The organism is Microcoleus sp. B3-A4 (assembly GCF_036705385.1).
Lineage (GTDB): Bacteria > Cyanobacteriota > Cyanobacteriia > Cyanobacteriales > Microcoleaceae > Microcoleus.
Genome location: NZ_JAUBUI010000030.1, coordinates 1 through 57,671, shown reverse-complemented (window position 1 = coordinate 57,671; position 57,671 = coordinate 1). Strand labels below are relative to the sequence as shown.

Sequence of the window (57,671 nt, the reverse complement as noted above, 5' to 3'; positions counted from 1 at the left end):
TGCCGGGAAGTACCCTGTCTCTCGGAGGTAGCGATCAATTTTACCGATCCGATCCCAACAACCCCTACCACACCTACATCGAGCAAACCTACGGCACCAAAGTCGTCACCGCCAGCATTCACATCAACATCGGCATCTCCCAACCAGAAATGCTGATGCGTGCCATCCGCCTCGCCCGCGTCGAAGCACCGCTATACCTGGCGTTGAGCGCCTCTTCCCCCTTCCTCGACGGCGAAGTCACGGGCTATCATTCCACTCGGTGGGGTTTGTTTCCCAAAACTCCCGCCATCGTCCCCCTGTTTGAAAGTCACAAGCATTACATTCAGTGGACTGAAGAACAGCTAGAACTCGGCACCATGCAAAACGTCCGCCATTTGTGGTCTGCCGTGCGGCCCAATGGCGATCGCCGCCCCTACTGTCTCAACCGCCTCGAACTGAGAATTTGCGACCTCGAAGTCAATCCTCTGGCTTTGTTAGCCATTACTGCCTTGCTAGAAGCTCGCATCTGGCAGATGATGGAAGACCCCAGCTTAGACCCCTTAGAACTCAGCACCTTGCCGGCGGCCACCCGTAACGAAGACTTAGTTGCGCTCACAGACGCCAACGAAATTGCTGCATCCCGGCAAAGTTTGGATGCCGAACTCACGCATTGGCAAGACGGCAGAACTATTCTGGCACGAGATTGGATTGAGGAAATTTACCGCGAAGTGTGGCCTATAGCCAAAAAACGCGGTTTTAGCTGCTTTCTCTCGCCGCTCAAAAAGATTCTCCGGGAAGGCAACACGGCGCAGCAGTGGTTGAAGCTACACGAGGGCGGTTCGGACACCCGCAGTATAATTCTCCAAGGAATTCAGGGGATGTCTCACCAAGAATGGGAGCTCGAAGACAACTTGTGCGCCCAGTTAGCTGCCTGAAGTACCCGCCGTTATTATAAGGGGGGCTTTCACTAGCCCCCTGGCTATGCGTACTCAGCCAATAATACAAATAGCCCGAACCTCCCTGAAAAAAGTTGCAGAGCGACGCCCAAAAACAAATCAGAATATTTAATCAATGGAGCTCGACAAAGGTTATAAATAAAAGCTATAAGGTAGATCTACCTTTTGGTGGTTGGAGAAATTTCCCAATAGCTGTATTTTACCCTTTTAATTAGCTTCATGCCCCAACTTGTCTTGATTCACCCGCAAATCCCCCCGAATACTGGCAATATCGCCCGCACTTGCGCTGCCACAGGCACCGAACTGCATTTAGTCGGCCCGCTGGGGTTTGAAATTAGCGATCGCTACCTGAAACGGGCCGGCTTAGATTACTGGCCCTACGTCAATCTCCACTGCCACGAAGACTTAGCGGCTTTTCAGGCCTGTCGGCAGCAGCGCGGGGGACGATCGATCGGGTTCAGCACTGGCGGGCGATACAGTTACGTGCAATTCCAATTTCAGCCCAGCGACTGGCTGATGTTTGGCTCGGAAACTGTAGGCATTCCCCAATTCGTCTTGGATGCCTGCGACGCCACAGTTTTTATTCCTATGAGCCAGCCTGGAGTCAGGAGTTTGAACCTCTCCGTCAGCGCCGCTGTGGGTTTATTTGAGGCTAAACGACAGTTGGGCGAGCTGGGATAAATCATTATCAACACATAAATATATAGATATTTAATAGCTGCCGGAGGTGGCAAAATCTGCATTTTAATATAAGAAATTTGTATCAAAGGAGTGAAAATCTAGATAGCCGACATTAATATATTTTATTCATTCAAAAACAGATTGTTATCAGCAACACCAAATTACTCCCAAGATGATTCAGCAACAAAAACAGAGCATTTTAGCGATTTAGGGCGTCAGCGAGCACTAGCTTGGGTCTGAACACTATATCTAGTAAATATACGGTTGTAGGCTGTCCGGAAATTAGCATAAAGTCAGATAATAGGTAAGAGTTCAGAGCCTTACCGGAACGAAGATTTTATGTATTCGTTCCAGCTATTGCGGTGTAAGGCTTGTGGGGTTAATTGCAGCAGGTTTGACCGAGAATTTTAAAATTTCTGACGGTTTGAGCTTGTCTAAATTTAAAAAGCAAGGTAATCTGGCCTAAGCATGATAGCTGTCAACAATCAGAATATTTTTGCTTGTTGATTTAAACTCAGCGTCATGCGATCCCCTTGAGTGTTTCCAAGGACAGTTAGCGCTTCTCAGTAGGAGGTCGTTTTTTTGAAACGAACATATCCCCAAATTAAGCCTGTTCAGGCTAGTGAAATCGACAGAGACGGTTCTGCGGAACCATCCAAACAGACAACGCTCAGCACAGGCAGAGTTCGCTCTCTCGCCACGATCGGGCTGGCAATATCGGTAGGTGCTTCTGGCATCCTGCTACCGAGAAATGGAGACAGCGCTCGCGCGTCTGAACTCACACCGACATCAGAATCCACCGCTGAAGTACAGCCAGTATCGGCCAACGGGCCCGCTACGCCGGCACAAGTTGACGGTTCCAGGGCCGAACAGCCCGGATCACCTTCTGAACCCACGGCGGTTAAGGTGCAGGAGGGGCAAAGCCTTTGGGAGCTATCTCGGGATTATGAAGTTGAACCGTTGGCACTAGCAACTGCCAACGACATCAAACCCGATACTCTACTCCAAGTTGGCCAAGAGCTCAGAATTCCGACTGCGACGGAAACCACACCACAACAGAACGCCGGCTATAGCACATCGGCTTCGCTAGATCGCGCAGCGACGGTCAATCCCGAACAAGAGTTAAATCTGACTGGCTCCGAGCCATTGGATAGTGCAGCCATGACAGCGCTGCCATCAACCGCAGCGACGCCGCTGGTCACGACGGTACCGGAACAAAGTTCGATCGACATCCCCAATGCAGACGGGGCGATCGACAGTTTGAAAAAACAGGAAAACCGCACCACAGAATCGGGTCGAACTATGTTCGGGTCGGAGGGGGGAGCAAATTTATCTACACCTGCGGCATTTTTGCCCGAGTCAGCACCGACGCTGACCTCCCCGGGATATGCAACTGGGACAACTATTCCTGACCTCGATGCCACACCTGTAATTCCCAATTCCGGGGGAGGTCAAGCAGCATCGCCCGATCGAGCATTCGAGTCAATTGAACAGTCTTTGGCAACACCCAGTTTGCCCTCGGCTGTGGTAGTCCCCCCTGCAGGAAGTACCGCCGCGCCGGCTGATGTTCTCTACAGCGTGCGTCCGGGAGATACCCTAGATGCGATCGCCAAAGGTCACGGCGTATCGCCCAAAGATCTGATTTCCGTCAACAAGCTCGGCAACCCCAACTTGCTGAATGTCAATCAACGGCTCAAAATTCCCCAAGTTGGGTTTAAAAATCCCGGGGTGGAGGCGACAGCCTCTTATTCTGTCTCCAACTCTACATCTGTCTGGTCGGCGACTTCGGTTCCCGCATCTTTGAACCCCAGCTCGTCTACCTCGGAAATAGCCGGTGCTGGCGTTGCAGCACCCGCGCCCACAGTGCCTGTTGTCTCTCCCCTGGAGAACCTGGAAGGTCTGAACAATATTTCAGCGCCGATGGTTCCTCAAATTAACAGCATTCCGCTCACTCAAGTTTCCCAAACGATTCACGATCCAGGGAAGCTGGCTCTTCAAGGCGAACCAACATTTACAGGTGCAGTTGACACCAGTTCCCTGCCTGGGCCAGCCAGTGCAACTGCTACCGCCATAGCTACGGGAGAATACCCGCAGCCGATCAGCTTCGTGGCAAATACTAGCGCCCCGGCTTCAAATGCCGATCCAACTAGCGCTTTACCAGAGTCGAATTCGGAGGCTCTCCCTACCGCAGAAGCTCTCAACCCTTATTCCGAACGCTTGAGGGCAGAAGTTGTCAGGCTGCGAGAGGAATATCGCGCCTCGCGCAATTCGATCGGCGCCAATGCGGTCTCCCTGGCTCCAACTGACGGGCCCTCGGTCAACCCGTCTGAGGAGATGCCAAGTGTCAATCCATATCTCTACACCCCCGACTATACTGAGGCGGTGCAGAATGAAATCAGCAGACCGCCATCGAGAGCGTGGTCTGAGCAGGTTCAGAAGCAGCAGCAAGAGCGTTTAGATCCCTCTCGCGCAGCCGAAATGCAACCGATAAACCTGACGCCGACCTCTGCTCAGCAGCAGCCTGTGGTAGCAACTGCTCCTTTGGGATCTGAGGGTTACGACCCCCTAAACAACCCGTCTTTGGGACGCATGGTTTCTCCGGAATTGCCTCCGCTTTCCAACCCTGATACTTATCTGCCTAACGGCAAACAACAGTCGGCTAGCGGGTTTATTTGGCCATCTAAGGGCGTTCTTACTTCTGGCTACGGTTGGCGGTGGGGACGGATGCACAAAGGAATTGATATTGCAGGGCCGATCGGCACGCCAATTGTGGCAGCATCAGACGGGGTGGTTACCTATGCTCAGTGGAACGACGGCGGTTACGGGTATCTGGTGGAAATTACCCATCCTGACGGCACTGAGACTGTCTATGCCCACAACAGCAGAATTTTGGTGCAAAAGGGTCAGAGAGTCGCTCAAGGGGAACAGATTTCAGAAATGGGCAGCACTGGCTTCAGTACCGGGCCGCACTTGCACTTTGAAATTCATCCCGCCGGACAGGGTGCTATCAACCCAATGGCTTTACTGCCCGACGATGCGTCCAGCGCTTCTCGGTAACGACTGGTCGGAAGTTATGGGTTTTGAATGATTACCAAAACTCATAACTTTTACTAGAAGTTATTAGAAATAATGTTGTTTGAAAAGAAGACATAGCTAGCCCTACCGTGCTACGATGGTAAATCGTGAAGTAGATTTGGCTCAGTGGCGCAGTGGTTAGCGCAGGGGACTCATAAGCCCAAGGTCGCAGGTTCAAATCCCGCCTGAGCCATTATTTAATAAAAAAAACTGCGCTCTCAAATTTGAGAGCGTATTTTTTTTTATTGAGCCAGAAGATACTTGTAGTCGTTATGAGTATGATATATTTGTAACAGTTCGTAAAAAAGGAAACAAAATCTATGACCAGTGAATGCCTCCGGGTTGGTCAAGCTGCACCCGATTTCGCAGCAACAGCCGTAGTGGATCAGGAATTCAAGACAGTTAAACTGTCAGACTATAAAGGCAAAAAGTATGTAGTCCTGTTCTTCTACCCCTTGGACTTCACCTTTGTGTGCCCGACTGAGATTACAGCATTTAGCGATCGCTTCGAGGACTTCAAGAAAATCGATACCGAAATCCTCGGCGTATCCGTTGACAGCGAATTCTCTCACCTCGCTTGGATACAAACAGACCGCAAATCAGGCGGTGTCGGCGACCTCAACTATCCCTTAGTTGCTGACCTCAAAAAAACAATTAGTTCAGACTACAACGTCCTCGACCCAGAAGCAGGCGTTGCCCTCAGAGGTCTGTTCATCATCGACAAAGAAGGCATCATCCAACACTCTACTATTAACAATCTTGCCTTCGGCCGCAACGTGGATGAAACTCTCCGTACTCTGCAAGCTATCCAACACGTCCAGTCTCACCCCGATGAAGTTTGTCCCGCCGGCTGGCAGCCCGGTGACAAGACTATGACTCCCGATCCTGTCAAGTCTAAGGTATTCTTTGCTGCCGTTTAAGCACATTATATTTGTAGGGACACGGCGCTGCCGTTTCCCTACGCCCAGAGGGATTTATTTAAGCGGATTTTTAATTAGCAATTAGCAATTAGCAATTACCCAATTAGGAAATATGCTGACTTCTACTAATTTTAGCGGCTTGTTAAATGAGCGGTTTTTCCAAAATTTGTTACCTGTGCCGGCGAGTAATGTTCTGAAGCTGGGACAGATGACGCCTGATTTTGAATTGCCGGATATTAATAATGGCAAATTGGTGCGACTGTCGAATTATCGGGGCGATAAGCCGGTAATTCTGGCTTTTACGCGGATTTTTACTGAAAATCAATATTGCCCTTTCTGTTTTCCTCACATTAAAGCTTTGAATGAAAACTGGGAAAAATTTGCCGATCGCAATATAGAATTACTGATGGTTGCCAGTACCGACGATCGCCAAAGCCAAATTGTGGTTAGAGATTTAGGCTTGAAAATGCCTCTGCTTTCCGATCCAGGCTGTCAAGTTTTTCGGGCTTATCAAGTCGGTCAGGCTTTAGGTGCTCCTTTGCCTGCTCAGTTTGTTTTGGGTGCAGATGGAAAACTCCTCTTCAAACATTTGTTTTCTTTCATAGACCACAATGCTAGTGTGGACACTTTGTTGAAATATGTCGATCGGTAAGGAAACCGGTGCTGTGTCCTAATTTGGAGTTTTTCACCGCTGATGTACGCTGGTTTAGGCCCATCAGCGGGATTTTTTCACCGATTGACACTGGCTGCGACAGATCTTTAGTTATAAATACTTATTGTGCCAATTGCGATGGCGGAATGTTGCCATGTTCGCTCGACATTAATCTAGGCTATAGCTTGAAGGTACTTAGTACAAGTTTAAGCCAATGTCGTCTCCCAAAGATCGATCGAGCAAAATTGAATTGAGCGTCTTAGCATCGCATCCTGAGTTGTTGACCGGTTTAGATGCGTGGCTGCGGCTAGGTTTACTTTCGCCCGCTGAGGTTGAGGAATTGTGCCGACAGTATTTAGTCTGCCCACTCACCGATCCCGCTGTAGACATTTCTGAAATTGAGGACCCGCGAGATCCTATTGCCGAGCCAAAAGTACCTGCCTTATCAACGCAAAAAGCAGTACCTAGCAGCAGGGAAAGCGTTGCTACGCCCACAGAAACTACTCAAACCCCTAATTTTATCGGTCAAATTTTGCAGTCGCTAATGGCCGAAATTAGCGTGGTGTGGCTGTTGTTTTTAGGAGTGTTCATGGTAGTTGTCTCCTCTGGAGTCTTAGCTGCCAGTCAGTGGGAAAGATTTCCTGCCGCCGGACAATATGGAGTTTTGTTAGCTTATACTTTAACTTTTTGGGCGATTAGCAGTTGGGCAAACAGACAGAATAATTTGCACTTGACTGCTCAAACTTTGCAAGAAGTGACACTGTTGCTAGTGCCGATCAATTTTTGGGCGATGGATACTTTTGGATTGTGGCGGTATCCTTGGGATTGGGCGGTAGCAATCGCAGCGGCACTTATTTTGACTTGGATAACAGCCGGAATTATAAAAGATCAATATCAAAGCTTTTCAGGAAAAAACATCACTCGCTCGATCGCGTTAAATCACTTGGGATTGAGTTATTTGCACTGGGGGTGGGCATTGGTCGGCTTTTCCCTGGCTGCGGTTTATTTAGGTACAGTGGGAACTGCTGCTGCTAGAGTTTATCAAGTTCAGCAACAACGATTGCAATCTATCAAACGCGGAGAAAATACTGAAACATTCGCCGCTGCTTTCAGTTTGAGCCGAGATTTTCTGACTTACAAAAAAGCGGCTTTAGTAGCTTATTCGTTAGGAATTTTACTGGGTCGGGCGATATTTGTCAAGGATGTAAATATCGCTGAAATGGGTTTAGCTTTGGCAATTTGTGGCGTGCTTTTAGCATGGCTAGATTGGCAGCTACCCCGGCAATCTGGAACTATTAAAAACAATATATTCCGTCAGCCAAATCCCAGCAACTTTTTTAACTGGCAATTAGCGGGAGGGGGTTTGTTGGGTTTGGGATGGCTGGTTTGTTTTCGCCAAATTCCGCTACAGGCGATCGCAGTTAGCGGATTGGCTGTTTGGTTTTTTTACAACCGTTTAGTGCAGTTTTGGCAAGAGTTTGATTTGCTAATGCTTGAGGCGGTGGGACTTCAGAGTATTTGGCTGTTTTGGCGACTGTTTCCTTTAGGGATTAAAACACAATTTGTTGCATTTTTAACTCAGCTTACAAACTCTCAGCAAACTCCTTGGGCTTTTTGGAGTGTTCTGCTGTTGCCTTATTTAATTTTAATAGTAAGTGCCGCCGAGTGGCTCTACCGCAAGCGAAAGTTTAAACTTGCCCGTTTTGGCGAAAACCTTGCTCTCGGTTTGGGGAGTGTTTTAACTGTTATTAGTTTTGTTAATCCGTTTTGGCGATCGCTCAATTTATTGGTATCTACTTTAACTTTAGGTTGGATCGCTTGGAAATACGTAATTGGCGAGAATTCCCGCCGAGTTTCGATCCCGGCTTCTGCTGTTGAACACGAAGGAAATCCGGCAATTTTGGTTCTCCTAACTCACATTATGGGTTTAGGCGCGATCGGTTCGGCAATTGACCTATTTTTCCCGAACCAGACACCCAATATTTGGACGGCAATTTTATTAATTTTTATGGCTGCTGAATGGGGATTTTTTGTCTGGATGAAAGACGCAAATGCCCGAGAAAGTTCTGCGTTTTTCCGCTGGCATCCTGCATGGTTCCAAAGTTCATGGTATCTAGGCTTAGCAATAGCAGGATTCAGCTTTATCTTGTTGCAAAAATATTTAAGTGCGGGTACTGCCACTCATCGCCCTCAGTGGAGTTTGCTCTGGCTGGCGACTCCTTTGGCTTTGACTGCTGTTGCTAAATATAGTGAGGTTCCTCACAAACAAGTTGCAAGTACATTTAGTGCGATCGCTTTAATACTCGCACAAGTTCTAATTTTTCTTTTTCCGGGCTATCGGTTAATTGGTTTGGGCTGGGCAGCCGTATTAATGTTGGTTAATACTTACTATTTAGTAGAGTTACCAGCGGCTGCAATTGGAGTGGGATTTGGCTTTAGTTTCGTAGCTGCAGTGATTTATGAATTAGGTTTTGTGTCGGGTTGGAATTGGGCAATTGCTGGGGCGATCGCTGTTTTGTGTATGTGGTTGCTCCGCACCATGATTGTTCGTTTTTCCAGGGATTTACCTGAGCCTTCTCAATTAGCTGAAATTTACGAGCGAGCTTTAGATGGGTGGGCAATCTTACTTGCAGGCTTACTGTTAACAACTATTACTTTTTATTCCTATGAACTCTACGCAGACAGTACCTTGAGTTTTCCACCATCTGCTGAAGCTTTTGCTGCGATTTTGGTGATCATGGCTGCGATTATTTTCCGAAATTTACGCCAACTTTCCCCTCTGACAATTTATGCTGTCGCTTGGAGTTTGGAGTTGTTGACAGCGGTGGGTTTGAGTTTTGTCGATCGCACTACGATTAATTTAGCAGTTGCTAATATCGCTCTCGGGTTGTCTACGCAATTATTGGGTGATGTGTGGCGGCGCCGCCACCGCGATCCAACAATTTTACCTAGCATTCATTTTATACCTTTGGTTTATGGGGTATTGGGTTTAACTTTCCGATCGCACACTTTGACGAATTGGACTGGTTTAACGGTGTTGGGGGCGTCTTTAATTGCGATCGGCATTGGTAGGCGGGAGCCCGAATTCAAACCTTTGGTTTATTTAGGATTAATTGGCGTGTCCGTTGCGGCTTACGAATCGCTACTATATCAACTTTTTCAAACACCAGGAGGAGCTTTTGGCGATGGCTTAATTGTCCTGGCCACTCTCGGCACAACTTTAACCTATATCTATCGCATTTTATCTCCTTGGCTGAGTAATTATTTACATTTAACCAATGCTGAACTAAAAATCTTTGCTCACCTGCACTGGGTTTTGAGCAGTTTGCTCCTGATTTGGGCTTCTGCCTATGATATTAAATCTGGCTTAAATTTAGGATTATTCACTGGTGCTTTATTAGTTCAATATGCTTTCTTGCAAGGGCGAAATAATATCGATCGCCAATGGGCAGAAATTTGGATTTACTTGGGCTGGCTCGAAGCCTTTGGCATCCGGCTTTATTGGATCAATACACCTTTAGTTAAGTATATTTCCGGGCCGCTGGGGCCGTGGAAAGTTGCCTTCGCTTCTCTATTAGCCTATTTCATTTACATTTTGCCTTGGGACAACTGGGGTTGGTCAAAAAAACCTTGGCAGGTAATTGCTTCGCTGATTCCCATAGTTACTATTTTGGAAAGTCCGGCTAAGTTTTATCCGATTAGCTTGCTGATAGCTGCTACCTTCTATTTTTTCCTGGCTTGGGAAAAGGAGGAAGTCCGTTTTACCTATGTGAGTGTGGCGATAATTGACTGGATAATGCTGCGGTGGTTCTGGCAAATAGGATTGACTCAGCCAGAGTTTTATGTTACTCCTTTAGGACTTTCTTTACTTTACATTACTCAGTTCGATCGCACTCTCAAATTACCAGCAGAAAAACCGCTGCGCCACACTCTGCGAATGCTCGCAACTGCGCTGATTTGCGGGATACCTCTTTTGACTCAGGAAAGCCACGGTTTAGTTGCGGGAGCTTTTAGTTTGGTGGCTATTGCAGCGGGTTTGGCGCTGCGAGTTCGGGCATTTTTGTTTGTGGGAACGGCTATATTTTTAATCAATGTTTTCTATCAGTTGGTGGTTCTGATATTCGATTATCCGCTGATTAAATGGGCGATTGGTTTGGCTTTTGGGATTGTATTTATCTGGATTGCTGCTACTTTTGAAACTCGGCGCGATCGCATTTCTGCTTTTGTGCAGCATTGGGTTGGGCAATTGCAATCCTGGGATTAGATTCATCGATAAGTTGCTTTTTTTTACTGCTATTTTTAAATTAAAAACCCGGTTTCTCAGAGAAACCGGGGTTTTAATCAACAGTATTTAGCCGTCTGTAGAGTGCATTAATGGCTTAATGCGAATTCTGGCAATTTCGGCTCCGATGAACCATCGGGCACTACCTTAACCTGACCGTTTTCATCCACATCAACGATCGCCTTTTGGCCTTCTTTCAGCTTCCCAGACAGCATTTCCTCAGCCAGTACATCTTCCAACAACCGCATGATGGCGCGGCGCAAAGGTCGAGCACCGTAGCTGGGATTGTAGCCTTCTGTAACTAACAAGTCCTTGAACCGGTCCGTCACCGACAAAGTAATACCCTGTTCGGTTAAGCGACTGAAGACTTGCTGCAACATAATGTCCGCAATCTGCTTCACTTCTTCCCTGTTCAACTGGCGGAAGACGATAATCTCATCCAAGCGGTTGATAAATTCGGGACGGAAAAACTGTTTCATTTCTTCGTTTACTAAGTTGCGAACGCGGTTGTACTGCGCGTCTGCGGCACTTTCAGTAAACTCGAAACCAAGACCGCCACCGCCTTTTTCAATCACTCGCGAACCGATGTTTGATGTCATCACAAGCAGCGTATTCTTAAAGTCTACTGTCCGACCTTTCGCATCGGTCAAGCGGCCGTCTTCCAAGATTTGTAGCATCATGTTGAAGACATCCGGGTGAGCTTTTTCGATTTCGTCGAACAAGATGACCGTGTAAGGACGGCGCCGGACTGCTTCTGTTAGTTGGCCGCCTTCATCGTAACCAACGTAACCCGGAGGCGAACCGATGAGTTTAGAAACCGTGTGGCGTTCCATGAATTCGGACATATCTAACCGAATCATTGCTTCTTCCGAACCGAAGAAATAAGTTGCCAAGGCTTTTGTAAGTTCCGTTTTGCCGACGCCTGTGGGGCCGGAAAAGATGAAACTGGCGATCGGGCGATTCGGATTTTTCAAGCCTACCCGCGCGCGGCGGATAGCCCGAGAAACTGCGGTGACAGCCTCTTCTTGACCGATCAAGCGCTGGTGCAGCGTGTCTTCCATGTGCAGCAGCAATTCAGATTCGGATTCCGTCAGCTTGCTGACTGGTACTCCCGTCCAATTAGCCACGATGTGCGCGATGTCTTCTTCGGTGACGATGGGAGAGGTTTTGACTTGGCTTTTGTTGATCGTAGCTTCGGCGATTTCGGCTTCAATTTCTAATTCGCGATCGCGCAATTTTCCAGCTTTGTCGAAGTCTTGCTCGCGCACTGCTGCATCTTTTTCTTTTGTTACTGCAGGCAGTTGCTTTTTGAGTTCTTTAACTTCGGGCGGGGTTTGTGAATTCATCACGCGGACGCGGGAACCTGCTTCGTCAATTAAGTCGATCGCCTTGTCTGGCAAAAACCGATCGTTAATGTACCTGTCTGACAGTGTGGCCGCTGCTTCTAAAGCTGCGTCGGAAATTGTCAGTCTGTGATGCTGTTCGTAAGCCGATCGCAACCCGTACAATATTTCTATTGTTTCAGCCACGCTCGGTTCACCGACTTTTATCGGTTGGAAGCGGCGTTCTAAAGCAGCGTCGCGCTCGATGTGCTTGCGATATTCGTCCAAGGTAGTGGCGCCGACACACTGCAATTCGCCTCTAGCAAGGGCGGGTTTGAGCATATTGGATGCGTCCATGCTGCCTTGAATTGCGCCTGCACCGACTAAGGTGTGAATTTCATCAATTACCAGAATGATGTTGCCGGCAGCGCGAATTTCGGCCATGATTTTCGTCAGGCGTTCCTCAAATTCGCCGCGGAACTTTGTACCAGCAATCAGCGAACCCATATCGAGGCTGATTACTTGTTTGTCTTCTAAAATTTCCGGGACGTTTCTATTAACAATCCGCTGGGCTAGGCCTTCGGCGAGGGCTGTTTTGCCTACTCCCGGTTCGCCTACTAACACAGGATTGTTCTTCGTGCGGCGGCCGAGCACTTGGATCACGCGCTCGATTTCATTTTCGCGGCCCACTACGGGGTCGAGTTTGCCGGCTGCGGCTAACTTGGTCAAGTTTGTGCCAAATTCTTCTAAAGTCGGGATTTTGCGATCGCCGCTATCTCCCCTACCTCCGGGTACTGCCGCGACTTCTCCCACGGCACGAATTACCTGCGTGCGGACTCTCTGGCGATCGATTCCCAAGTTTTGCAGCACCTTCGCCGCCACCCCTTCATCGTCCTGAATCAGCCCCAGCAGGATGTGCTCGGTGCCGATGTAATTGTGGCCTAACTGCCGCGCTTCATTCAGCGCCGTCTCAAAAATGCGCTTGACGCGGGGCGTAAAAGGAATTTCAGGCGGGAGGAACCCGGAACCTCTACCGATGATATTTTCGATTTCATTGCGCGCCTCTTTCAAGTTGAGGCCCATATCCAGTAATACTTTTGCAGCGATGCCAGTGCCTTCGCCGACGAGCCCCAGAAGAATTTGCTCGGTGCCTACAAAATTGTGACCGAGGCGTCGCGCTTCCTCTTGGGCTAGCATGATTGCTTTAATGGCTTGTTCTGTAAAGCGTTCAAACATATTTTTTCTATCCTACTGTCTTGGCGAGGGCTGTATCGCTGCTGGTGAGGAGCGATTTGGAACACTACACAAATTATAGATGTAAATTTTTGTGTATTTCCTTCTATAACAATGTATCTTGCTAAAGGGGTAGGGACAGTGGGGAGAGCCGAATAGTAGGGGTGTGGTTGCCGTCCGCTGTTGATCGGATATTAATTCAGAATAATAGTAGCAAAATGGCTTTATTGCCTGAATACTATCCTTTTATGTATAAATTATATTCTTGTACGAGTAAATAAAGCTTGATTTTTCTTTGCCTAAGTACAGGGTTGAATTAAGCATATAACAGTTGCCCTGTCAAGACTTGTGACGATTGAGAGTGGTCGTGCCGTCAGCCAACAGCGAACAGTCAACAGCGAACAGCGACTAGAATCAGATATATTTTCAACTCTGAGCAGAACCCCATGCAATTTCTCTCGCAATACGAAATCCATTCCACTCTCCATGAAGGTATCGAAACGATTATTTATCGAGGGAAAATCCCCACCCACCAGGATACAACCGTACTCAAAATCCTGAAAGCTGAATATCCTACCCTCGATGCAATTACCAGGATCAAGCACGAGTATCGCATTCGCCAACATTTAGACCATCCGGGCCTAGTTAAAGTCATTAGCTTAGAAACCTTTGATAACCGTCTCGGCTTGCTTTTAGAAGACTTTAATGGCGAATCTCTCGATCGCCTCATGTCCAGAAAAAAGCTCGAAGTCATCACCTGTTTGAGGTTTGGCATCCAACTCATAAAAACCTTAGAATATCTACACGTTCAAAAAATTATTCACAAAGATATTAAGCCGAGCAATATCATCCTCAACAGCCAAACAGGAATTATTAAACTGACTGATTTCGGGATTGCTTCACGATTGTCCAAAGAAACTCCCCAAATTAATAATCTTAACTCGATAGTCGGTACTTTTGCTTATATGTCTCCCGAACAAACGGGGAGAATGAACCGCACCCTAGACTACCGCACCGACTTTTATTCTGTGGGGATTACCTTATATGAAATGCTGACAGGTCAATTGCCATTTATGAGTAACGACCCGTTAGAGATAGTTTACAGTCACATAGCTTGTCAAGCAATTTTTCCCCATCACATTAATTCAGACATTCCACCAGCAATTTCACAAATTGTGATGAAATTGATGGCAAAAAATGCCGAACAGAGATACCAAAGCGCAGGCGGATTGTTGGCAGATTTAGAAATTTGTTTAAATCAGTTAGAAACTACTGGCAATATAGTAGATTTTACCCCCGGAAACTTAGATATATTGAGTCAGTTGTTGATTCCTCAAAAATTGTACGGTCGGGAAACACAAGTCAGCGAACTATTGGCAGCATTTGAACGTGTAGCTAATCCTTGCGAGGAAAATTCTTCCCCTTCACAAATTGAACTTATCCTAGTATCGGGTTATGCAGGTATAGGCAAATCGGCCGTAGTTAGCGAAATTCAAAAACCCATCACCAGACAGCGCGGTTATTTTATTTCAGGTAAATTTGACCAATTCAAACGCAATATACCTTACGCATCTTTAATTCAAGCTTTTCAATCTTTGATCCAGCAGTTACTTGCCGAAAATAACAAAAAATTACAAGATTGGCAACATCAACTTTTAGCCGCACTAGGCGATGCCGGACAAGTAATTATTGACGTAATTCCCGAACTAGAATTGGTGATTGGCAAACAGCCTGCCGTTGCGGAACTTGCCCCCACAGAAGCACAAAACCGCTTTAACAGACTATTCAAAGAATTTATCCACGTATTCGCGCAAAAAGAGCATCCATTAGTTATATTTATCGATGACTTGCAGTGGTCAGATTCAGCGACATTGAAATTAATGGAATTGCTAGCGACTGACCCAGATAGCAAATATTTACTATTTATTGGAGCCTATCGAGACAATGAAGTTAGCTCTACACATCCTTTAATGCAAACAGTAGAGTATCTTCAAGGAACGGGAATTATTATCAACAATTTAGTGCTGAAACCTCTTTCTTTAGCCCAGGTTACTGAGTTAATTTCTGAAACATTGAATGACTCCGACAGCATTCAACCTTTAGCGGAGTTAATTTGCAATAAGACTGGTGGGAATCCTTTTTTCTTGACGCAATTGCTCAACACTCTTTATCAAGAAAAACTTTTGAGATTTGACTTTTCCCGGCTCCTGTCTCCCGGAAGGAGAGGGGAGTGGCAGTGGAACATTGAGGAGATTCACGCTATTGGCATCACAGATAAGAGTGTAGTTGAACTGGTAGCCAGTCGGATTCAACAATTGCCAGAGACTACACAACAAGTTTTGAAATTGGCGGCTTGTGTAGGGGACAAATTCACTTTAGATGTTCTCTCTACTGTCAACGCAAAATCTCCATCAGTCACTGCGACTGAACTCTGGGAGGCTTTGCAAGCGGGGTTAATACTTCCCTTGAATGAGAGTTACCTCATTCCTTTATTTTTAGATGGAGAAGCAGGAGCTAATTTAACGTTCAATTCTTCGCAAATCAGCTATAAATTTTTGCACGATCGCGTCCAGCAAGCTGCATATTCGCTGATTCCTGATGATGAAAAGAAAGCCACTCATCTTAGCATCGGTAAATTGCTGTTTGAAAATACGCCCGCCGATAAAGTAGAAGAGAAAATTTTTGATATTATCAACCAGTTGAATGTAGGAATGGATTGTCTGATACTGCAATCAGAAAAAGATGAATTAGCCGGATTAAATTTAATTGCTGGACATAAGGCAAAAGCAGCTAATGCTTACGAACCCGCTGTTAAGTATTTGAATGCGGGAATGTCGTTATTAGCACCTGATAGCTGGGATCGCAACTATAGCATGACGCTGCGCTTGTATGTAGAGACGCTGGAAGCGGAATATTTAAACACCAACTTTGAGCAAGCAGAAGTTTTGGCAGAAGTGGTTTTGCGATCGGCTAAAAACCAGCTTGACATAGTGAAAGTGTATCAGCTCAAGATCCTTTTTTATCAGGCTCAAAGCCAGATGCTAAAAGCTGTTGAAACAGGTCTAGAAGTGCTTGAAATGCTGGGAGTAAACCTATTAGATAGCCCAACCATTGCAGTGCCAAAATTGCCGCGAATTGAGGAATTAGAAAACCTGCCAGTTATGACAGATCCTTATCAACTGGCAACTATGGAAATCCTGACAGCCCTCTATCCTCCTGCTTATATTGCCAAACCTGAAATTGTGTCCTCCCTCGTCTTGACTATGGTCAATCTTTGTATCGATCGCGGTCATTCAGCATTAGCTACTTTTCCCTATACTCTTTATGGAATGATTCTGTGCGGCATCGAAGGCGACATCGAAGCTGGCTACTACGCTGGATTAATCGCTTTAAAACTGCTCGAGCAATTTAATGCTAGCCAACAGAAAGCTAAGGTTTATGTAATGTTTAATGCTCATATAAGAATCTGGAAAGAGTCTACTAAAGATACACTTAATTCATTTATAGAAGGGATGAAATTTGGTGTAGAAAATGGTGATTTAGAATGGGCGGTTTATAATTTTATGCACTATATTACTAATTTATTGTTAGTGGGAGAACAGTTAGAATATGTCGAAGAAAAACAAAGCGTTTGTATGGAGTTTTTGCAAAAAAATAAACACGAATTTGCCATCGGTTATGCTCAAATTTGGCAAGTAACTGCTTCAAGCTTAAAAAGCAAAACAGCAGAGCAAGTACGGTTAGTTAGCGGCAGGTTGGATGAACCTGCTGTGATGTCGCGTTGGCAGAAAGAAAATAATCGAATGTCGCTGTTTGGAGCTTATGTTGCTAAATTGATGCTGCTTTATTTATTTAAAGATTATGCTGCGGCTGTTGCCCGCGGTAAATTAGCGGCAGAATATGCAGATGGCGCGATCGGCTTAATCACTGTTGGGGTACACAATTTCTACTATTCGCTGGCTCTCCTCGCTCATTATCCTGACAGTGACAATCAAGAAGCAGACCTAGCTATTGTTAACTATAATCAGCAAATTATGAAAAAGTGGGCCTACCATGCACCCATGAATTATCAGCACAAGTACGAGTTAGTTGAAGCTGAGAAAGCTCGAGTTTTTAGCGAGAAACTTGCAGCCATGGATTATTATGACTTAGCTATTAAAGGAGCGACTGCTAACGGTTACATCCAAGAAGAAGCATTAGCTTATGAATTAGCTGGAGAGTTTTATCAATCTTTGGATAAAGAGATAATTGCTCGATCTTATCTGACAAAAGCTTATTATGCCTACATCCGCTGGGGAGCTATAGCAAAAGTTAAATACTTAGAATCCCGTTATCCTTATTTAGTCGATCGCAATCAAGGAGCAATATCTAAGAATGTCGATCTCATGACTGCTACCACTACTGTTGACAATAGCTTGATGCTGGATTTACCAACTGTTGTCAAAGCATCTCAAGCTGTTTCGAGCGAAATTATCCTCAGCCGTTTGCTAGAGAAACTCGTACAGCTTGTAAAGGAAAACGCAGGCGCTCAAAAAGTATTATTTCTGGCCAAGACAGGTAATCAATTATTCATAGAAGCTGGACTTACAGGTCAGTTTAATGATGTAACCCTGTTACAATCTCTCCCGATTGCCGAATCCGAGAACCTCCCCCTTTCATTAATTAACTATGTAGAAAGAACAAAAAAACACTTGGTTTTAGATGATGCTACCCGAGCCGAGCAATTCCAATTTGATCCTTATATTGTGGCCAATCAACCCCTATCTATCCTGGTATTGCCAATTATCCATCAAGGCCACCTTACGGGAATTTTTTATTTAGAAAATAATTTAACCAAAGGTGCTTTTACTAGCGACAGGGTAGAAATTTTGGGAATCCTGTGTGCACAAGCAGCTATTTCTCTAGAAAATGCTCGTTTTTATACTATTCTGGAAACGCGAGTAGCCCAAAGAACTGAGAATTTACATACTGCACTGGAAGAACTTCGCCACACTCAAGTGCAGCTAATTCAAAGTGAAAAAATGTCCAGTTTAGGTCAAGTGGTCGGGGGAATTGCTCACGAAATTAATAACCCGATTAACTTTATTTATGGAAATTTATATTACACCAATGAATACGCTGAAAACTTACTAAATCTCCTACGTTTATACCAAAATAATTACCCAAATCCCGTACCAGAAATAGTAAATGAAATAGAGCAATTAGATTTAGATTTTTTAATGAATGATTTCACTAAAATGATAGATTCAATGAGAGTGGGCGCTGCGAGAGTTCGCGATATTGTGCTGTCGCTGCGAAACTTTTCTCGGTTAGATGAATCTGATAGAAAATGGGTTAATATTCACGAAGGTATCGATAGCACGTTGATGATTTTGGATCACAAATTAATTAATATTCAAGTGCTCAAAGAGTACGGCAATTTGCCTTTAGTGAACTGCTATCCGGGAGAAGTTAATCAGGTATTTATGAATGTCCTGACCAATGCGATTGATGCTTTTTGTCGCGAAAGAGGGAGTGAAGTTGACTGGGAACAGACTCCGACAATTCAGATTTGCACTGAAGTCGCGGAAGGAAATCAAGTAGCGATTCGCATTGTTGATAATGGTGTGGGGATGAATTCGGAGGTGCTGGGTAAAATATTCGATCCGTTTTTTACTACTAAACCGATAGGTAAGGGGACTGGTTTGGGATTGTCTATCAGTTATCAAATTGTGGTAGAACAGCATGGAGGAAAGTTAATTTGCAAGTCGGAACATGGAGAGGGCAGCGAGTTTACTATACTGCTGCCGTATTGATGAATTAAAGCCATCGTGAAAGCAACTGTTTAATTACTTCCACAAAGCCGATCGCAATTTGAATCAACGGCCAACCCACAAAACAAATTAACACCGCCCAGCGAGTTTGAATATCCAAACCTTGGCGAACCGCCACAATTACAGCTAGCAAACTCCAGACAGCTAATATCCGCTCTATTCCTTCTCCCAGCAAGGGAATTAAGGTTAAAAAATTCAGAACTTGGGGGGCATAGGCAAATCCGATTGGAACCAGCAACTCCCTATAAGTTACGTGACCCGGCTTCAGCCACTCCCCGATTTTAAATATGGTGAAAGTCCAAAAATAATAACCCCCTGCGACTGCCAAACCATCTATCCAAAGTGTTAAAAATAACACTGATAGCTCAGTTCGGTTGATTAACAAGATGACAGCACTGCCCAGCACGCGGGACAGCGCTGCTAAAATTACAATTGTTAAAGCTATCCGCTTAGTTCTGCCAGTGTAGGGAGTTTTTTCGTAAAAATTGCCGTTCAAAGAAAGAGCGTTCCAAAGCGTTCCCCCCAAACCTGCAATTGAATCTTCTCCCTTCACGTTGAACTCCTGCTACTCAAGATAGTTGACAACTTTTACAAAATAAGCTCTAATACAGCAGAATCACCGAACTAATTCTAGGTAATTACGTAATTAATTGGCATTCTACCAGATTTTATTAAATGCTAAGATTGATTTTACGGATACTTGCATGGCTGCGCGGGGGAAGTTTAAATTTGCTGATCGTCGCCGGTGTAATCCTGGTAATTTGGGGCATTCTTTCGCCGGTGGGGACTGTTATATGGTGGCTGAATCAAAATGCCGAAACTTTTGGTATCAAGAAAAATCTGCCGGAGATCTTGCCCTCTAAGAAGGGAAATCTAGAACCGCGCAAGTCTTCACCACTTAATTGTTATATCATCTTTTTACCGGGAGTTGGGGATTTTTCGGGGGACGAATTAACCCCTGGTGAAGAGTTTTTTCTCAAGCGTTTAGTTAAAAGTCACCCGCAGTGCGTAGCAGTGGGCGATGTTTTTCCTTATTCAGCGTCTAACAAAAGTTTAGGAGGAGAGCGGTGGCTAGCTCCTTTTTGGCGGTTTGCAGAACAGGCAAAAAGCGGGCCGATTGCGGGGGATATATTCATCAAAATTCGCAATCTCTGGAGGTTTGCAATTTCTCTAGATTATCGCTACGGCTTTGCATACAATCAGGGAATGGCTAATGCAATTATCGAGCGCATGAATGCTCAATCTCCCATTTCAGTTAATTCTCAACAACCTTTGAAAGTTATTTTAATTGGCACTAGCGGCGGCGCACAAGTTGCTTTGGGTGCTACTCGCTATCTTAAAGAATGGCTGAAGGCAGAAATTACGGTTGTTTCGGTTGGGGGCGTGTTTTCGGGACAAAATGGTTTTGCAGAGGCCGATCGCATTTTCCACTTTCGCGGCACTCGCGATTCAATTGAGGATATTGGCGGCATAGTTTTTCCGAGTCGCTGGTACTGGTACGCGACTTCTCCTTTCAATCAAGCTCGTTTGCAAGGCCGCTATGCAGAAGCTGTGAGCGGCCCTCACAAGCACGACGGCGATGATGGATATTTTGGGGAAAATTTGGCGGCGGATGGTAAAAAGTATGTAGATATAACCCTGGACAAGATTAATCAATTGCCTGTTTGGTCTAAGGGCGCGTCCGATTGATGGGTTCTTGCATATTCGATGCCGGTACAATTATAATTAAGGTAGCAGAAAAATTTTTAGTTTTAATTTATTCATAAATAGAGGAGTGGCATTTATCATTAAAAACTAATTTAATTATAGTCAATCGACCGGAGATCATATCAATTAGTAACATAAGCGAGTCAGCCTTTAAATTGCATATAAAATAATCAAACTCTTCTGGGCAGTTGCTCAGAGCAAGATTAGGAATATACAAGTTAAATACACAACCGCTTAGTCATTAGTAATTAGTTATTAATTGTGTCATTGTTCGTTGTGCGTCGCTTGAAGCTTAGCCTTGTTGCCTTCCAGTCTCTACCTCCAATTCCCGATGCCCGAGTCCCAATTCCCTATTCCCTATTATCAATGTCTCGACCAACATTATATATTGCCATCACGAATCATGGATTCGGCCACGCTGTGCCAGTCTCCTCCGTAGCTGCAAAAATTCAAGAATTAAATCCAGATATTTTACTAATTATTACAACAACAGCACCTCGCTGGCTGCTAGAATCTTATATTGGCGGCGACTTTATCCACCGTCCCCGCGCTTTTGATGTGGGTGTCGTGCAAGCTGACAGTTTGAATATGGATAAAGACGCGACACTGGAAAAATTGCGGGAAATTCGGAAAAAGCAAAATTCGCTAATTGCAAGCGAAGTTAATTTTATCAAGCAAAATCGGGTGGGTTTGGTGCTGGCCGACATTCCTCCTTTGGCAACGCGAATTGCGGCAGCGGCTGGGGTTCCTTGCTGGATGATGGCCAATTTCGGGTGGGATTTTATCTATAGAGATTGGGGCGGGGAGTTTGCTGAAATGGCCGATTGGATTGCTGAATGTTTCGGAATGTGCGATCGGCTTTTTCGTCTTCCTTTACACGAACCGATGCCAGCTTTCCCAAATATTCAAGATGTTGGCTTAACTGGCGGCAATCCTCGCTACAGTAACGATCGAGTTCGGGAAATATTCGGAATCGAAACACCGCTGGAAAAAACTGTATTGCTGACTTTCGGCGGACTGGGTGTAGAGGACATTCCTTATCAAAATTTACAGCTATTTAGCGACTGGCAATTTATCACTTTTGATGCTGGATGTCCCGATTTGCCTAATTTGATTAGAGCCACAAATCAGGAGTTTACAAAATCTCTCCCGAGTTTACCGCGTCCGGTTGATATTATGCCTGTCTGCGGGCGCTTACTTTCTAAACCGGGATACAGCACTTTTGCGGAAGCTTTGCGCTTGGAAATACCTGTTGTTTCTATAATGAGAGAAGGTTTTGCAGAATCTCCGGTGTTGCTGGAATGGCTTCAAAATTATGCGGAACATCAAATTGTGACGGCGGCGGAGTTTTTTGAGGGGGATTGGGAGTTTTTGCGACAACCGCTGCATCCGCCCCGTTTGTCGGATAAATTGGATAAAAATGGTACGGAGGCGATCGCCCAAGCTGTTGTAGACTATTTTTCATAAGTGCGATTAGAAATCGATCTTACACAAACAAAGTCTACCTCCGCCAACAGAAGAGTTTTGCATTAGTCTTATCCAAAATCTACAATCTACAATCTACAATCTAAAATCGAATGAATCACTATCAACAGATACTGAAGATTCAAACTACAGGGAAATCTCTGTCCAAAATAACTCCTAAGATAGAAGAGGCGGTGGCGAATTCAGGTATTAAAACGGGACTTTGTAGCTTATTTTTGCGCCACACTTCTGCTAGTTTGGTTATTCAAGAAAATGCTGACCCGGATGTACTTAAGGATTTGGCTAACTTTTTGGCTAAACTGGTACCGGAGGACGATCGCTACATTCACGATGCCGAAGGCCCAGACGATATGCCGGCACACATTCGCACTGCGCTGACTCATACTTCCGAACAAATCCCGATCGATCGCGGCAGGTTGCTGTTAGGAACTTGGCAGGGAATTTACCTGTGGGAACACCGCCAGCGGGGTCACATTCGCGAATTAGTTGTTCACGTCAGCGGCACTTGATCGGAATTTGTACCTCGCTGATTTTAGTTGCTTCCGGCGTCATCGGGGAATTGTAAAAAAAGCGACGCGGCGGCCCGACTATTTCGTATTCAGGATGTTCTTGAAGCCAATCTTTGAGTTTCTGGAGGTTATTTTCGTAGCTTTCCCAAGTGTATGCCCCGCGCACGCCGATGCTGACAACCGTCATCGGCGAAGTATCTGTGACTTCTACAGCGGAGTTAACGCTGCTGGGGGCGATATTTGGTTCGGGATAGAGGAACGAAACTTTTGCTTGGGAAACCGCATCGATATGCCCGGAATTTTCCGTGTAGCGCGCTTCTACTGGCGTTGTCATCGCAATTTGATTGTTGCTGATGTGTTGAAATAAGGGATTGAAGGCGATGCCAGTTGCTTGTCGCAAATCGCCCGCGTGGGTGTAGGTGACAGCGCGGTACTGAGGATATTGCTTAACTTCTATGACCCCAATCTGTGCGGGTTCAGGGAATCCAGTAGGTAATACCATTTGAGATTTGAAAGTTGAGATTTTACATTTAAGAATGGGGAAGACTGACTCCGCAAGGGTTTGGAACTTGCTGGCAGTTGCATGGTTTTTGGCAACTGGTATAAATAGGCTGAGATTGTTTGCAGACAATCGTTCAGGTGGCACAATTAGTTTAGCAGTTATTTAAGGCGCTGCTAACTATCGATCGCCTAGAATTAGTTTAGAGATTATTAATTAACCTCGTAATAATACGGACGGCACTGAGTAAGCAGAGAAACATTAATCTAGTTGTGCTTGAAAAATCAGCGTTTTTCAGGTGTTTGCTATTTGTGTCGGAAAATATTCCGCTGTGGGGCTGATCGAGCTGTGCGTTCTCAGTTATTGGGACGCTTGTGGCGTTCAGTAACGCCTATCAATTATACCGCTTTCAGGGAATGATGTATGAAAAAGATTCTAGTGATTGAGGACCAGGAAATAATCCGGGAGAATATTGTCAAACTCCTCAAAGCTGAAGGTTTCGACGTGACGGGTGCAGAAAATGGAGCGCAAGGTTTAAATGCGGCGGTGTCGAATGTTCCCGACGTGATTATTTGCGACGTGATGATGCCAGAACTTGATGGGTATGGGGTGCTGATGGCCTTGCGATCTAATCCTGTTACTGCTACAGTACCTTTTGTTTTTCTCACCGGTAAAGCCGATCGCTCTGAAATGCGGCAAGGTATGGAATTGGGAGCAGATGATTACCTGACTAAACCCTTTAGTAAAGCTGAACTTGTGGGCGCGATATCGAGCCGCTTGAAAAAACAAGAAGCTGTCGCCGAACAGTACAATAGTTTGCGATCGCAAGGCAGCGAATTTATCCAAAATACTACCGACAAATTAGAGCAGATAAAAACCAGTTTGTCCAACGCACTGGAACGAGAAGAATTCCAAGTTTACTATCAGCCGCAAGTCAATGTCCAGACAGGTAAAATTATGAGCGCAGAAGCTTTAGTGCGCTGGGTACATCCAGAAAAAGGGCTGATTTCGCCCGCAGAATTTATTCCCCATGCCGAAGCAACTGGCTTCATTGTACAGTTAGGCGAGTGGGTGTTGCAGACAGCTTGCAGACAAATGCAAGTTTGGCAAAATGCTGGTTTTCCGCTCCGAATAGCGGTAAATCTGTCGGCGCGCCAATTTCACCAACCGGATCTCAGCAGCAGAGTCGCCCAAATTTTAGCAGAAACTGGTTTGGAAGCGAACACTTTGGAATTAGAGCTGACAGAAAGTTTGATGGTGGAGGATGCCGAAAGTGCGATCGCCACTTTGCAACACTTGAAAGATTTGGGAGTTTGTATATCTCTTGACGATTTCGGAACAGGTTATTCTTCTTTAAGCTATCTGACGCAATACCCATTCGATACTTTAAAAATAGACCGCTGTTTTATCAGCCAGATCACCGATGGTTGCACAAATGCAGCGATTGTGAAAGCTATTATTGAAATGGCCCACAGTCTCTGTCTTGAGGTAATTGCCGAAGGAGTTGAGACGGAAGCAGAAAAAGATTTTCTCTGGCGCTATAAGTGCGATATGATGCAAGGGTATTTGTTCAGTCCTCCTTTGACAGCAGCGGATTTTGAACAGATGTTGATTGAAGGGAAATAGAAGATCGGTTAAGCCAATATTTGTCCTCTAATTAAGTTAGTTTGGGGTGGACTATGGTGTTAGAATCCAGCAGTAATGTGGGCTCACTCAAATCAAGCACTAAAAAAAATAAGGAGTTTTACATAGCTGTTCAACTAGCTCTAGTGATAGTTTTTTTAGCTATATTGTCCAAATTTTTTATCATAGTTAACGCTGGAGAACGGGGCGTGCTGATGCAGTTTGGTAAAGTGCAAGAACAGGTACTAGGAGAAGGAATTCACGTAATAGTCCCCACAGTTTATACTGTAAAAAAGTTGAGCGTCAGGGTGCAAAAACAGGAAAGCTCCGCTGAAGCTTCCTCAAAAGATTTGCAAGATGTTTTCACGGATGTAGCGCTCAACTGGCACATTATCCCAGAAAAAGCCAATGCTATTTTTCAACAAATAGGTGACGAAAGACAAGTGGTCGCTCGCATTATCGAGCCGGCAGTTCAAGAAGTATTAAAAGCAGTTATGGCAAAATACACGGCTGAAGAAATTATTACTAAACGCGGAGAAGTTAAAGCCGCAGTTGATGATTATTTGACCTTAAGGCTGGTTACATATCACATTGCTGTTGACGATATCTCTTTAGTACACGTTCACTTTTCTGAGCGATTTAGCGAGGCGGTGGAGGCGAAACAAATTGCCGAACAGGAGGCAAAAAGAGGGGAGTTTTTAGCGCTGAAGGCAGTAAAACAGGCCGAGGCTAAGGTGAATTTAGCTAAGGGAGAAGCCGAAGTGCAAAGGTTGCTTCGGGACAATTTGACTCCAGAACTTTTGGAAAGGCAGGCTATAGAAAAATGGGATGGGAAATTGCCACTGATTATTGGTGATGGGGGTAAAAATTTATTGGACTTGAGGAAATTGGTTGAGAGATAATTATAATCCTGGACGCAGGGGTGATCAAAAACCCGATTTCTTTACGAAAATACAGGGAGTTTAGCTGTTGATGTCGGTAAAAAAATCGGTTTCTTGAGTATTCGTGCCTAAGTCCTGAATTACCAATTACCAGCACATTGACTTAATATCTCTTCAAAAGCTTTAGTAATTCTAGTTTGAAAACGCTGTCGGTGCTTCAGTTTTAAAACAGGTTTAATTATTTCAAAAGATACATTAGAACTTGATTGGCTATCTATAATTTTAATCGACCGCAGCGTAGATAACTGCAATTCTTTTTTTACCATCAATTCAGGAATAGCCGCTGCACCTGTGCCACTTTCTACCACAGCTTTTACCATTTCACTGCTGTTCAAAACTAAAGTTACATTCAATTCATGGGGATTAATTCCCCAACTTTGCAAAGCTTGTTCCAACATTTGCTGAACTCCCGAACCAGATTCTCGCATCACCCAATCCGTTTTCGCAATTTCCGCTAAACTCACATCTGTTTGTTCAAACCAAGGGTGAGATTTGCCAACTACAATCAGCAAGCGTTCGCTGCCTACAACTTCTTCCTCAAGAGTGCCCTTAAGTGAAGCTTTAATATCTCCCGTCACTAAACCCAAATCAAATGTTCCCGTCGCCGTCCCCGCACAAATTTCTTCGGCATTTGCCAGAGTACAATTCACGCAAATACCAGGATATTTTTGTTTGAAGTTGCTAAGTTTATCAGGCAACCAATAATTGCCAATGGTCAGACTGCAACCCAAGTTTAAATCGCCTCGCTGCAAGTCGTTCAACTCCCGCAAACCTCTCTCAGTTAAAGCAACTTGGTCGAGAATTTTCTGAGTTTCAACTTGCAGCAACTTCCCAGCATCTGTGATTTCGATGCGGCGGCCGATGCGGTGAAATAGTTTTACTCCGTATTGCGCCTCTAAGCTTTGGATTGTCGCGCTGACAGCGGGTTGGGTGATGTAAAGTTCCTCGGCTGCGCGGCTGAAGTGCAGGTGTTCCGCGACAGCTAGAAAAACTCGCAGTTGGTCAAGTGTCATTCCGGCCATGCTGAGTACCCTTTTACTAAATACAGTTGTTTTTCGAGATTAAAATCTCTGGCGGCTCAGCTTTGACCTGAACTTTTCGATCTGCTCTATTGTAGAGGTTGGAATTCCCGACAAAGCACGGTTGCCAGCCGCCATTTAAAGTTTCCTTTTAACGCCAAGGGTTTGAGCTTGTGGCGACTGATAGGTTTCGTACTCCAACAGTTCTTTTGCGGCGGCACTGCATCACTTGCATTTATTAATTCGATAAAAAACAACATTTGATTCTACCCCAGAAGAGCCTTAAGGTGATAATTAAGCTCCTCATGCAGGATCTGATGCTGAAGCAGCACCGACAAGTTTAAGCCGATCGCCAAAAGTCGATCGACAAAAAGAGAGAAGATAAATGACTAAGAAAACGCCAAAAACTCAGAGTGCACACGGCTTAAAGCCGGACTGCCTCTCCTTCGGGGAGGTTTTAGCTCAATCCTTTGCGGTCATTGCACCTACAACTATACCCGCATCTAATCTAGGGTTAATTGTCGCTCTTTCGGGTAACGGGACTTGGCTGAGCTTTCTTATCGGCTTGATGGGCCTAGTATTTGTCAGCATCAATATCAACCAATTTGCGAGTCGATCGGCTTCTGCTGGTTCTCTTTATTCTTATATTGTTAAAGGACTTGGCCCGACGGCCGGCGTAATTTGCGGCTGGAGTTTGGTACTCGCTTATCTATTTACTGCGATGTCCGTTTTGTGTGGCTTTGCCAACTTTACGGGTACTTTCATCGGTCATTTAGGCATCCATCCGTCACCGATTACGCTATTAGCGATCGGGGCCGGCGTTGCTTGGTATGCAGGTTATAAAGATATCCAACTCTCAGCTATGGCGATGCTGTGGCTGGAGGGAGCATCAGTGGCGGCGATCGCACTTTTAGGAATTATCATCTGGGCGCACAAAGGTTTTGCCTTAGATATGTCGCAACTGACTTTGGAAGGCGTAACTCCGGGGAGCATAGCGACGGGACTTGTATTAGTAATGTTTGGTTTCTCTGGTTTTGAAAGTGCGACATCTCTGGGCGACGAAGCGAAAAAACCATTAAAAAATATCCCCAGAGCTGTCATGGGCAGTGCTGTCATGGCAGGCTTATTCTTCGTTCTGATGACCTATATTGAGGTTTTGGGTTTTAGCGGTACTGGAGTTTCTATTACTAATAGTGAAGAACCTCTGACTTTTCTAGCACAACAAGTGGGCATGGGCTGGCTGGGAGAGCTAGTGGCTTTAGGCGCTTTATTTAGCTTTTTTGCTTGCGTGCTCGGCAGCATCAATCCAGCGGCGAGAGTGTTTTTTATGATGGCGCGCCACGGTTTGTTTCACTCTTCATTAGGTGTAGCGCATTCATCTAATAGAACTCCCCACGTTGCAGTAACGATGTGTACATTTCTGACATTTTTGGTGCCTGCTCTGATGTCTATGTTTAACATCAAACTGTTCGATTGTATGGGTTATTTGGGGGCAATTTGCAGCTACGGATTTTTAACCGTGTACGTCTTAATTTCGATCGCGGCTCCGGTTTACCTGCACAAAATTGGTAAATTGCGCCTGCGGGATGTAGCATTTTCGGCTGTGGCGATCGCATTTATGATGATTCCGATTGCGGGCAGCGTGGGCATTCCCGGCAGCACTATGTTCCCACCTCCAGAAGCTCCTTACAATGCCTTTCCTTACTTGTTCTTGATGTACTTGGTGGCTACTTGCGGATGGTTTTTCTGGCAGCGGCGGCGCTCTCCTGGACTGACGGGATCGATGCAGCAGGGTATTGACGCAATTCATGCCAAGTTCGAGTAAGAAAATGCAATTATATGGGGGTGTTCGATTGAAAGCCGTTCCCTTTGACAGTGAGGGTTTTTGATTAGCAGTTACCAGTTCACAGTCAGAACGAAGAGTTTTTAGCAACGGGGTTTTTACTGAGATATTGCAGGATTGTCGATTAGCATTTCAAGGGCAGGCTAGGAGCAACTGGCCACAATAAAATTTAATTTGTGTGGAACAGGTCGGAGAGCCTGTTTCTAAGATACGATACCAGCGAGTACAACGAAATAAAAAATCTGAGGAGACAGAGAAATGAATGAATTAGTAACAGCAATTTCTACCGCAATGACAGCTTTTACGGCTACGAATCTTGACGATATTCTGATTCTGTTGCTGTTTTTCTCGCAGGTGAATGCAGTATTTCGGCGCAGGCATATCGTCTTCGGCCAGTTTCTGGGTTTTACTGCACTGGTTTTTGTTAGCCTTCCCGGCTTTTTTGGCCGCTTAATCTTTCCCCCAGATTGGATCGGAATGCTGGGTTTGCTGCCAATTGCGATCGGGCTTAGCCGCTTGCTGAATCCAGAAACAGACGATTCGGAAGCTGAGGCAGAATTAGAGCAATCTGAGAAATCTTTTTTTAGCAGTTTTCTGTCTCCTCAAACTTACAGCGTAGCAGCGGTGACGGTGGCAAATGGGGGCGACAATATCGGGATATATGTGCCGCTTTTTGCTAGCAATACTTTAGAAAGTTTGGCGGTGGTTCTCACTGTATTCTTCGGGATGGTGGGCGTTTGGTGCTACGCTGCTTATCGGTTAATTCAGATGCCGGCGATCGCAGATACTTTGACTCGCTACGGCAATCAATTAGTACCTTTTGTTTTGATCGGATTGGGAATGGCGATTCTGGTTAAAAGCGGCACTCTGGCAAGCCCAACTTTAAGTATAATATCTTTAGTCGGTTGTGCTTTCTGTTTGATAACTATGAGCAGAGGTAACGCCAGGGAAACGGAAGTCTAGAAAAATTGCAGGGACAGCACATGAATTGGATTGCAGCAGCGATTATTACCGGGATTACATCTTTTGCCGCAACCAATATCGACGATATGGTGCTTTCGATGCTGTTCTTCGCCCAGGTAAATGATACTTTCCGCCCCCGGCATATCTTTGTGGGTAAGTACCTCGGATTTGCAGCACTCATCGCTGCTAGTTTGCCGGGTTTTTTTGGCGGTTTAATTGTGCCGAAAGCTTTGATTGGCTTGCTGGGTTTGGTTCCGATCGCGATCGGCATCAGTCACTTAGTCAAGAGAGAAAATGAGGAAAATGACGTACAAGCGGTATCGGGCGAATTTAAACGTCAATCTAATTCATCTGCTGTGTCAAAATTAGCAAATCTTTTCAACCCCCAAACTTTGAATGTGGCTGCGGTAACAGTGGCTAACGGGGGTGACAACATAGGTATTTATTTGCCGCTGTTTGCTAGCAGCGATTTGCCGAGCTTGGTAGTGATTTTGGCGGTTTTCTCGGTGATGGTAGGTGTTTGGTCTTATGCCGCTTACCGATTAACTCGCCAAAAGGCGATCGCCCGTATTTTGACTCGCTATACCAAGGCTGTTGTCCCTTTTGTCTTGATTGGTTTGGGGATATTCATCCTAATTGAAAGTGGTAGTTATCGGCTGCTCCCGCCCTTTCAATCTAACTAATGATTAGCCAATGTTCCGCTACTTCCATCCCTCTATAGGTAGATAATTTGCCATAAGTCATAAGTCCTAAGTCATCACTTTGTCCTTAACAATTGTTTGCTTAAAACTCGCGCTAAACCGCTTGAAATCTATCAACAAATATGCTAAGTTAATAATGAAGTGAGTGACCAAGCTAAAAGCAGCTTCAAACTAATTTAGCCTCAAGTATTCACGAAAATTGAAACCATCTTTTGAGCTAGCCAATTGCCAGACTTAGGCAACAATATACCTCTGGAATCAAGAAATTATGTAGTAGTGGTGAATCAAACCAAGCTAAAAACTTGAGGATGAATCCCTAAAATATCGCCCGAACACTTCACCACTACCCCACGCAGATTGAATTTGACAATAGGTATAACGCTCAAAAACCAGATTTTTCAATTCTGCCAAATTTGGCTGCTCAGGCAAACAAGTTAAAGAGAGCTGGTTTTTGCCTAAGTCCTAAAATAGCAAGCAAACAGAAAGTTGGAAAAAACCTGACCATCTAGAAAAGGAGAAAAATTGTGAAAATCTTCAAATTTGTTTTACTGCTCTTGGTAATTACCGCCAATTTAGTATTCGTTCCTCCCTCCTGGGCCGACGCTCCAAAAACGCCGAGATATGCGAGCAATCCCGACTACATAGAGGTGAGTGAAGCTCTGACAGAAGCTCTGAACACTCTCAAGGCTGCGAAAGACTCACCCGATACCGCCCAGAATTATAGCCCTCAGGAACTCCACAAAAAAATCTCTCAATTGGAGTTTCAAAAATACACTTTAGAAACGGGAAAACCTTGGGGTCAGTGCCGCAACGAGACAGGAAAAACCCTGGCTGTCTACGGCCCGAAAGGCAAAAAAGCAGCGGACTCTTCTTACGAGAATGCCCTGTATTTTCTAGCTGACGGCCAAACAACTGAACATAAATGGGATTGCGATGGGATTTTTCTACCCAGCGATATCAAAGCAACCGATTTAAGAGCGACCGATCAACCTTCAGAAGAATTGACGGGCGGTCTAGCTGTTAAGATAGTTGACGGAACTCAAGTGGTAGCGAGAGCGAATCCCGATACGGGGGCTGTAGAATTCAACGTTCCTACTGCTCAGGTTTTCCAGCCTGGGGATGCGAATTGGTTTGTTCCTGATGTGACTCAGGCTTACATAGATTCGCAACTTCCCAACGCACCTACTGAGGAAAATGATTAGTTTTGGTGAAGTTGTAATGCGATCGGCTGTGTAAAGCCCGTTGCAACGCAAGAACCCGCCGGGGATCGCTCCCCTGGCGGATAATCGTCCCAGCGAAAATAGATCGGTTTCCCTTCTTAATTTGGCGCTAAAATTAAGGCGTTAAAATTAAAAGGTTTATCTATGCTATTAAATTGGAAATCCACGAAAGTAAATACAGAAAAGATTAAGCGACCAAATCCGTCGCGGGTGCGGGATCACTTGGCCAACGAGCGCACTTATTTAGCATGGATGCGGACAGCAATATCGCTGATGGGTTTTGGCGTAGTTATCGTGCGCCTTCGCGCCTTTCATCCCCCTATGCTGCCAACTCCGGGCAATGGTTGGAAGTTGGGTTTGCTTTTTTCAACAGTGGGTTTGCTGACGGTGCTATTATCCACTAAGCACTACTTCGGCGTCCGCGAGGATATCGATTACGATACTTATGAACCTACCGATCGCTGGGTAATTCTTTTCAGCCTCGCGATCGCCCTCCTAGGGGCTGGCGTAATTTATTATATGTTCACTATTCCTTCTAGCTTAGAAGGTTTGATGGCACCAGAATAATGGCGCCGGTTTTATATCAATCTTCAAGAGTTCGATCGCGTGCAATTATCGTTCCAACCGATGCAAGTAGATGATGAGAAACGAAAACAGCAAAATCTGTCCCGGGCGATCGATCGATCGGCAAATGAGCGAACCTTCTTAGCATGGATGCGGGCTGCGGTCGCCCTCATGGGTTTTGGCGTCATCATCGTCCGACTTCGCGTCGTGCAAATGCCCGTACAGTACCGCCTGGGGATGGGGTGGAAGTTGGGTTTAATCTTCTCTCTAATAGGTTTGGCGACAGTCTTAATCTCAACTTTGCACTACTTCACCGTTCGCCGCCAAATTGACGAGGATACCTACGAACCGTCAGATTGGTTGATATTCGTTTTCAGTTCGGCTGTCGGCTTATTGGGGATTGGAGTAATTTATTTTATCTTTGCAGGCGCCGTCAGCCCAAGTAGTTTTGTAATACCCGATTGATTGTCAACAGGAGTTAACCATGAACAGCGATATAGTTGCCACGATCGCTTCCATTATCATCTTAGCTGCTGCTATCTGGGCAGCATTCGTAGTGCTGGAGACTGTCGCGAAAATAGTCCCTAAATTGCTGGGCGTGACAGTCGCGATCGGGCTTTTGCTGCTTTACCTGCAATTTTACTGGGGCATCGACACTGCATATCTTTGGCAAACAGTCAAGCATTTGCCTGAAACTTTCAATTTCTCGATCGGCGCCTAAACTACCACTAACCAGCATTCTCAACAACCTCTTCCGGATAGATATTTTTGTACCTGAAACAAAGTATATTTAGCCGCTCCCACAAAATACGGTAACTAGATTGACTTACTAGACATAACCGCTTTGGGCTGTTAAACTACGGTTAGTCGATCGAGTAATGAGCTATTAACGTGGAAAACGCTAAAAAAGTCATTGAAGAGTACCAGCTTGCAGGACAACTGACCCAACAGTTGCCAGAAGCTAAGGGCTTTAACGAAGTCTGGTTTAAAAAGATCAGAGGCGGGTTGCTTCTGACAATTGGATATTTGCTATCACCGCTGTGTTGGTGGAACGACATATTTTTCAATCTGCCAATTGCCTACGCCTTTGGGTATATCTTTAGTTTGCTTTCCCCAGATTTACTGTTTCCTTGCACAATTGTCGGCTACTGGCTTTCCAATATTGTGGGAATTCTGTTGATCCAGCTAGGAACTTTAGATGTTGTTACAGACAAACCCAATGAAAAAAACCTCAAAAAAGAGTTATTGACGGGTTTAGTTTCTTCAACTGTCTTCACTGTTGTCATCGTGGCATTGATTCATTTTAATGTTCTCGATACTCCTGATTTCTTTGCCGACAAGGAGTCGGTTAAACTCAGCTCGGCTTTACCTGTGACGCTCGTCACTTCAAGGTAGAAAGCCGAATATAAACCCCATAAATAAATTCAGGGTTTTTAATCAGTTACACAGGTACATTTAAGAAAATCAGGGAGCTTTTACACTACAATTTTTGTAGTTTTGTTTATTTGCATTTATTTAGTTTTACCAAGATTTTTGTAGCTTAACACCCGGTAAATTTCAATGGTTGAAAAGCAAAATTTCTGGCTACCTATATTGAAATGCAAGTGATATTTAGCCTGTGTAGCTGTGTTGTTGTAGCCACCCAAGTTATCTATTTGTTGGTTGGCAGCGCTTAAATACACAGTCTTTGGGCATAACCGTGAACTACTTATTACTATCCTTTCTCAGCTTTTTTGTGGGCATTATCGTTGGTTTGACCGGAGTTGGCGGAGCGTCGCTCATCACCCCAATGTTAATTTTTGTTTTCCAAATCCCAGCATCAATTGCTATTAGTTCTGATGTTGTAGCTGCTACACTGATGAAAGTTGTTGGCGGCTTCAAACACTGGCAGCAAAAGACCCTCGACTTGCAAGTAGTTAAATGGCTGGCTTTGGGGAGCGTACCCGGTTCGCTGACTGGCGTGTGGATTTTACACTGCATCAAATCCAGCGGAAGTCAGGACTTAGACAGCATATTGCTGCGTGTTCTCGGAGTAGGGATCGCCCTAGTTGTCGTTTTATCCCTGACCCAATTAGTGGTCAAAACATTTTTTCCTAGTTTTAAATTGCCTTCGCCCGCTAAATGGGACTTAAATACTAATTATGGCCGTATTTGTACTGTGAGTGCGGCAGCAATTTTAGGGTGCATAGTGGGAATCACTAGCGTGTCTTCCGGTTCGATGTTTGCACTGTTGCTGATTGCTTTTTTCCGCCTGGATACTTCTAAATTGGTGGGTACAGATATTTCGCAGGCGGCAATTTTGTTGATGTTTACATCTCTAGGACACCTCAGCCTCGGAACGGTAGACTGGAGTTTAGTTTTGCCGATTTGGTTGGGTTCGGTGCCGGGAGTTTTAGTGGGTGCTAAATTGTGCCAAATTATGCCTCAACGCCCGCTAAAGTTTGTTATTTACGGAATGTTGGCGATGGCTAGTTGGAAGCTGTATCAAGTCTGAAAAGTAGGGTAAGGTCAGGAGTATTGCTGTCAACAAATATGCGCTTTCGCTGCAGTCCGGCAGGGGTTTAAACCCCTGCCGGTCTTTCGGGTTAAGCTGATATCAATGCCGCAGGAGGGGCGATCGCCCAACCTACAATTTAATAATTGCTGACTAATGATTCGAGTTCGCGGATCGTCGGCAATTCTAAATCTTTGAACAAGGCTGTACTGAGGTAGCGTTCACCATAAGAAGGCTGCACAAAAACTATCAATTTTCCAGCATTTTCGGGACGCTTGCCGAGTTGAATTGCGGCACACAAAGCGGCGCCAGCAGAAATTCCTGACAACAATCCTTCTTCTCTGGCAAGCCGACGGCTGTAAGCGATCGCATCTGCGTCGCTAACTGCTATTGTTTCATCAATTAACTCTGGTTTCAAAACTTCCGGGATGAATCCTGCACCAATCCCTTGAATTTTGTGAGCACCGGATTTGCCTCCAGAAAGCACGGGGCTGCTTGCGGGTTCAACTGCAATTACCCTAAAACTAGACTTTCGCGGTTTAATTACTTCAGCAACTCCAGTAATCGTACCGCCGGTGCCAACTCCAGCAACTAAAAAATCTACTTTACCCTCTGTATCTTCCCAAATTTCCTCGGCCGTTGTTTCACGGTGAATTTTTGGATTAGCGGGGTTGCGAAACTGTTGCAGCATGAAAGCATCGGGGGTTTCTTCTACAATTTCTTCCGCACGGGCGATCGCGCTTAACATCCCTTCATGTCCGGGCGTCAATTCCAACTGAGCTCCGTAAGCTTTCAGCATCGATCGGCGTTCCGTACTCATCGTATCCGGCATAGTTAAAATCAGACGGTAGCCTTTCGCCGCCGCGATCATTGCCAAAGCAATTCCAGTATTGCCTGAAGTCGGTTCAACTAAAATAGTTTTCCCGGGTTGAATTAACCCCGCCTCTTCTGCAGCCTGAATCATGCTCGCCGCAATCCGATCTTTCACCGAAGCAGCCGGATTCATCCCTTCCAATTTGGCCACAATTTGAGCAACTACTCCTTCGGCTTGGGGAATTTTATTGAGCTGAACTAAAGGAGTTCTGCCAATTATTCCTGTAACATCCTTAGCAATTCTCATGGCTTAATTTCTCTCCCTTTAAATGTAGTACATGGGATGTGCTTGTTTGCGAAGATCCCGCTGTTCGCACAAATCTTGTAATGTGTATTTGGCCAAAACCGCCAAAGATGCCTGTTGAGCTTCCTGCCAGATTTCTAGCACCGAAGTTTTTTCTATTGTTACAGATTCCGAAACTTTTTGGGTCTGGCCGCTGCCGTCGCCTTCGAGAGTCGAAAACACCTCTAGCAAAGTAATCTGCCAAGGCTCTTTCGCTAGCAAATAACCGCCTTTAGCGCCCCGCAGACTCTGGACAATACTTGCACGCCGCAGCACGGCAAGAATTTGGTCTAAATAGCGTTCCGGTATCTCTTGAGAAGCAGTAATTTCGTTTACTGTTAGGGGCGAATCCTTCGGGTGGTGGCTCGCCAGTTCCAAGAGCGCTAACAGGGCGTATTCTACTCTAGAAGATAGTTCCACATTCCCCACTGGCGATCGAGTTTAAATTGTACATTATATCATAGTACACAATTCCGGTAGGTGTACAGATGTTAGTATATTTTTATTACAAAAACGGTTGGAGAAATCCCGTGAGCAACGTAAATGTAGGTTTAAGTTGTCGGCACTGTCGGTATTACGAGCAGCACGGGCACAGAGGCGGAAACTGCCTGATGCTCGGCGTGGGGGTACAGGGTGCGTGGAAAGCTTGCCCCTTCTTGGTTCCGCCCTTTGCACCGTCTTGGGAATACCCCGAAGCGGGTAGAGCAGGAGAGTCTCAAATGTTGCAGGGAGCGAGTATTTTACAGGCAATACCGCCCCCTTAAAGTAACTGCTAAGTAGGTAGGCGGATATATGCTGTGTCATCGTTAAGTTTATTCATACTCGCCTACTTAACGGCAGTCAACAGGTGCGAGATATCGCATCTGTTGGCAGTGAGAAGAAAGAAATCAACACAAAGAAAAAAGCAAGTGCGATGTCGCCCTTGTTTTTGAACTTATTGACAAGTCGATGAAAAAATTTAATTAACGCAAATTCGATACAAATTATCTGTTGTCTAGAAAACTCTGAATTTGCTCGGATATCGCATTGTCAGCGAAAAATTTCTTTTGCACCGCATTCCTACCACCTACATCGGCAACCGTAAACTATTAACATTTAATATCGTTTTTTTATATTTCGTAATGCCACACCTCAGAAGGTTGTAGAATAATCCGGTGGAGCGGCAGACGATCGATCAAGCCTTGCTGCTCAAAATGACCCAGGGTGCGAGTGACAGTTACGCGACTTGTACCGATAATTTCTGCGATGTCCTGATGCGTTAAAATCATATCGATTAGATGTCCTTGCTCTACCTCAGAACCAAACCTCTTAGCCAGCCAGGTTAATAGTTGATAGAGCATAAAATCAACTCTTTTGTAACCTCGCATTACCATAAAGTCTTCAGCCTGCTGAATGTGACGGAGCAAAATATCTCTATTTAGCCAGCGCTCGCCCGATAGTAAAATTGCTTCGACTTTAGTGAGGCATTCAATTTGAAAAGGATCGCATTTTGAGATCGGTTTGCCGATCGTATCACCAGGCCCCCACAATCCCAAGGTGATAATTGTGCCATCTTCAAGCCACGTTACAGTTCGCACTACTCCAGTTTCAATTCGCCACAGAGCATTGCTTCTGTTGGGCAAGTGCGAGCGACGAGAAAATATATGTCTGCTCGTTTCATCAAAAGTTTTAGTGGAAATAGAAGCAATAGTCATAGTCAGTTACTGAAGGAATCAAGTTTATTTCGTACATTGCAGCACGATAGTGTTGCGGGAAAAAATCTATATAAATTAAAGCTTTACTAGATTCCTGCACCGTCTAAAAACTGTGTGATAAATAAATCAGAAGACAAGAATAATTCATGTTTTTCGACCTCTGCTTGCTCTGAGTGAGTGGTTTTGAGCGGAGATAATTGAGACTTTAAAAAATCAACCTGCTCTTCTAAATCCTTAATTCTATCGAACAAAGCTCGAATCGCTTGAGCTTCCAAATCCGGTAGACCTTGAGAATTTAGAGGATCCTCCACCTGCTTTTTCCGAGAGATAATGCGACCGGGAATTCCCACAACTGTGCAATCGCTAGGGACATCCCGCAGCACTACCGAACCCGCACCAATCCGAACATTATTGCCAATTTGAATATTGCCTAAAACTTTAGCACCGGCTCCCACAACTACATTTTCTCCCAGCGTCGGATGCCGTTTTCCTATTTCTTTACCCGTGCCGCCAATTGTCGCTCCTTGATAAATTACAGCATAATCTCCAACGATCGCAGTTTCGCCAATTACCACTCCCATGCCGTGGTCGATAAACACGCCCCTACCAATTGTCGCACCTGGGTGAATCTCAATACCTGTTAAAAAGCGACTCAGTTGGGAAATCAAGCGCGGTACAAACGGCAGGCCAGCGGAATAAAGCCAGTGTGCTATCCGGTGCAAAAAAAGTGCTTGCAGTCCGGGATAGCAAAATAATACTTCCAGCCAGTTGCGCGCCGCGGGGTCGCGTTCGTAAATAATTTGCAAGTCACTGAACATATTTAGTCTCGCCGTGCTTGGGTTATACAGTATCGGCAGTGCCAACCGTTTAAGCTGCATAAAGCAGTATTGGTTTTGGCATTATTACATATAATACTATAACCCGACCGAATTACAGTAGTTAATGGGAAAAAAATTTTCCTTCCCCAGCCCTTTCTAAGCTGCCTCCGATATTTTCCGCGAAACAAACGGTACAGCTTGTCTGACTTCTTGGCGCAGGGGAATCTCGATCGAGAATTCCGTCCCCAATCCCGGTGTCGAATCGCAGCGCAGCGTACCTTTGTGCTTTTCTACGATAATTTTATAGCTGATTGACAGTCCCAATCCTGTCCCTTTTCCTACTGGTTTCGTCGTAAAGAATGGGTCAAACAGCCGTTTTTTGACATTTTCTGCCATACCGGGGCCGTTGTCAGATATCCGCACAATTATTTTGTCAGGACTTGAATATTGTGTGGTTATGGCGATCGCGATCGGATGGGCTTCCGCTGCTTCGGGTCCGCGATCGAGGTTGTAACTCTCAAGGGCGTCGATCGCATTAGCCAGAATATTCATGAACACCTGATTTAATTGTCCGGCATAGCACTCTACTAAAGGTAAATTGCTGTAGTTTTTAACAATCTCGATCGGCGGGCGATCGGCTGTAGCTTTCAGGCGACTTTGCAGAATTAGCAGAGTGCTGTCAATGCCTTCATGGATGTTGACAGGTTTCATTTCGCTTTCGTCTAAGCGAGAGAAATTCCGCAAAGATTGGACGATTTGAACAATGCGCTCGGCTCCTATTTTCATCGAGGACAGCAGTTGCGGCAAATCCTTGCTGAGAAAGTCCAAGTCAATATTTTTCAAATACTCTGAAATTTCCGAGGGAGGGGATAAATAGTTTTTTTGGTAAAGTTTTACCAACTCGAACAAATCCCTAGTATATTCGCTGGCGTGGTGGATATTGCCGTAAATAAAACTAATAGGATTGTTGACTTCGTGGGCAACACCAGCAACTAATAAACCCAAACTAGACATTTTTTCCTGCTGAATCAGTTGACTTTGAGTTTCCTGCAACTCTTGCAACGTTTGCTCTAGCTGTTTAGATTTAGCCGTGCGTTCTGCTGCTACTTTTTCAATTCGATCGGTATAATTCCACAAGCTCATGAGATAAAGTGTCGCTGCCCAACTTAAGATTGTCCCCAAAATTAAAACAGTCAAAGAACGCCAAAATGTTAGAGGATTAATGTACTCTGGCGTTAGCCGCAGTTGCAGCAACCATCGGCGATTTTCAATATTGAGAATGCGGCTACAACTGCTGCCGTCCGGGCAGTACGCTCTTTCCCCAAGCGGGAGTTTATTTTTAATATTTTCGTCGGTAATTATCCTTTTTGTCTTCGCTTCGTAAAAAGCAAGAAATTTTTCTGACTCAGGAGCCATAGCATCTTGAAGATACACATTAACAAAGTTGAGTTGAGTTTCCTGTAAAGCCGACTTAACAATAGCATCAATGAGCAAAATTCCGAAAGCAAAACCTTTCAAATTTTCTGGCTCTGTAGCAGCTAAATTTTGCTGCAACTCTGCGGTATCGCCCGGATAAGTGGGACTAAAGATTGGCAGGAAGACGAAGACGCCAGGGTGATTTTGTGAGGGCAATTTTTGGCGATCGGTCGCAATAATTTCTTGTCTTTTTGTGGCGTTTTCTAACGCTAGCCGATTGGCAGTTAAATCTAAGCTTAAAGCTATTTCCTCTGTCATAAATTGCGGAGAGCCTGAAAAACGGGGCAGCCAAGCGATCGCCTTTAGGCTCGGATGGCGGTAGAGGGCTGAACCAACAAATGTCTTCATTTCTGGTTTTTTAACGCCGTCAAATACGCTGTAAAATGCTCCCGCAGCCCGAATTATTTCTAAATTACCGCTAACATCTTTCTGAATGTCTGTAGCTATTTTGTCCAGGCGGTCTTGCAGTTCGGCTTGCATGGATTTATATTCCCAATTGTACGCGACTGAAGAAGCGATCGCAGACAATCCTAATCCTGCACAAAGTGTTAATCCTGCCTGGATGTAACGGCGATAACTAAGTAAAGTGCTAGTTGCTAAATTCTTGAATTTGTTAGCAGTCATATTCTTCACCTATCTTTTTTCTAGTTCTTCCAGGCTCTGCCTGGGATTTCTCGTTTTTCTCGTTCTCAGGCTCTGCCTGGGAATGAATTTCAGGAGGCTCTGCCTCCGATTTAGAGCCACGAGACAGCATTACCAGGCACGAGCCTGGTAACGATGTGGGAGCAGTGTTTTGTAGAAGATCCCGGATAGTATTTTGAGTAAGATGCAGCCGCTGATTTAAATTGAATAAGCAGGGAAAGTCATCGCGTGTTTGGGCTTTACGTAAACCTGCTGATCTCGTGTTAATTTTAGAGAATCGAAGCGCTCGCGACTCACGTAAGCTGTTACTACCTGCTCGGATTCTAACACTAACTCGGTTTGTATTTCCCGCCCTAAATGAATGATGCGGCTGACTGTTGCTAATGAAAAACCAGACTCCGGCTTAGTTTTAATTTCCACGTCGTGGGGACGCAAAAACACTACGTCCGAATGAGCGGCTCCATTATGGCGAGGCGTTGAGGCGTTGCTGGCGAACAAACCCGCAGCATTCGACAGCACATTGACTGGCCCAATAAAACTCATCACAAAAGCTGATGCCGGTTTGTCGTAAATTTCAGCAGGAGTGCCAACTTGTTCGACTCTACCTTTGTTCATCACCACAATTTCATCGGCTACTTCCATAGCTTCTTCTTGGTCGTGAGTCACAAAAACTGTGGTGATGTTAACTTCTTTGTGAAGGTTGTGCAGCCACGATCGCAATTCTTTGCGGACTTTAGCATCTAATGCTCCAAAAGGTTCGTCTAGCAGCAGCACTTTCGGTTGAACTGCTAGAGCTCTCGCCAATGCCACCCGCTGCCGCTGGCCGCCGGAAAGTTGCGAAGGATAGCGATCGCCCAAACCTGTCAACTGCACTAAATCCAAAAGTTCATCAACCCGCCTGCTAATAGAGCCTTTAGGAACTTTGCGAATCTCCATCGCAAAAGCTATATTTTTCCTAATACTCATGTGTTTAAATAAAGCGTAGTGCTGAAACACAAAACCGATATGCCTATCCTGCACCGACTGATGAGTAGCATTTTCACCGATCAGGTAAATCTGACCGCTGTCCGGCGGTTCTAGCCCCGCGATCATCCTCAGCAGAGTCGATTTCCCGGAACCGGAAGGCCCCAACAGCGCGACTAAAGATCCCTTTTTAATTTCCAAATTCACGTTGTCAATTGCGTGGAAGGAGCCGAAGTGTTTGGATACGTTCTGAATTGTAATGCTCATGAGTTTATTTACCTATTTCAGGAGTTAGCCAAGCTAACCCCGCTTATCTGACCGATTTACAGTAGTATATCTTTAAAATAATATTTTGCAACACCTGTAACTTTTTGTATTGTATTTCGATGCCCTCCTGATGGTGACTGCGCTTCAAAGTTGACGCTGGCGGGCCCGAAGAGTTAACCGTCAGCGTTTGCAGATGTGGGATTATCGGTGACGTGCGATCGTCCCAGAGTAAGCAATGCTGAAATTATGCAGAAACCGGGTTTGATTGACGAAAATACTGCATCAAAACCTTTAAAACCTTTAATCCCCGTAAAAAACCCGGTTTCTTTGCTGTAGCTCTATATTTTACGGCTGGCGACAATTCCCCGACTCCCGGCGATATTGAAGATTTCAGGTAGGAATTGCTCAATCTGAGGTGCGATCGCACACAATTTAGATCACAATAGTTAATTCAGAAGCCCGCCAGCTTCACCTTTGAGAAACTGACAGAATAGTAAATTCTAACCAGAACACCACTATGGGAAAACCAACAGGCTTTATCGAATTCTTGCGCGAATTGCCCTCCGAACTCTCACCAGTCGAGAGAGTCCACAACTGGGACGAATTTCACCTGCCAATGGATGAGGACAAACTCCGCACCCAAGGGGCGCGCTGCATGGACTGCGGCATTCCGTTTTGCCACACGGGCACAATTATCAGCGGCATGGCAAGCGGCTGCCCGATTAACAACCTCATCCCCGAATGGAACGACCTAGTATATCGCGGACTGTGGAAAGAAGCCCTAGACAGACTCCACAAAACCAACAACTTCCCCGAATTCACCGGCCGCGTCTGTCCCGCACCCTGCGAAGGCGCTTGCGTGCTCGGCATCAACAACCCGCCGGTGACGATTAAAAACATCGAAGCCGCAATTATCGACAAAGGCTGGGACGAAGGCTGGATTACCGCCGAACCACCCGCCAAACGCACCGGCAAAAAAATCGCCGTTATCGGTTCCGGGCCTGCAGGTTTGTCCGCCGCCGCGCAACTCAACAAAGCCGGTCATTGGGTAACAGTATACGAAAGAGCTGATCGACCAGGTGGCCTGCTAATGTATGGCATCCCCAACATGAAGCTAGACAAAGAACAAGTCGTAATGCGCCGCCTGAAAGTCCTTGAAGACGAAGGCGTGACATTCGTGTGCAACACCGAAGTCGGCAAAGACTTGCCAGCAGAACAACTGCTAAAAGAATACGACTCAGTTGTGCTCTGTACCGGCGCCACCAAACCCCGCGACTTGGGCATCCCCGGCCGGGAATTAAAAGGCATCCACTTCGCAATGGACTTCCTGACAGCCAACACCAAGGCAGTTTTAGACAAGAGCACCAACGATAACTTCATCTCCGCCGAAGGGAAAGATATCGTGATCATCGGCGGCGGCGACACCGGCACCGACTGCGTGGGCACCTCCATCCGCCACGGCTGCAAAAGCCTCGTACAGCTAGAAATCCTGCCCAAACCGCCCTCGGAACGCGCCGCCAACAATCCCTGGCCCGAATGGCCAAAAGTCTACCGCCTCGACTACGGCCAAGAAGAAGCAGCAGCCAAATTCGGCGACGACCCCCGCGGCTATCTCACCACGGCGACAAACTTCGAGGGCGACGAAAACGGCAATGTCAAAGCTGTGCACACCGTTGAAGTGGAGTGGGCGAAAAACGAGAAAGGGCAGTTCATTCCAAACCACATCCCGGGCACTGAAAAAGTGTTGCCCGCACAGCTTGTGTTGCTAGCGATGGGCTTCCTCGGCCCGGAACAGCCCTTGCTGGATGCCCTGGGATTGGAACGGGACGCCCGCAGCAACGTGAAAGCCGAACACGAAAAATATACAACCAGCATTCCGGGAGTTTTCGCGGCTGGTGACTGTCGCCGGGGACAAAGTTTGGTGGTTTGGGCAATTAACGAAGGGCGCGGCGTGGCCCGGGAGTGCGACCTTTATCTGATGGGGAGCACTGATTTGCCGTAAGACTCCCAACCAATAACCCAGATTAACCTGATGTTCGAGCTCATTCAAAAAATGTAGAGGCCGATTTACCTTTGGGCGGGGGCGGGTTTATTATATTGTTGGTTTCAGGCATAGATAGTTGGTAAAACCCGCTCCGACGATGGTCTGTAGGGGCGGGTTTTACCAACAATATTTGAAGCTGACAAACAATCTATAAAAACCCGCCCCCACCCAACCAATAACCCAGATTAACCTGATGTTTGAGAGCATCCCAACAATGTAGGGGGCGGGTTCATTATATTGTTGGTTTATGACAGAGATGGTTGGTGAAACCCGCCCCTACGAATCGATTGACATAATATTAGAGGACTATCGACTGTATATAAGATTTGCCATTCCATTCGATCGCCAGCGGACTAGATTCATTAATTTTGACTGAATTATGAGGATACAATTCATCTTTTCCCCACAACAAAGGATTATTAACAATATATTCACGAATGGCAACTAATGATTCTTCATTGCGGATGATATGTTCGTAATAACCCCGCTGCCACACCGATATGCCTGTCAAATATCGCATTTGGTTAATTCGCCGCGCCGAAGATGTTTTTAAACCCCGCACAATTTCCGACAAAGGATGGATTTTTGATTTTATCTGCCCAAATTTATCTAATTCTGTAGAAGTTATTTCGGGGCTGCCTTTCAAAACAATAATTCCATGAACGTGATTTGGCATCACAATAAAATTGTCTAATTCTACGTTTTGGTAACGTTTGGGAAGAATGGTCCAATTGAATAAAACAGTTTTCCCATAGGGACTCAATTGCATTTTATCATTAATAACTTCGCCGAATAAACATTCGCGCTGCCAACTGCAAATAGTGATAAAATACGCGCCGGGAGTCCTATAATCATATCCTGGCAGGCGAATAGAGCGGCGGTGGTGTTTGTTAGGATCGTATTTCATAATTTTGTTTCCATAAAACAGTTGTTCGTTGGGCGGGGGCGGGTTTATTAGATTGTTGGTTTCCGCCATAGATGGTTGGTGAAACCCGCCCCTACGATGGCCCTGTAGGGGCGGGTTTTACCAACAATATTTGAGGCTGACAAACAATCTAGAAAAACCCGCCCCCACCCAACCAATAACCCTCAACCAAAATTCAACGGATCGACATCAATAGTTAAACTAACAGAACGCGGCGTGCGATCGCGCAATCCGATCAAATCCGACACATCCACCGACTCATCCAAAGGCAACTTCAGCAAAATCTGCCACCGATAGCGATTTGCCACCCGCATAATCGTCGCAGGTGCAGGCCCCAACAACTCACACCCCGGTACAGACAATCGCTCAATATACTCCTGACAAACAGACGCCAATTGTACCGCCGTCACCGCCACTTCCGCCGCATCTACACTGCTCAACCGCAACAAAACCAGCCGCCCCGAAGGTGGATAATTCAGTGCCGCTCTTTCTGCTAATTCTGTTTCCACAAAATCTGTATATTCGTGTCGCCTAACTGCTTGAATTACCCGGTGTTCGGGAGTGTAAGTTTGAATAATTACCCGCCCCGGATCGTCGCCTCTGCCTGCACGGCCCGCGACTTGAGTTAATGTTTGAAAAGCTCGTTCGCTTGCCCGATAATCCGATAAGTTCAGCAACCCGTCAGCAGACACAACTCCTACCAATGTGACTCCAGCTAAATCTAACCCTTTCGTCAGCATTTGCGTACCCAACAAAATGTCAGCTTCCCCATTAGCAAATTGCGTTAACAATCTGCGGTGATCGCCCTTATTTCTAGTCGTATCGCTGTCAAATCGAATTGCCCGCAATTCTGGAAACAATCTCGTTAATTCCTGTTCGACTCGCTGAGTGCCGCTGCCAAAGTTTTTGAAGTAAGGAGAACTGCATTCCGGGCAGTTTTGGGGGTGTCGTTCCGTGTGGTTGCAGTAGTGACAGCGCAATATTTCTGCGCTTGCTTCGCCGACGTGGTGATAAGACAGGGAAACATCGCAGTTCGGGCATTCCATCACATAGCCGCAACTTCGACAAGAGACAAAGGTACTGTGTCCTCTTCTGTGTATAAATAGAATACCTTGCTGTTGTCTTGCTTGCAATTGTTCCAGCGCGTTTTGCAGGGAAGCACTGAAAATTGAGCGGTTTCCTTGCCGCAATTCTTGGCGCATATCGACTATTTCCACAGGCGGCATCGGGCGGGAATAAATGCGATCGGGCAATGATAAATAATGGATATTTGGTAACGAGTAATAATCTCGGCGCGTCCCCACCAAAGTCTCTAATGCTGGCGTTGCGGAACCTAAAATTAAGGGACAATTTTCTAATTCGGCGCGCCATTTGGCAACGGTGCGGGCATGGTAGCAGGGGGCTGGTTGGTCTTGTTTGAAGCTGCTGTCGTGTTCTTCATCGAGGATAATTAAGCCGAGGTGAGGTAAAGGCGCAAAAATAGCCGATCGCGTGCCGATGACAATTTGCGGGGTTCCTGTCAGCATCTGACGCCATGTATCGTAACGTTCGCCGTCGGATAGGGCACTGTGGTACACGCAAATTTGCTCGCCAAAACGGGCGCGGAATCTGTCTGTAAGTTGCGGTGTGAGGCCGATTTCGGGAACGAGTACGAGGGCGGATTTGCCGCTGGCTAAGATGGGGGCGATCGCTTGCAAATACACTTCGGTTTTCCCGGAACCTGTAACGCCGTGCAGCAGCACTTGACGGAAGCCCGAAAAAGAGTTAATAAACGCTAAAGCTTGAGCTTGAAAATGAGTTAAAGTTTTGGGTGCATCGGGCAATTGAGAAATTCCGCGATCGCCCCTGATCACTTCCCTTTGATCGATAACAACGCTACCTTTTTGCTCCAAAGCTTTGACAACCGAAGAACTCGCACTGCAAATTCTCAGCAAATCGTTGAGCCACATTTCACCGCCACCGCGCCGCAAAACTTCCAATACTTCTTGTTGCCGCTTGGTTAAATCTGTGACAAATGCACTAGCAATTAATGTCACTGCCGGTTTGAGTTGTGCTTTGGGAGGATGGGGCGGTTCTAAATAACTTTCTACCCAACCGCGTTTCAATAAATCTTTCAATCCCCGATAACTTCCCTTAACTTGGCGCTGGAGGTACTGCCAAGTGTAATCGCCGTTTTTTTGAGCTTGCAGCAATTGCAAAATTTGATTTGCTGCGGGATTGAGAAATGTTTCGGCATTCGGAGAAATTGCGCCCTTAATTAAGCGAATTCGGCGCACGGAACGGCTTAACAAACCGGGCGGCAGCGAGGCTCTAATTACTTGAATTAAAGGTGTGCAATAATAGGTGGCAGTGCGATCGAGCAATTCCCAATAAGTAGGTGGGAAAAAGCCCGTACTTACAACATCTTCGACATCTTTAACCCTTGTGGGATCTAAGTCGGGCGGCAGTTGAGAAATGAACCGAATTGCGATCGCGCCTACCTGTTGACTGCCAAAGGGTACACTCAAGATATCCCCTGGTTGCACGGTAAGTTCCGCAGGTAAACGATAGGTAAATAACTTGTTTTCCTCCCCTGGGGAGTCCCCCGCAACCCTGAAAGGAGAGTCCACCAATACCTCAATCCACTCTGCTTGCACGGTGGGGCGCTGTGGCGGTTCGCTGCTGCCGTAGGATGCCCCGGCCTCTGCCGCTATAGGGGTTGACAAACCAAAAGTGACAGTAGACATAGGGTTGCACATCAAACTAGGAGGAGCCGCGGTCAAAGGGAGTTTTCATTATCCCTCAGTTTAGCTCGATCGATCGCTGTTAGCTGCGGGAATTGGCGATCGGAATCTCGATCACGAATTCAGTACCTTCTCCCATTGCGGATATGCACTCCAACCTCCCGCCGTGTTTGTCCACAACAATTTGATAGCTAATTGACAGTCCCAAGCCCGTCCCGTGGCCGACTGGTTTTGTGGTGAAAAACGGATTGAAAATTTTCCCTTTTACAGTTTCATTCATTCCCAAACCGTTATCTTTGATGCTAATTCTCGTCCAGTTTTCGGAAAAAATAGAAGTAGTAATTACAATCTGGCTGGGGTTGGCTTCTATTTCGCCTATGGAAAGCTTTTGATCTCGCTCCCGCACGGCATCAACAGCATTATTAATGATGTTCATAAATACCTGGTTTAATTGCCCCGCATAACATTCAATTTTGGGCAATTGGCCATAATTTTTAACAATTTTTATAGCCGCATGACCGGGTTTTTCTTTAGTTAAATTTTGCAATATTAACAAGGTGCTGTCAATTCCTTCGTGAATATTAACTGGTTTCTTTTCTGCTTCATCTACCCGCGCAAAGTTGCGTAAAGTCAGCACAATTTCACGGATGCGCTCCGAGCCAACTTTCATTGAGGAAAGAGTTTTCAACAAATCTTCGCGCAGAAAATTGAGGTCAATTTTGTCAATAAAAGCTTCAATCTCTGCATCTGTTTCGGGATACCGATCCTGGTACATTGCGAGCAATTTTAAAATGTCGCCAGCGTAATCATTGACATAGGTAATATTGCCGTAGATGAAGTTGACGGGATTGTTGATTTCGTGGGCGATACCAGCTACCAAAATCCCCAAAGCCGACATCTTTTCGGCTTCGATCAATTTGAGCTGCATTGTTTGCTGGTCTTCCAGAGCTTTTTCTAGTGTAGACATTTTTGCTTTTAAAATATTTTCGGACTCTCTAAATTCCTCAGTGACTATTTTTAGCAAAGATTCTTTTTTTTGATTAAGGGCTTCTAATTGGTTGCGTTCGCTTTCCGAAGTTTCGAGTTTTTTCCGCAGGATTCGATTTTCCTTGTCCAGCTCTTTGATTCGGTTTTCCCAGTCTTTTGGTTCCATCGGCTATTATTTTGAACCTAAAAATAGTGTCTGAACAGTTTTATTAATAAATTTAATTGCACCCTTTACCTAGTTAGAATTTCGGCGCCCCTCGCCTCGGCAATTTTGTCCGAAAAATTCAACACTTCCTTTAGTTGTCTTGATCTAAAAATCTTATCTAAGATACATTCAAAATGTCAACATATTAATAACAAATCTCGTTAAAACCGATCGCTACTTTTCTTCCCCGTACTCGCATTTGTGGGCTTTTCATCCGATTATTGATAAATAACCAGGGCGATCGCAAACTTATAAAGGCGGGCCCAGCGCAAAAAAATGCCCGATTCAGACAACCTTTGTACAAAACCCGTCGGCAATGCAAAGCGAAAATATTAAATGTGAGTGCGATCGACTCCGGGGCGGCGGGAAAAGTGCGATCGGCTGGGCGCGCGATCGCGCACAAGCAATCTCAAGTAACAAGCTCGTTGCTCTCTCCCAGAACGCAATCACACTATAGCATTGCTGAGAAATCTCACTTTAATGTGTCGATCGTACTCACACACCCGCACCATTTTGTGCTAATAACTACTACTTGTGACAACATCGACACAGCCGTTTATATTTGGAGAGTAATTGATGTCAGGTAGCGAAGTTCGTGCCGATTTTTGGATGAGCGAGTACATTACCCCTTGGGATATTTACGTTCACGGCGTCATCGCGGTGCTCGCTTACAAGAAAACAGCCTATCAAGAAATGTATGTCGTTCAGACCGGTACTTACGGCAAAGGCTTAGTTTTAGACGGTAAGTGGCAATCTTGTACAGGCGACGAGTTTCTGTACCACGAACCCCTGGTACACCCAGCCATGATTTGTCACGGTTCACCCAAAAAAGTCCTCGTTCTCGGCGGCGGAGAAGGAGCTACAATTAGAGAAGTGCTGCGCTGGAAAACAGTTGAAAAAGTCGTGATGATCGATATTGACGGCGAAGTAGTAGAAGCTTGCCGCGAACACCTGCCAGAAATGCACCAAAATGCCTTTGACGACCCGCGCTGCGAAGTAGTAATCGGCGATGCTTTGGACTATTTAGATAAAACTGACAAGGATTGGGATATTGTCATTTCTGACTTGTCAGATCCCATTGAAGAAGGCCCATCTTTCCAGTTGTTTACCAAAGAGTATTTTGAGAAAGTTCGCAGCGTAATGTCACCTAACGGATATTTCGTAGTGCAAGCGGGCCCCGTTTCTCCGGCCGAAATGAAAATGCACGCTCGCATTGTAAATACCCTGAAATCTGTTTTTTCCAATGTTCAATCCTGCACCAGCTTTATTTCTACTTATGGAGCTCCTTGGGGTTTTGCCGTAGCTTCTAATCAAGAAATAAATACGCGACCCGATCCCGAAGCTACTGACAAATTACTCGCCGAGCAAACAACTGGCGGGTTGCGGATGTTCGACGGAATTACACTGTTGGGGTTGATGCAAGTTCCCGGTCACTTGCGGCAGGTAATCGCCGCTGAAACCGAAGTTTACACTATGGCAGCACCGCCTAAGTTTTTCGGGAAAGGTTCGGTTGGTCAGTGAAGTTAAATTCAAAGAGAAATGTAGTTTGGAGTAACTGAGATGAACAATTTAATTCGCATAGTCGCTGCCATTTTTCTTCCCCCGTTGGGCGTATTTTTGACGGTCGGCATCGGTACTGATTTTTGGATCAACCTGGTTCTCACGTTTTTGGGCTTTATTCCCGGCATCATTCACGCTGTTTGGGTGATTGCTAAGCACGATCGACCTTAACTTGATCTCAAATCCAGTTTTGGGATAATAAACAGGCAAGAGAAAATAAGTTTTCTTTTGCCTGTTTTTACCACTTAATGTCTATTAAACCTGCGTTGATCCGCGTTCCTCTGCGGTTAGAAATAAAAAAATCTAATTCTTCTCAGAATTTGATTGCACCTTAATTTCTTCACAAACCAATTCAGCAATTTTTTTCGCCGCCCCCGATTCTCCTCGAACCGCACGCAAACGATCGCCCATTTGTGCTAACTTTTCAGCATGGCTCAAATAGTCGATCGCCAATTGAGCTATTACCTCCGGTTCCAGCTTCCCAATTAACTCCGGCACAATCTCCTCCTGTGCCCAAATATTCGGCCAAGCATAAAGCTTACCCTTTCCCAATTGCCAGATTAGCCAATTAATCGCAGTCGCAAAAGCTGAACCGACTAACGGCAAATTTGCCAGCAATCCCGGCAATCCGTCCCAAGCTTTCATCGCATCCAATTGCTGCGTCGGAATCAAAACAATCATCGGTACAGCTAACGAACCCAATTCCGCAGTATTCGCTCCCACAGTAGTTAAACAGAGGCTGCATTCTGAGAGCAAATCGTAGGCGGGCGTCTGCGTCCAAAGTTCTACTTGCAAGTTATTTGCTGTCTGCAAAAACGGCCGTTCTGTTAAATGAAGTTCGGCGCTGGCGTTCTCAAATAAATGCAGGCAAGGATTTTGTTCAGGGTCGGCAAAACGTGCTAGAGTTTGCACATCTATGGTAGGAGCAACGGGAATTACAAAGCGAGTTTCAGGGCGGATGCGGTGGATGGATTGGGCGATCGACAAACATAACGGTACACCTAAAGCTAATTTAGCCGCTTTAGAACCGGGCAACAATCCAATTAATTCTATTTTCCGTAGGGGCGGTGCCCCCGTGTCCGCCCTGCCCGATTTCCCCTTCCCTACTTCCGCAATTAAATCTCCGACAACTGTAAATTTCTTAGCATATTTTTTGGGAATTTTAGCAAAAACTTCGGGTTTCATAGCCGCAAATTTATCAATCCAGCGATACCACCGCGCGTCCCATTCAGCATAAATAACAGTGCGATATTTTAGCCTTTTGCCAATAACAACTGTAAAAAATTGATCGCCGCCTAAAAATAAAACAACTCCTGTTTCATACCAATCCCAATTTTCAGCAGTTTTGCCTGATAATAAGAATGGAAAAAAATGCTCCGGTGCTTGAACTCGGTCAACTTCTGGGTAGGAACAAGCGATTTGTGCTTCTTTCCCGGTGGCGTGCGGACAGGGGGACAGCACCACAGAGATTCGCGCTTGAGTGCCCGCGTTTCCCAATTGCTCGCGCAAAGCTTGCACGGCGGGACGTACCCAAGTTGCCAATTCTCCGGGGCCGTTGGAGAGGATTAAAATATCGACTGTCATAGGATTTAATATTTGAGAGGATACAAGGGAGAATTTATGACAGATTTAATTGATGCCGTCAAGACGGGTGATGTTGCGGCTGTAGAAAGTGCGATCGAACAGCGTGCAGATATCAATGCCAAAGATGAGGAAGGTGCGACGGCTTTGACGACTGCGGCTGAGGCTGGCAATTCTGCGATCGTCAAAAAATTGCTGGAGGCTGGTGCGGATGTCAACAGTCACGACAATGACGGGTGGACGCCGTTAATGAGTGCCGCTGCTGCCGGACATACGGAGATTGTACAGCTTTTGCTGGAGGCGGGAGCGGATGTGAATGCTAAAACTAATTTTGGTTTGACGGCTTTGATGAGTGCTGCAGGTAGCGGGCGCACTCAAGTTGTGGAATTTTTAATCGATAAAGGAGCTGATATCAAAGCTAAGGATAATAATACTTGGACTGCGTTAATTTGGGCGTCTTCGGAGGGTCACAAAGATGCGGTTGAGGTTTTGAAGCTAGCGCGCGATCGGCATTAAAGACTTAGAAACCGGGTTGATTCGAGGAACCCGGTTTCTTGAGGGTCCAATTAATTATCCCACCGAAAGCAGCAATCAGGCAAATCCCGAATAGCTGCGAGATTTTTATCCAAGTAAAAGTCTCGGATAAGACGATTCTGGTAATAGATTCAACTTGAGATTTCCGCCACCTTCAATAACCGCGATCGTGTCACCGCGGCTGGTTTGGCTAACTCCATTTTGATCGAAGGGCAAGCCGTTCGTTTGGATTGCTAAATCTCGATTATTGTTGGTGGGAACCAGAATGTAGGGATCTAAGGAAGACCCACCGAGTTCGATTCTATCCTGACCTTGGGTAAAGTTCCGAATTGTAGCAAAACCCGGCCCAATGTAGAAAGTTTTAGATCCACGAAAAAACCCTCTACTGCCTATTAAAGCTTCCCCGAACACGAATGTATCGCGACCGATACCGCCAATCAGAGTATCGAATTCGTTGCTGCCGTCACTTTCACTCGCCCCGGAGCCTACTTCAACTCCAATTAATTGGACATTCCCCACACCAACGCCTGTGAGGATATCATTGCCGGGGCTTCCGACAAAAGTAGCGGAGCGCCTCTGCTCAAATTGCCCAAATTTGAAATAATGTTCTCGACCAGTTTTCAAGGCTCCTGACTCAACAAACGGCGAGATGTCGGGGTTGTCGATTAAATATCTGGGTTCCCTAAAAGAAGTCGCAAATCTGCCCTCTTTATTTCCGAATTTGATGAAGTGCTGGTAGCCATTTTTGAAAGTTCCGTTCTGAACAAGTGGTAGCAGTTCTTGGTTATTTGCTAAATAAAAATCTTCGTTGTACTCAGGCGATACGCGGGTGCGGCCTTCTTCGTAGCCAAACTGAATAAATTGGTCTAAACCAGACGCAAAAGGCGCGTTTTGATTATTGGCGGTGCGAACAAAGGGAGCAAGATCTAGATTTTGAGCTAGATAGGTTTCTTCGTCAAAGTAACGCGATACTTTGGTGAGACCGCGGGCTTGACCGAACTTTTCAAAGTGTTCTCTGCCGGATTTTATAGTTCCTGAATCAATGGCTGGTTTGACCCAAGGATATTGCGCCAGATAGTATTGTTCGTCAAAAATGTCATAATTTGTCATAATTATTTCTCCAAGCTTAGTCTGCTTACTCGTGGGTTAAACTTGACCCACTATAACGCTACTCTACTAACTCACGAGGTCAAGTTAATTATTGTTAACCCTGTTTGATTATTTTTATGGCAAACACAAAAGTGCGACCGCCCTTTTTACGAATGTGCGATCGCACCGACAACAGCCCAAGCCAAATTTCCAATAGCTTCTAGCTTTTCACCCAAGTGAAAGTCTAAAACTATCGTTTCCCAATGTTGATAATTGATTCAATCTGAGATTACCGCCGCCTTCAATAACAGCGATTGTGTCAAACGGAGCGGTTATGGTAACTCCATTTTCAAGGAAGGAATAGCCCCTGGTTTGGATAGCTAAATCTCGATTATTGTTGATGGGAAACATCAATATGTTTTCTAAGGGCTTACTGATCTGGATGTTATCCTGACCTTGAGTAAAGTTCCGAATTGTAGCAAAACCCGGCCCGACGTAGAACGGCTGGGGTGCAAACGCGTCCCCCAACCTGGAGCGGAGAACGTCCGCGAGCACGAACGTATCGCGGCTACTACCACCAATGAGAGTATCGAATTCATCGATTCCATAGCTTCGGATTTGTCCAGGTAAGGAACGTAATTCAACTCCTATTAATTCGACATACGCCACCCCGGAACCACTGAGGATGTCATTGCCAGAAGTTCCGGAAAAAGTCGCACTGCTTCCGAATTGAATGAAATGCTGGTAGCCACTTTTAAAAGTTCCATTCTGAATAAACGGCAGCACATATCGGTTACTTTCTAGATAAAACGCTTCGTCATAATCAGGTGATACTTGACTGCGACCCTGTTCGTAACCGTATTGAATAAAGTGGTCTAGTCCTGTAGTAAAAGGCGCGTTTGGGTTGTTGGGGGTGCGGATCAAGGGTTTGAGGTCTGGATTTCCTTCCAGGTAAGTATCTTCGTCAAAATACCGTGATATTTTTGTGAGGCCAGCGGCTTGACCAAATTTTTCAAAGTGTTCTCTTCCAGATTGGATGAGTCCTGCGTCAATGGCTGGTTTCAGCCATGGATATTGCGAAAGGTAGTATTGTTCGTCAAAAATGTCATAATTAGTCATAATTTTTGCTCCAAGCTTAGTCTGCTTACTTGTCGGTTAAACTTGATCCACTATTACTAATTCTACTAACTCAGTATGTCAAGTTAATTATTTTTAAGCCTGTTTTATTATTTTTAGGGCAAACACAACAGTACGATCGCCATTTTTGCGAATGTGCGATCGTACTCGCCAGCAGACAAAGATAAATCCCCAATAGCTGCGAGATTTCTACCCAAGTAAAAGTATCGAAAAAGAAGATCCTGGTAATTGATTCAACTTGAGATTTCCGCCACCTTCAATAACAGCTATCCTGTCAAAGCTACTAAGTTCGGAAGATCCATTTGGACGCAAGACTGACAAGCCGTTCGTCTCGATAGCTAAATCTCGATTGTTGTTGACAGGAAATACCAAGAATTTATCTAAGGGCTCTCCGTCAGAATTACCTGATGCTAGCTGGATGCTATCCTGACCTTGGGTAAAATTCCGAATAGTAGCAAAACCCGGTCCGATATAGAGCCTTGTTGGGGAACTGAATCCCTTACCACCACTGCCTGGTAAAAGGTCACCGAGCAGGAATTTATCGCGGCCGCTACCGCCAGTGAGAATATCGAATTCATTACTGCCCTCACTTTCATAATTTCGACCGGGGATGGAAAAGCCATCACTGTTTGTAACATAACCTACTTCAACTCCAATTAATTCGGTATTTCCCACCCCAGCACCGGTAATGATGTCATTCCCGGAAGTTCCGATAAAAGTCGCAGAGCGGTTGGGATCGGAAGTTCCGAACTTGAAGTAGTGTTCGCGACCAGTTTTCAAGGCTCCCGATTCGACAAGTGGCAGAATGTCGGGGTTTTTTCCTAAGTATTCCGTTTCAAAAAATGAAGTCCCAAACTGACCGTCTTTGATGCCGAATTCAATGAAATGCTGGTAGCCATTTTTAAAAGTTCCATTCTGAATAAACGGCTGCAACTGTCGGTTATTTGCTACATAAAACGCTTCGTCATACTCAGCAGATACCCGAGTGCGACCTTCTTCGTAACCGTATTGGATAAAGTGGTCTAGACCCGTCGCAAAAGGTGCACTTGGGTTGTTGGGGGTGCGGACTAAGGCAGCGATGTCTGGGTTGCCAGCAAGGTAAGTAGCTTCGTCAAAATACCGCGATACTTTGCTTAAGCCGCCGGCTTGACCGAATTTTTCAAAGTGTTCTCTTCCAGATTTGATAACTCCTGCATCAATGGCTGGCTTGACCCAAGGATATTGAGCAAGGTAGTATTGTTCGTCAAAAATTGCGTAACTAGCCATGTTTTTCTACTACGGATTTAATGATTTTGATATTTAGAAACCAGGTTTCTCAAGGGTACCATTAATTAATTAAAGTTGTTAACTTTCTGTCATGGTACTGTTCGATACTGGCACGATGAACACGGTTCTCGGTATTTGACGGTCGAAGAAAAAGCTGAGCCAGCAGAAGAACAACTCCATCGCTATCGACAGCAATTTGACAACTGCTATAATCTGAGTTCAGTAGGGTGCGTTATTAACGCACCCTACCATGTTAACCGAGAAAGAGATAACCGAGGTTCTAGTTATTTAAGGAATAGGTAGAAAGTGCCGTCCCCCTGTGGCTGAATTGTAGACCTAGATAAATTTTTTCCCTCAATAATACCAATTGTTTCATATCTTGGGCTGAGGATTATGAACTCGTTAGCATCTTCCATTGTTGTGTAGATATCGGGTGAGCCTGCCAACTGGATCTTGTCATTGTCTTTATCAAAGTTCCGAATTGTAACTATACCGGTGATATCCGCATAGAGTGTACGGGATGTGGGATTACCGGAGGTAGCAGGAACTCCGAGTACGAATGTATCCTTCCCAGGGCCGCCGATCAGGACATCAGATTCATCACTTCCAAAGCTTTCATACTGCCGATTGCCTTGGGGATCGATACCTACTTCAACTCCAATTAATTCGGCATTCCCTACCCCTACACCAGTGAGGATATCATCGCCGCGGCTTCCGACAAAAGTAGCGGAGCGACTAGGCTCAAATTGCCCAAATTTGAAATAATGTTCTCGACCGGTTCTCAAGGCTCCCGAGTTGACAAACGGCACAATGTCGGGGTTTTCTTTTAAGTATTCCGGTTCAAAAAATGAAGTCCCAAAACGACCGTCTTTGAGTCCGAATCGAATGAAATGCTGGTAGCCTGATTTGAACGTTCCGTTCTGAACGAACGATTGCAACTCTGAGTTATTTGTCAAATAAAAATCTTCGTTGTACTCAGGCGATACGCGGGTGCGGCCTTCTTCGTAGCCAAACTGAATAAATTGGTCTAAACCAGACGCAAAAGGCGCGTTTGGATTGTTTGGGCTGCGAACCAAGCGAGCAATATCTGGATTTTGAGCTAGATAGGTTTCTTCGTCAAAGTAACGCGATACTTTGGTCAGGCCGCCGGCTTGACCAAATTTTTCAAAGTGTTCTCTGCCGGATTTTATAATTCCTGCATCAATAGCAGGTTTCACCCAAGGATATTGCGCCAGGTAGTATGGTTCGTCAAAAATTTCATAATTAGTCATAAGTTGTACTCTAAGCTTAGTCTGCTTACTTGTCGATTAAACTTGACCCACTATAAATAACTCTACGAACTCACTATGTCAAGTTATAGTCATTTCAAATAAGTATGAGACACTTTTTCTGCACAATAAGCACGAATAATTTCATCCAGAGATGTGCCAGGAGACGCATACATTTTAGCTCTCTTTAATGCACTAAAATCATGCTCAATATCATTTAAGTCAGGAGAGTATTTTGGTAAAAATATTATCTGATGACCCGCCGACTCAACCAATAGTCTAATGACCGTCTTACGATGAATGGGTGCATTATCCATAATTAATATAGATGGACTTGTTAAATCTGGTAACAAATATAAAGATAACCATCCTTCAAATCCTTCTGCATTCAAACTACCCATAAAGAGCATTGGTGCAATTAAGTCCTTCTTTCCTTTTCTCCTTGCTGCTACTAAGTTTTCTCTTTTTCCCCGTTTTCCTGGTCTTTCACCATAGACTTTTTTTCCTCTCTTTGCCCAGGCACAAACACAACCTTCAAATTCCTCAAATCCTGATTCATCAATGAATACAATGTTTTTACTGCCATAAAGTTTAATTAATTTTCTCAGATTTCTGTAGTATTTCAGTAAGGATTCAGGTCAAAAAAGACTTAAGTATCAAAAGCTGGTAAGTAGGTCGGCGGGAAAAATCACCAGTATGTAACAAAACATTAAGTAGGGTGACGGGACTTAAATTTAATACGTTGTGTACTGTAGTTTCCTCTTTTGCCTCTAGCTTCTACTCCATCAATTACGGCGTAGGCGAGTTCTAATTCATCGTCAAACATTTGCCCGGCTAATTCATCTTCTTTAATGT

General features: G+C 45.4%; 45 protein-coding genes, 1 tRNA gene and 1 pseudogene (1 of these 47 running past the window's edge). 28 read left to right on the top strand and 19 right to left on the bottom strand.

What is annotated here, in order from left to right; genetic code table 11:
- From gshA to QUB33_RS14285, 7 genes are all read left to right on the top strand, one after another.
- Window positions 1-914: the 3' portion of a glutamate--cysteine ligase gene (gshA, locus tag QUB33_RS14315; protein WP_333351290.1), read on the top strand. Its footprint begins 238 nt before the window's first position; 914 of the gene's 1,152 nt are visible here — the last part of the coding sequence; the start codon falls outside the window, past its left edge; the stop codon is at window positions 912-914.
- A 240-nt stretch (window positions 915-1,154) separates the two neighbouring features.
- Window positions 1,155-1,616, top strand: a complete 462-nt coding sequence (locus QUB33_RS14310) for a tRNA (cytidine(34)-2'-O)-methyltransferase (RefSeq protein WP_333351289.1) — start codon at window positions 1,155-1,157, stop codon at window positions 1,614-1,616.
- Window positions 1,617-2,198: 582 nt separating this feature from the next.
- On the top strand, window positions 2,199-4,673 hold the full coding sequence (locus QUB33_RS14305; protein ID WP_333351288.1) for a peptidoglycan DD-metalloendopeptidase family protein: 2,475 nt from the start codon (window positions 2,199-2,201) through the stop codon (window positions 4,671-4,673).
- Between the two features lie 138 nt (window positions 4,674-4,811).
- Window positions 4,812-4,884: transfer RNA gene (locus QUB33_RS14300), tRNA-Met, on the top strand.
- 127 nt (window positions 4,885-5,011) lie between these two features.
- The gene (locus QUB33_RS14295; protein ID WP_190663488.1) at window positions 5,012-5,611 is read left to right on the top strand and encodes a peroxiredoxin; all 600 of its coding nucleotides are present in this window, start codon (window positions 5,012-5,014) and stop codon (window positions 5,609-5,611) included.
- Between the two features lie 112 nt (window positions 5,612-5,723).
- Window positions 5,724-6,263 (top strand): redoxin domain-containing protein, encoded by a 540-nt coding sequence (locus QUB33_RS14290; RefSeq protein ID WP_333351287.1) that lies wholly within the window; start codon window positions 5,724-5,726, stop codon window positions 6,261-6,263.
- Window positions 6,264-6,477: 214 nt separating this feature from the next.
- Complete coding sequence (locus QUB33_RS14285; protein WP_333351286.1) at window positions 6,478-10,527, top strand: hypothetical protein; 4,050 nt, start codon at window positions 6,478-6,480, stop codon at window positions 10,525-10,527.
- A gap of 107 nt (window positions 10,528-10,634) precedes the next feature.
- Here QUB33_RS14285 and QUB33_RS14280 read toward each other — a convergent pair whose 3' ends face one another.
- Complete coding sequence (locus QUB33_RS14280) at window positions 10,635-13,103, bottom strand: ATP-dependent Clp protease ATP-binding subunit (RefSeq protein ID WP_333351285.1); 2,469 nt, start codon at window positions 13,101-13,103, stop codon at window positions 10,635-10,637.
- 443 nt (window positions 13,104-13,546) lie between these two features.
- On the opposite strand from QUB33_RS14280, the gene QUB33_RS14275 reads away from it, so the two are divergent.
- Window positions 13,547-18,895 carry an AAA family ATPase gene (locus QUB33_RS14275; protein WP_333351284.1) on the top strand — a complete coding sequence of 1,783 codons (5,349 nt, stop codon included), beginning with the start codon at window positions 13,547-13,549 and terminating at the stop codon, window positions 18,893-18,895.
- Between the two features lie 4 nt (window positions 18,896-18,899).
- Here the strand turns inward: QUB33_RS14275 and QUB33_RS14270 are convergent, their stop codons facing one another.
- Complete coding sequence (locus tag QUB33_RS14270; protein WP_333351283.1) at window positions 18,900-19,466, bottom strand: hypothetical protein; 567 nt, start codon at window positions 19,464-19,466, stop codon at window positions 18,900-18,902.
- A gap of 122 nt (window positions 19,467-19,588) precedes the next feature.
- Here QUB33_RS14270 and QUB33_RS14265 point away from each other — a divergent pair, with 122 nt between their 5' ends.
- The 3 genes from QUB33_RS14265 (at window position 19,589) to QUB33_RS14255 (ending at window position 22,614) form a co-directional block, all read left to right on the top strand.
- Window positions 19,589-20,602, top strand: a complete 1,014-nt coding sequence (locus QUB33_RS14265; protein ID WP_333351282.1) for a hypothetical protein — start codon at window positions 19,589-19,591, stop codon at window positions 20,600-20,602.
- A 384-nt stretch (window positions 20,603-20,986) separates the two neighbouring features.
- Complete coding sequence (locus QUB33_RS14260; protein ID WP_333351281.1) at window positions 20,987-22,087, top strand: glycosyl transferase; 1,101 nt, start codon at window positions 20,987-20,989, stop codon at window positions 22,085-22,087.
- 110 nt (window positions 22,088-22,197) lie between these two features.
- A complete protein-coding gene (locus QUB33_RS14255; protein WP_333351280.1) occupies window positions 22,198-22,614 on the top strand; it encodes a secondary thiamine-phosphate synthase enzyme YjbQ in 417 nt (138 codons plus the stop codon).
- Here QUB33_RS14255 and QUB33_RS14250 read toward each other — a convergent pair.
- Window positions 22,601-23,116 (bottom strand): heme-binding protein, encoded by a 516-nt coding sequence (locus QUB33_RS14250; RefSeq protein ID WP_333351279.1) that lies wholly within the window; start codon window positions 23,114-23,116, stop codon window positions 22,601-22,603. The two genes, QUB33_RS14255 and QUB33_RS14250, sit on opposite strands and share 14 nt — an antisense overlap.
- A 420-nt stretch (window positions 23,117-23,536) precedes the next feature.
- On the opposite strand from QUB33_RS14250, the gene QUB33_RS14245 reads away from it, so the two are divergent.
- Together QUB33_RS14245 and QUB33_RS14240 are read left to right on the top strand one after the other, a co-directional pair.
- Window positions 23,537-24,739, top strand: coding sequence for an EAL domain-containing response regulator (locus QUB33_RS14245; protein ID WP_333351278.1), 1,203 nt, complete (start codon window positions 23,537-23,539; stop codon window positions 24,737-24,739).
- Window positions 24,740-24,792: 53 nt separating this feature from the next.
- Window positions 24,793-25,638, top strand: a complete 846-nt coding sequence (locus QUB33_RS14240; protein WP_445299524.1) for a prohibitin family protein — start codon at window positions 24,793-24,795, stop codon at window positions 25,636-25,638.
- Window positions 25,639-25,757: 119 nt separating this feature from the next.
- On the opposite strand, the gene QUB33_RS14235 is transcribed toward QUB33_RS14240, so the two are convergent.
- Entirely contained in the window at window positions 25,758-26,699 is a 942-nt protein-coding gene (locus tag QUB33_RS14235; protein ID WP_333351276.1) for a LysR family transcriptional regulator, read from the bottom strand.
- Window positions 26,700-27,081: 382 nt separating this feature from the next.
- On the opposite strand from QUB33_RS14235, the gene QUB33_RS14230 reads away from it, so the two are divergent.
- The 9 genes from QUB33_RS14230 (at window position 27,082) to QUB33_RS14190 (ending at window position 34,481) form a co-directional block, all read left to right on the top strand.
- Window positions 27,082-28,521 (top strand): APC family permease, encoded by a 1,440-nt coding sequence (locus QUB33_RS14230; protein WP_333351275.1) that lies wholly within the window; start codon window positions 27,082-27,084, stop codon window positions 28,519-28,521.
- 276 nt (window positions 28,522-28,797) lie between these two features.
- Window positions 28,798-29,502, top strand: coding sequence for a cadmium resistance transporter (locus QUB33_RS14225; protein WP_333351274.1), 705 nt, complete (start codon window positions 28,798-28,800; stop codon window positions 29,500-29,502).
- Window positions 29,503-29,522: 20 nt separating this feature from the next.
- Window positions 29,523-30,185 carry a cadmium resistance transporter gene (locus QUB33_RS14220; RefSeq protein WP_333351273.1) on the top strand — a complete coding sequence of 221 codons (663 nt, stop codon included), beginning with the start codon at window positions 29,523-29,525 and terminating at the stop codon, window positions 30,183-30,185.
- A gap of 542 nt (window positions 30,186-30,727) precedes the next feature.
- Window positions 30,728-31,405 carry a hypothetical protein gene (locus QUB33_RS14215; protein WP_333351272.1) on the top strand — a complete coding sequence of 226 codons (678 nt, stop codon included), beginning with the start codon at window positions 30,728-30,730 and terminating at the stop codon, window positions 31,403-31,405.
- Between the two features lie 162 nt (window positions 31,406-31,567).
- Window positions 31,568-31,990 (top strand): DUF202 domain-containing protein, encoded by a 423-nt coding sequence (locus tag QUB33_RS14210; protein ID WP_333351271.1) that lies wholly within the window; start codon window positions 31,568-31,570, stop codon window positions 31,988-31,990.
- Between the two features lie 39 nt (window positions 31,991-32,029).
- Window positions 32,030-32,452, top strand: coding sequence for a DUF202 domain-containing protein (locus QUB33_RS14205; RefSeq protein ID WP_333351270.1), 423 nt, complete (start codon window positions 32,030-32,032; stop codon window positions 32,450-32,452).
- A gap of 19 nt (window positions 32,453-32,471) precedes the next feature.
- A complete protein-coding gene (locus QUB33_RS14200; RefSeq protein ID WP_333351269.1) occupies window positions 32,472-32,708 on the top strand; it encodes a hypothetical protein in 237 nt (78 codons plus the stop codon).
- A gap of 170 nt (window positions 32,709-32,878) precedes the next feature.
- A complete protein-coding gene (locus QUB33_RS14195; RefSeq protein WP_333351268.1) occupies window positions 32,879-33,382 on the top strand; it encodes a hypothetical protein in 504 nt (167 codons plus the stop codon).
- Between the two features lie 304 nt (window positions 33,383-33,686).
- Window positions 33,687-34,481, top strand: coding sequence for a sulfite exporter TauE/SafE family protein (locus QUB33_RS14190; RefSeq protein ID WP_333351267.1), 795 nt, complete (start codon window positions 33,687-33,689; stop codon window positions 34,479-34,481).
- Between the two features lie 139 nt (window positions 34,482-34,620).
- Here QUB33_RS14190 and cysK read toward each other — a convergent pair whose 3' ends face one another.
- Together cysK and QUB33_RS14180 are read right to left on the bottom strand one after the other, a co-directional pair.
- A complete protein-coding gene (cysK, locus tag QUB33_RS14185; RefSeq protein WP_333351266.1) occupies window positions 34,621-35,601 on the bottom strand; it encodes a cysteine synthase A in 981 nt (326 codons plus the stop codon).
- A gap of 18 nt (window positions 35,602-35,619) precedes the next feature.
- Complete coding sequence (locus QUB33_RS14180) at window positions 35,620-36,057, bottom strand: Rrf2 family transcriptional regulator (RefSeq protein ID WP_333351265.1); 438 nt, start codon at window positions 36,055-36,057, stop codon at window positions 35,620-35,622.
- Between the two features lie 68 nt (window positions 36,058-36,125).
- Between QUB33_RS14180 and QUB33_RS14175 the strand changes: the two genes are divergently transcribed.
- Window positions 36,126-36,401 (top strand): hypothetical protein, encoded by a 276-nt coding sequence (locus tag QUB33_RS14175; RefSeq protein ID WP_333351264.1) that lies wholly within the window; start codon window positions 36,126-36,128, stop codon window positions 36,399-36,401.
- 345 nt (window positions 36,402-36,746) lie between these two features.
- Here the strand turns inward: QUB33_RS14175 and QUB33_RS14170 are convergent, their stop codons facing one another.
- From QUB33_RS14170 to QUB33_RS14155, 4 genes are all read right to left on the bottom strand, one after another.
- Window positions 36,747-37,331 carry a Crp/Fnr family transcriptional regulator gene (locus QUB33_RS14170; protein ID WP_333351263.1) on the bottom strand — a complete coding sequence of 195 codons (585 nt, stop codon included), beginning with the start codon at window positions 37,329-37,331 and terminating at the stop codon, window positions 36,747-36,749.
- 86 nt (window positions 37,332-37,417) lie between these two features.
- Window positions 37,418-38,149, bottom strand: a complete 732-nt coding sequence (cysE, locus tag QUB33_RS14165; RefSeq protein WP_445299525.1) for a serine O-acetyltransferase — start codon at window positions 38,147-38,149, stop codon at window positions 37,418-37,420.
- Between the two features lie 156 nt (window positions 38,150-38,305).
- Complete coding sequence (locus QUB33_RS14160) at window positions 38,306-40,249, bottom strand: ATP-binding protein (protein WP_333351261.1); 1,944 nt, start codon at window positions 40,247-40,249, stop codon at window positions 38,306-38,308.
- A gap of 216 nt (window positions 40,250-40,465) precedes the next feature.
- Window positions 40,466-41,497, bottom strand: a complete 1,032-nt coding sequence (locus QUB33_RS14155) for a sulfate/molybdate ABC transporter ATP-binding protein (RefSeq protein WP_333351260.1) — start codon at window positions 41,495-41,497, stop codon at window positions 40,466-40,468.
- 517 nt (window positions 41,498-42,014) lie between these two features.
- Here QUB33_RS14155 and gltD point away from each other — a divergent pair.
- On the top strand, window positions 42,015-43,499 hold the full coding sequence (gene gltD / locus QUB33_RS14150; protein WP_333351259.1) for a glutamate synthase small subunit: 1,485 nt from the start codon (window positions 42,015-42,017) through the stop codon (window positions 43,497-43,499).
- Between the two features lie 340 nt (window positions 43,500-43,839).
- Here gltD and QUB33_RS14145 read toward each other — a convergent pair whose 3' ends face one another.
- The 3 genes from QUB33_RS14145 to QUB33_RS14135 form a co-directional block, all read right to left on the bottom strand.
- Complete coding sequence (locus tag QUB33_RS14145) at window positions 43,840-44,448, bottom strand: transposase (protein WP_333351258.1); 609 nt, start codon at window positions 44,446-44,448, stop codon at window positions 43,840-43,842.
- Between the two features lie 182 nt (window positions 44,449-44,630).
- Window positions 44,631-47,192 carry a primosomal protein N' gene (priA, locus tag QUB33_RS14140; RefSeq protein ID WP_333351257.1) on the bottom strand — a complete coding sequence of 854 codons (2,562 nt, stop codon included), beginning with the start codon at window positions 47,190-47,192 and terminating at the stop codon, window positions 44,631-44,633.
- Window positions 47,193-47,271: 79 nt separating this feature from the next.
- Window positions 47,272-48,342, bottom strand: coding sequence for an ATP-binding protein (locus tag QUB33_RS14135; protein ID WP_333351256.1), 1,071 nt, complete (start codon window positions 48,340-48,342; stop codon window positions 47,272-47,274).
- Between the two features lie 335 nt (window positions 48,343-48,677).
- Here QUB33_RS14135 and QUB33_RS14130 point away from each other — a divergent pair, with 335 nt between their 5' ends.
- Genes QUB33_RS14130 through QUB33_RS14120 form a run of 3 tightly spaced genes read left to right on the top strand, consistent with a single transcriptional unit; the run spans window position 48,678 to window position 50,112 of the window.
- Complete coding sequence (locus tag QUB33_RS14130; protein ID WP_333351255.1) at window positions 48,678-48,968, top strand: hypothetical protein; 291 nt, start codon at window positions 48,678-48,680, stop codon at window positions 48,966-48,968.
- Window positions 48,958-49,902 carry a fused MFS/spermidine synthase gene (locus QUB33_RS14125; protein ID WP_333351254.1) on the top strand — a complete coding sequence of 315 codons (945 nt, stop codon included), beginning with the start codon at window positions 48,958-48,960 and terminating at the stop codon, window positions 49,900-49,902. Before QUB33_RS14130 ends, QUB33_RS14125 begins: the two co-directional genes overlap by 11 nt.
- Before the next feature lie 39 nt (window positions 49,903-49,941).
- A complete protein-coding gene (locus tag QUB33_RS14120; protein WP_333063209.1) occupies window positions 49,942-50,112 on the top strand; it encodes a YqaE/Pmp3 family membrane protein in 171 nt (56 codons plus the stop codon).
- Between the two features lie 132 nt (window positions 50,113-50,244).
- On the opposite strand, the gene QUB33_RS14115 is transcribed toward QUB33_RS14120, so the two are convergent.
- Window positions 50,245-51,525, bottom strand: coding sequence for a lipid-A-disaccharide synthase (locus QUB33_RS14115; RefSeq protein ID WP_333351253.1), 1,281 nt, complete (start codon window positions 51,523-51,525; stop codon window positions 50,245-50,247).
- Window positions 51,526-51,561: 36 nt separating this feature from the next.
- Between QUB33_RS14115 and QUB33_RS14110 the strand changes: the two genes are divergently transcribed.
- Window positions 51,562-52,038 carry an ankyrin repeat domain-containing protein gene (locus tag QUB33_RS14110; RefSeq protein ID WP_333351252.1) on the top strand — a complete coding sequence of 159 codons (477 nt, stop codon included), beginning with the start codon at window positions 51,562-51,564 and terminating at the stop codon, window positions 52,036-52,038.
- 105 nt (window positions 52,039-52,143) lie between these two features.
- Here QUB33_RS14110 and QUB33_RS14105 read toward each other — a convergent pair whose 3' ends face one another.
- The 5 genes and pseudogenes from QUB33_RS14105 to QUB33_RS14085 all read right to left on the bottom strand — a co-directional run.
- Window positions 52,144-53,166 (bottom strand): calcium-binding protein, encoded by a 1,023-nt coding sequence (locus QUB33_RS14105; RefSeq protein WP_333351251.1) that lies wholly within the window; start codon window positions 53,164-53,166, stop codon window positions 52,144-52,146.
- 207 nt (window positions 53,167-53,373) lie between these two features.
- Window positions 53,374-54,264, bottom strand: coding sequence for a calcium-binding protein (locus QUB33_RS14100; protein WP_333351250.1), 891 nt, complete (start codon window positions 54,262-54,264; stop codon window positions 53,374-53,376).
- 207 nt (window positions 54,265-54,471) lie between these two features.
- Complete coding sequence (locus QUB33_RS14095) at window positions 54,472-55,548, bottom strand: calcium-binding protein (RefSeq protein WP_333351249.1); 1,077 nt, start codon at window positions 55,546-55,548, stop codon at window positions 54,472-54,474.
- Between the two features lie 284 nt (window positions 55,549-55,832).
- The gene (locus QUB33_RS14090; protein ID WP_333351248.1) at window positions 55,833-56,819 is read right to left on the bottom strand and encodes a calcium-binding protein; all 987 of its coding nucleotides are present in this window, start codon (window positions 56,817-56,819) and stop codon (window positions 55,833-55,835) included.
- A gap of 89 nt (window positions 56,820-56,908) precedes the next feature.
- Window positions 56,909-57,451, bottom strand: a pseudogene (locus QUB33_RS14085) (transposase); the annotation flags it as partial.
- Window positions 57,452-57,671: the final 220 nt, after the last annotated feature.

Excerpts from the sequence above, each read along its gene's own strand:
- QUB33_RS14100 (WP_333351250.1), bottom strand. The coding sequence starts at position 54,264 with ATGACTAATTATGACATTTTTGACGAACAATACTACCTTTCGCAATAT.
- QUB33_RS14235 (WP_333351276.1), bottom strand. The coding sequence starts at position 26,699 with ATGGCCGGAATGACACTTGACCAACTGCGAGTTTTTCTAGCTGTCGCG.
- priA (WP_333351257.1), bottom strand. The coding sequence starts at position 47,192 with ATGTCTACTGTCACTTTTGGTTTGTCAACCCCTATAGCGGCAGAGGCC.
- cysK (WP_333351266.1), bottom strand. The coding sequence starts at position 35,601 with ATGAGAATTGCTAAGGATGTTACAGGAATAATTGGCAGAACTCCTTTA.
- QUB33_RS14310 (WP_333351289.1), top strand. The coding sequence starts at position 1,155 with ATGCCCCAACTTGTCTTGATTCACCCGCAAATCCCCCCGAATACTGGC.
- QUB33_RS14155 (WP_333351260.1), bottom strand. The coding sequence starts at position 41,497 with ATGAGCATTACAATTCAGAACGTATCCAAACACTTCGGCTCCTTCCAC.
- QUB33_RS14285 (WP_333351286.1), top strand. The coding sequence starts at position 6,478 with ATGTCGTCTCCCAAAGATCGATCGAGCAAAATTGAATTGAGCGTCTTA.
- QUB33_RS14145 (WP_333351258.1), bottom strand. The coding sequence starts at position 44,448 with ATGAAATACGATCCTAACAAACACCACCGCCGCTCTATTCGCCTGCCA.
- QUB33_RS14275 (WP_333351284.1), top strand. The coding sequence starts at position 13,547 with ATGCAATTTCTCTCGCAATACGAAATCCATTCCACTCTCCATGAAGGT.
- QUB33_RS14105 (WP_333351251.1), bottom strand. The coding sequence starts at position 53,166 with ATGACAAATTATGACATTTTTGACGAACAATACTATCTGGCGCAATAT.
- QUB33_RS14240 (WP_445299524.1), top strand. The coding sequence starts at position 24,793 with ATGGTGTTAGAATCCAGCAGTAATGTGGGCTCACTCAAATCAAGCACT.
- QUB33_RS14250 (WP_333351279.1), bottom strand. The coding sequence starts at position 23,116 with ATGGTATTACCTACTGGATTCCCTGAACCCGCACAGATTGGGGTCATA.
- QUB33_RS14125 (WP_333351254.1), top strand. The coding sequence starts at position 48,958 with ATGTCAGGTAGCGAAGTTCGTGCCGATTTTTGGATGAGCGAGTACATT.
- QUB33_RS14095 (WP_333351249.1), bottom strand. The coding sequence starts at position 55,548 with ATGGCTAGTTACGCAATTTTTGACGAACAATACTACCTTGCTCAATAT.
- QUB33_RS14255 (WP_333351280.1), top strand. The coding sequence starts at position 22,198 with ATGAATCACTATCAACAGATACTGAAGATTCAAACTACAGGGAAATCT.
- QUB33_RS14115 (WP_333351253.1), bottom strand. The coding sequence starts at position 51,525 with ATGACAGTCGATATTTTAATCCTCTCCAACGGCCCCGGAGAATTGGCA.
- QUB33_RS14110 (WP_333351252.1), top strand. The coding sequence starts at position 51,562 with ATGACAGATTTAATTGATGCCGTCAAGACGGGTGATGTTGCGGCTGTA.
- QUB33_RS14160 (WP_333351261.1), bottom strand. The coding sequence starts at position 40,249 with ATGACTGCTAACAAATTCAAGAATTTAGCAACTAGCACTTTACTTAGT.
- QUB33_RS14120 (WP_333063209.1), top strand. The coding sequence starts at position 49,942 with ATGAACAATTTAATTCGCATAGTCGCTGCCATTTTTCTTCCCCCGTTG.
- QUB33_RS14245 (WP_333351278.1), top strand. The coding sequence starts at position 23,537 with ATGAAAAAGATTCTAGTGATTGAGGACCAGGAAATAATCCGGGAGAAT.
- QUB33_RS14175 (WP_333351264.1), top strand. The coding sequence starts at position 36,126 with ATGTTAGTATATTTTTATTACAAAAACGGTTGGAGAAATCCCGTGAGC.
- QUB33_RS14290 (WP_333351287.1), top strand. The coding sequence starts at position 5,724 with ATGCTGACTTCTACTAATTTTAGCGGCTTGTTAAATGAGCGGTTTTTC.
- QUB33_RS14225 (WP_333351274.1), top strand. The coding sequence starts at position 28,798 with ATGAATGAATTAGTAACAGCAATTTCTACCGCAATGACAGCTTTTACG.
- cysE (WP_445299525.1), bottom strand. The coding sequence starts at position 38,149 with ATGTTCAGTGACTTGCAAATTATTTACGAACGCGACCCCGCGGCGCGC.
- gltD (WP_333351259.1), top strand. The coding sequence starts at position 42,015 with ATGGGAAAACCAACAGGCTTTATCGAATTCTTGCGCGAATTGCCCTCC.
- QUB33_RS14090 (WP_333351248.1), bottom strand. The coding sequence starts at position 56,819 with ATGACTAATTATGAAATTTTTGACGAACCATACTACCTGGCGCAATAT.
- QUB33_RS14280 (WP_333351285.1), bottom strand. The coding sequence starts at position 13,103 with ATGTTTGAACGCTTTACAGAACAAGCCATTAAAGCAATCATGCTAGCC.
- QUB33_RS14220 (WP_333351273.1), top strand. The coding sequence starts at position 29,523 with ATGAATTGGATTGCAGCAGCGATTATTACCGGGATTACATCTTTTGCC.
- QUB33_RS14295 (WP_190663488.1), top strand. The coding sequence starts at position 5,012 with ATGACCAGTGAATGCCTCCGGGTTGGTCAAGCTGCACCCGATTTCGCA.
- QUB33_RS14265 (WP_333351282.1), top strand. The coding sequence starts at position 19,589 with ATGCTAAGATTGATTTTACGGATACTTGCATGGCTGCGCGGGGGAAGT.
- QUB33_RS14210 (WP_333351271.1), top strand. The coding sequence starts at position 31,568 with ATGCTATTAAATTGGAAATCCACGAAAGTAAATACAGAAAAGATTAAG.
- QUB33_RS14135 (WP_333351256.1), bottom strand. The coding sequence starts at position 48,342 with ATGGAACCAAAAGACTGGGAAAACCGAATCAAAGAGCTGGACAAGGAA.
- QUB33_RS14230 (WP_333351275.1), top strand. The coding sequence starts at position 27,082 with ATGACTAAGAAAACGCCAAAAACTCAGAGTGCACACGGCTTAAAGCCG.
- QUB33_RS14200 (WP_333351269.1), top strand. The coding sequence starts at position 32,472 with ATGAACAGCGATATAGTTGCCACGATCGCTTCCATTATCATCTTAGCT.
- QUB33_RS14170 (WP_333351263.1), bottom strand. The coding sequence starts at position 37,331 with ATGACTATTGCTTCTATTTCCACTAAAACTTTTGATGAAACGAGCAGA.
- QUB33_RS14260 (WP_333351281.1), top strand. The coding sequence starts at position 20,987 with ATGTCTCGACCAACATTATATATTGCCATCACGAATCATGGATTCGGC.